At 70.9% G+C, this 44,870-nt stretch carries 41 protein-coding genes; 15 read left to right on the top strand and 26 right to left on the bottom strand.

Translation table 11 applies throughout. The annotated features are described in order from the left end of the window. The 4 genes from AC5020_RS13955 to AC5020_RS13970 all read right to left on the bottom strand — a co-directional run. The coding region (locus tag AC5020_RS13955; protein WP_494564444.1) for an ABC transporter ATP-binding protein at window positions 1–902 on the bottom strand (902 nt) is incomplete at its 3' end. 56 nt (window positions 903–958) lie between these two features. Beyond that, entirely contained in the window at window positions 959–1,909 is a 951-nt protein-coding gene (locus AC5020_RS13960) for an ABC transporter permease (RefSeq protein WP_377018622.1), read from the bottom strand. 9 nt (window positions 1,910–1,918) lie between these two features. After that, on the bottom strand, window positions 1,919–2,905 hold the full coding sequence (locus AC5020_RS13965) for an ABC transporter permease (RefSeq protein ID WP_464988708.1): 987 nt from the start codon (window positions 2,903–2,905) through the stop codon (window positions 1,919–1,921). Between the two features lie 10 nt (window positions 2,906–2,915). Beyond that, on the bottom strand, window positions 2,916–4,604 hold the full coding sequence (locus AC5020_RS13970) for an ABC transporter substrate-binding protein (protein ID WP_377792480.1): 1,689 nt from the start codon (window positions 4,602–4,604) through the stop codon (window positions 2,916–2,918). A gap of 229 nt (window positions 4,605–4,833) precedes the next feature. On the opposite strand from AC5020_RS13970, the gene AC5020_RS13975 reads away from it, so the two are divergent. Next, window positions 4,834–5,964: an ROK family transcriptional regulator gene (locus AC5020_RS13975; RefSeq protein WP_464988709.1), complete on the top strand. Its 1,131-nt coding sequence runs from the start codon at window positions 4,834–4,836 to the stop codon at window positions 5,962–5,964. An 81-nt stretch (window positions 5,965–6,045) separates the two neighbouring features. After that, entirely contained in the window at window positions 6,046–7,266 is a 1,221-nt protein-coding gene (locus tag AC5020_RS13980; RefSeq protein WP_464988710.1) for an MFS transporter, read from the top strand. A gap of 6 nt (window positions 7,267–7,272) precedes the next feature. Here AC5020_RS13980 and AC5020_RS13985 read toward each other — a convergent pair whose 3' ends face one another. Together AC5020_RS13985 and AC5020_RS13990 are read right to left on the bottom strand one after the other, a co-directional pair. Next, complete coding sequence (locus AC5020_RS13985; RefSeq protein ID WP_464988711.1) at window positions 7,273–8,079, bottom strand: DinB family protein; 807 nt, start codon at window positions 8,077–8,079, stop codon at window positions 7,273–7,275. A gap of 42 nt (window positions 8,080–8,121) precedes the next feature. Further along, complete coding sequence (locus AC5020_RS13990; protein ID WP_464988712.1) at window positions 8,122–8,781, bottom strand: mycothiol transferase; 660 nt, start codon at window positions 8,779–8,781, stop codon at window positions 8,122–8,124. 53 nt (window positions 8,782–8,834) lie between these two features. Here AC5020_RS13990 and AC5020_RS13995 point away from each other — a divergent pair, with 53 nt between their 5' ends. Then, window positions 8,835–9,791 (top strand): helix-turn-helix transcriptional regulator, encoded by a 957-nt coding sequence (locus AC5020_RS13995; RefSeq protein ID WP_377018615.1) that lies wholly within the window; start codon window positions 8,835–8,837, stop codon window positions 9,789–9,791. A gap of 34 nt (window positions 9,792–9,825) precedes the next feature. On the opposite strand, the gene AC5020_RS14000 is transcribed toward AC5020_RS13995, so the two are convergent. The 9 genes from AC5020_RS14000 to AC5020_RS14040 all read right to left on the bottom strand — a co-directional run bounded on the left by AC5020_RS14000 (window position 9,826) and on the right by AC5020_RS14040 (window position 19,286). Next, the gene (locus AC5020_RS14000) at window positions 9,826–10,668 is read right to left on the bottom strand and encodes a sulfite exporter TauE/SafE family protein (RefSeq protein ID WP_464988713.1); all 843 of its coding nucleotides are present in this window, start codon (window positions 10,666–10,668) and stop codon (window positions 9,826–9,828) included. Between the two features lie 195 nt (window positions 10,669–10,863). Further along, window positions 10,864–11,595: a DAK2 domain-containing protein gene (locus tag AC5020_RS14005; protein WP_464988714.1), complete on the bottom strand. Its 732-nt coding sequence runs from the start codon at window positions 11,593–11,595 to the stop codon at window positions 10,864–10,866. Window positions 11,596–11,651: 56 nt separating this feature from the next. Then, complete coding sequence (locus tag AC5020_RS14010) at window positions 11,652–12,650, bottom strand: dihydroxyacetone kinase subunit DhaK (RefSeq protein WP_464988715.1); 999 nt, start codon at window positions 12,648–12,650, stop codon at window positions 11,652–11,654. A gap of 126 nt (window positions 12,651–12,776) precedes the next feature. Further along, a complete protein-coding gene (locus AC5020_RS14015) occupies window positions 12,777–13,805 on the bottom strand; it encodes an aldo/keto reductase (RefSeq protein ID WP_464988716.1) in 1,029 nt (342 codons plus the stop codon). 90 nt (window positions 13,806–13,895) lie between these two features. Next, window positions 13,896–14,591: a hypothetical protein gene (locus tag AC5020_RS14020; protein ID WP_464988717.1), complete on the bottom strand. Its 696-nt coding sequence runs from the start codon at window positions 14,589–14,591 to the stop codon at window positions 13,896–13,898. Window positions 14,592–14,970: 379 nt separating this feature from the next. Then, window positions 14,971–16,194 (bottom strand): carbohydrate kinase family protein, encoded by a 1,224-nt coding sequence (locus AC5020_RS14025; protein ID WP_464988718.1) that lies wholly within the window; start codon window positions 16,192–16,194, stop codon window positions 14,971–14,973. After that, on the bottom strand, window positions 16,194–17,015 hold the full coding sequence (locus AC5020_RS14030) for a carbohydrate ABC transporter permease (RefSeq protein WP_464988719.1): 822 nt from the start codon (window positions 17,013–17,015) through the stop codon (window positions 16,194–16,196). The genes AC5020_RS14025 and AC5020_RS14030 overlap by 1 nt, the downstream gene beginning before the upstream one ends. After that, entirely contained in the window at window positions 17,012–17,908 is an 897-nt protein-coding gene (locus AC5020_RS14035) for a carbohydrate ABC transporter permease (RefSeq protein ID WP_377019525.1), read from the bottom strand. Before AC5020_RS14035 ends, AC5020_RS14030 begins: the two co-directional genes overlap by 4 nt. A 7-nt stretch (window positions 17,909–17,915) precedes the next feature. Then, complete coding sequence (locus tag AC5020_RS14040; protein WP_464988720.1) at window positions 17,916–19,286, bottom strand: ABC transporter substrate-binding protein; 1,371 nt, start codon at window positions 19,284–19,286, stop codon at window positions 17,916–17,918. 136 nt (window positions 19,287–19,422) lie between these two features. Between AC5020_RS14040 and AC5020_RS14045 the strand changes: the two genes are divergently transcribed. The 4 genes from AC5020_RS14045 to AC5020_RS14060 all read left to right on the top strand — a co-directional run bounded on the left by AC5020_RS14045 (window position 19,423) and on the right by AC5020_RS14060 (window position 23,783). Next, on the top strand, window positions 19,423–20,193 hold the full coding sequence (locus AC5020_RS14045) for a DeoR/GlpR family DNA-binding transcription regulator (protein ID WP_464988721.1): 771 nt from the start codon (window positions 19,423–19,425) through the stop codon (window positions 20,191–20,193). Then, a complete protein-coding gene (locus AC5020_RS14050) occupies window positions 20,190–21,596 on the top strand; it encodes a family 4 glycosyl hydrolase (protein ID WP_464988722.1) in 1,407 nt (468 codons plus the stop codon). The genes AC5020_RS14045 and AC5020_RS14050 overlap by 4 nt, the downstream gene beginning before the upstream one ends. Before the next feature lie 183 nt (window positions 21,597–21,779). Further along, the gene (locus tag AC5020_RS14055; protein WP_464988723.1) at window positions 21,780–23,408 is read left to right on the top strand and encodes a M81 family metallopeptidase; all 1,629 of its coding nucleotides are present in this window, start codon (window positions 21,780–21,782) and stop codon (window positions 23,406–23,408) included. A gap of 15 nt (window positions 23,409–23,423) precedes the next feature. Next, window positions 23,424–23,783 carry a TraR/DksA family transcriptional regulator gene (locus AC5020_RS14060; protein ID WP_377019530.1) on the top strand — a complete coding sequence of 120 codons (360 nt, stop codon included), beginning with the start codon at window positions 23,424–23,426 and terminating at the stop codon, window positions 23,781–23,783. A 28-nt stretch (window positions 23,784–23,811) separates the two neighbouring features. Here AC5020_RS14060 and AC5020_RS14065 read toward each other — a convergent pair whose 3' ends face one another. Next, window positions 23,812–24,432: a TetR/AcrR family transcriptional regulator gene (locus tag AC5020_RS14065; RefSeq protein WP_464988724.1), complete on the bottom strand. Its 621-nt coding sequence runs from the start codon at window positions 24,430–24,432 to the stop codon at window positions 23,812–23,814. A 137-nt stretch (window positions 24,433–24,569) separates the two neighbouring features. Between AC5020_RS14065 and AC5020_RS14070 the strand changes: the two genes are divergently transcribed. Genes AC5020_RS14070 through AC5020_RS14080 form a run of 3 tightly spaced genes read left to right on the top strand, consistent with a single transcriptional unit; the run spans window position 24,570 to window position 26,441 of the window. After that, window positions 24,570–25,265 carry a DUF899 domain-containing protein gene (locus tag AC5020_RS14070; RefSeq protein ID WP_464988725.1) on the top strand — a complete coding sequence of 232 codons (696 nt, stop codon included), beginning with the start codon at window positions 24,570–24,572 and terminating at the stop codon, window positions 25,263–25,265. Window positions 25,266–25,299: 34 nt separating this feature from the next. Further along, window positions 25,300–25,869, top strand: coding sequence for a dihydrofolate reductase family protein (locus AC5020_RS14075; RefSeq protein WP_464988726.1), 570 nt, complete (start codon window positions 25,300–25,302; stop codon window positions 25,867–25,869). Further along, window positions 25,866–26,441 carry an SRPBCC family protein gene (locus AC5020_RS14080; RefSeq protein WP_464988727.1) on the top strand — a complete coding sequence of 192 codons (576 nt, stop codon included), beginning with the start codon at window positions 25,866–25,868 and terminating at the stop codon, window positions 26,439–26,441. The genes AC5020_RS14075 and AC5020_RS14080 overlap by 4 nt, the downstream gene beginning before the upstream one ends. Before the next feature lie 57 nt (window positions 26,442–26,498). Here the strand turns inward: AC5020_RS14080 and AC5020_RS14085 are convergent, their stop codons facing one another. From AC5020_RS14085 to AC5020_RS14110, 6 genes are all read right to left on the bottom strand, one after another. Next, window positions 26,499–27,260 (bottom strand): GntR family transcriptional regulator, encoded by a 762-nt coding sequence (locus tag AC5020_RS14085; protein WP_464988728.1) that lies wholly within the window; start codon window positions 27,258–27,260, stop codon window positions 26,499–26,501. A 69-nt stretch (window positions 27,261–27,329) separates the two neighbouring features. Continuing rightward, entirely contained in the window at window positions 27,330–28,376 is a 1,047-nt protein-coding gene (locus tag AC5020_RS14090; RefSeq protein ID WP_464988729.1) for a Gfo/Idh/MocA family protein, read from the bottom strand. Then, the gene (gene iolB, locus AC5020_RS14095) at window positions 28,373–29,257 is read right to left on the bottom strand and encodes a 5-deoxy-glucuronate isomerase (protein ID WP_464988730.1); all 885 of its coding nucleotides are present in this window, start codon (window positions 29,255–29,257) and stop codon (window positions 28,373–28,375) included. Before iolB ends, AC5020_RS14090 begins: the two co-directional genes overlap by 4 nt. Window positions 29,258–29,272: 15 nt before the next feature. Beyond that, window positions 29,273–30,178, bottom strand: coding sequence for a Cgl0159 family (beta/alpha)8-fold protein (locus AC5020_RS14100; RefSeq protein WP_464988731.1), 906 nt, complete (start codon window positions 30,176–30,178; stop codon window positions 29,273–29,275). Next, window positions 30,175–31,203: a 5-dehydro-2-deoxygluconokinase gene (iolC, locus tag AC5020_RS14105; RefSeq protein ID WP_464988732.1), complete on the bottom strand. Its 1,029-nt coding sequence runs from the start codon at window positions 31,201–31,203 to the stop codon at window positions 30,175–30,177. The genes AC5020_RS14100 and iolC overlap by 4 nt, the downstream gene beginning before the upstream one ends. Window positions 31,204–31,396: 193 nt before the next feature. After that, window positions 31,397–33,007 carry an MFS transporter gene (locus AC5020_RS14110; RefSeq protein WP_377792453.1) on the bottom strand — a complete coding sequence of 537 codons (1,611 nt, stop codon included), beginning with the start codon at window positions 33,005–33,007 and terminating at the stop codon, window positions 31,397–31,399. A 523-nt stretch (window positions 33,008–33,530) separates the two neighbouring features. Between AC5020_RS14110 and iolD the strand changes: the two genes are divergently transcribed. From iolD to AC5020_RS14135, 5 genes are read left to right on the top strand one after another with little or no spacing between them, the layout of a single operon-like run. Further along, on the top strand, window positions 33,531–35,456 hold the full coding sequence (gene iolD / locus AC5020_RS14115; RefSeq protein WP_464988733.1) for a 3D-(3,5/4)-trihydroxycyclohexane-1,2-dione acylhydrolase (decyclizing): 1,926 nt from the start codon (window positions 33,531–33,533) through the stop codon (window positions 35,454–35,456). A gap of 48 nt (window positions 35,457–35,504) precedes the next feature. Further along, window positions 35,505–37,001 (top strand): CoA-acylating methylmalonate-semialdehyde dehydrogenase, encoded by a 1,497-nt coding sequence (locus AC5020_RS14120; RefSeq protein ID WP_464988734.1) that lies wholly within the window; start codon window positions 35,505–35,507, stop codon window positions 36,999–37,001. 52 nt (window positions 37,002–37,053) lie between these two features. Beyond that, entirely contained in the window at window positions 37,054–38,004 is a 951-nt protein-coding gene (locus tag AC5020_RS14125) for a TIM barrel protein (protein WP_464988735.1), read from the top strand. A 3-nt stretch (window positions 38,005–38,007) separates the two neighbouring features. Then, the gene (locus AC5020_RS14130) at window positions 38,008–38,877 is read left to right on the top strand and encodes a sugar phosphate isomerase/epimerase family protein (protein WP_464988736.1); all 870 of its coding nucleotides are present in this window, start codon (window positions 38,008–38,010) and stop codon (window positions 38,875–38,877) included. A 21-nt stretch (window positions 38,878–38,898) separates the two neighbouring features. Continuing rightward, window positions 38,899–40,071 carry a Gfo/Idh/MocA family protein gene (locus AC5020_RS14135; protein WP_464988737.1) on the top strand — a complete coding sequence of 391 codons (1,173 nt, stop codon included), beginning with the start codon at window positions 38,899–38,901 and terminating at the stop codon, window positions 40,069–40,071. 186 nt (window positions 40,072–40,257) lie between these two features. On the opposite strand, the gene AC5020_RS14140 is transcribed toward AC5020_RS14135, so the two are convergent. From AC5020_RS14140 to AC5020_RS14155, 4 genes are all read right to left on the bottom strand, one after another. Further along, window positions 40,258–41,613 (bottom strand): four-carbon acid sugar kinase family protein, encoded by a 1,356-nt coding sequence (locus tag AC5020_RS14140; RefSeq protein ID WP_464988738.1) that lies wholly within the window; start codon window positions 41,611–41,613, stop codon window positions 40,258–40,260. 24 nt (window positions 41,614–41,637) lie between these two features. Further along, window positions 41,638–43,038, bottom strand: a complete 1,401-nt coding sequence (locus AC5020_RS14145) for a GntP family permease (protein WP_464988739.1) — start codon at window positions 43,036–43,038, stop codon at window positions 41,638–41,640. 175 nt (window positions 43,039–43,213) lie between these two features. Continuing rightward, window positions 43,214–44,185, bottom strand: coding sequence for a 3-hydroxyacyl-CoA dehydrogenase family protein (locus AC5020_RS14150; protein ID WP_464988740.1), 972 nt, complete (start codon window positions 44,183–44,185; stop codon window positions 43,214–43,216). Between the two features lie 467 nt (window positions 44,186–44,652). After that, the coding region (locus AC5020_RS14155) for a fumarylacetoacetate hydrolase family protein (protein ID WP_464988741.1) at window positions 44,653–44,870 on the bottom strand (218 nt) is incomplete at its 5' end.

A 44,870-nucleotide genomic window follows, 5' to 3' on the forward strand; every position in this document is an offset into this window, starting at 1 on the left:
GTTCCCGCCTCGGCAGGATCCGTCCCGGCGGGCTCCTGACCGGCGCGTTCCTGCCCGGGCCCGCCGAAGCCGGCACGGACGAAGTCCCCGGTGCTCCCCGTGAGGGACGGGAAGGAGCCCAGGAGTTTGCGCGTGTAGGCGGCCTTCGGCTCGAAGTACAGGTTCTCGGCGGTCTCCAGCTCCACGATCTTCCCCGAGCGCATCACGGCGATGCGATCGGAGACCTCCAGCAGCATCGGCAGGTCGTGGGTGATGAACACGACCGCGAAGCCGAGGTCCTGGCGCAGCCGCAGCACCTCCTGCAGGATCTCCCGCTGGACCACGACGTCCAGTGCCGTCGTCGGCTCGTCCATGATCATCAGCTGGGGGTCCAGTGCCAGCGCCATGGCGATCATGACCCGCTGGCGCATGCCGCCGGAGAGCTCGTGCGGGAAGGCGTTGAGGCGGGCGGGGTCCACGCCCACCAGCTCGAGCAGCTCCTCGCTGCGCTCCAGGCGCTGCCGCTTCGTCATGTGCGGACGGTGCGTGGTGAACACGTCGCCCAGCTGCGTCCGCACGCTCAGCACAGGGTTCAGCGAGTTCATCGCACCCTGGAACACCATCGCCACCTTCGACCAGCGGAAGGCTCGCAGGCTCTCCCCCTCCAGCGCGAGCACGTCGACGTCCTCCCCGGTGACGTGGTCGTGGAAGGTCACCGAACCGCCGGTGATCCGCGCCGGCGGCCGGTGCAGCTGATTGAGTCCGTAGGCCAGAGTCGTCTTCCCGCAGCCCGACTCCCCTGCCAGCCCCAGGATCTCGCCGCGGTGCAGGACGAACGAAGCACCCTGGACGGCGTGAACCGGCTCCTCGACCTCGTAGACCACGTCGAGGCCCTCGACCGTCAGCACCGGTTCCTCTCGCACCGGTGACCCGGAGCGCTCCTCCTCGAACCCTGCAGAGAGCTCGGTGGTCTCGGTGCTCATGCGTCAGCTCCGTCGTGATCGGCCTTCTCCGCGGCCCTGACCTGCTTCATCGCCTTCGGGGCGAGCTTGAGCCGCGGGTTGATGATGGTGTCGATGGAGAAATTCACCAGCGACAGCCCGGCCCCGAGGGCGGCGATCAGCAGGCCCGGCGGGACGAACCACCACCAGCCGCCCAGGGTGAGCGCCTGGCCGTTCTGGGCGTAGTAGAGCATCGAGCCCCAGGTCTGCGTGCCCACCACTCCGAGGCCGATGAAGCTCAGTCCTGCCTCCCCGAGGATCGCGGTGATCAGGGCGAAGACGAAGCCGCTGGACATCACCGGCAGCAGGTTCGGCAGGATCTCCACCGAGATGATGCGCCAGGGTCGCTCCCCCGCGATGCGCGCGGCGTAGACGTAGTCGCGGGTGCGGATCGAGAGGGTCTGGGAGCGCAGCACGCGCGCCGCGGCCGCCCACGACGTGATCGCGAGAATCACCGAGATCAGCACCAGCCCGCGCTGCTGGACGTAGGAGCCGATCACGATCATCAGCGGCAGCCCCGGCAGGATCAGCACCACGTTGGTGAACAGCGAGAAGAACTCGTCGATCCAGCCGCCCAGATACCCGCCGAGAATGCCGAAGAACGCCGAGAGGAACAGCGCCAGCGCCGCCACCAGCACCCCCACGATCAGGGAGCCGCGGGTGGCGTGGGCGAGCTGGGCGAGCACGTCCTGACCGGTCTGGGTGGTGCCCAGCAGATGGTCCGAACTGGGCGGCTGCATGCCGCTGTTGTGCACGGCCAGCGGGTCTTGGACCACGAACGGCCCGATGATCCCGAACAGCACGATGGCCACCACGAGTCCCGCGCCGACGATCAGGGACGGGGTCAGCAGCCGCCGCAGGCGGTCACCGCGGCGAGCGGGGGCGCTGCCGGTGGCGGCACGCGCCGTGGCGAGAGCTCTGGTCGTCATGTCGCCTCCTCAGCCGCGGACCCGGGTCCGCGGGTCGATCACGCCGTAGAGCAGGTCCACCGCCAGGTTCGTCGCCAGCACGGAGACCGTGATGATGAGGAACAGGCCCTGCATGAGCGCGTAGTCGTTGTTGTGGACGGCCTGCAGCATCGTGTAACCGATGCCGGGATAGGAGAACACCGTCTCCACCACGATCGAGCCGGAGACGACGAAGCCCAGCGAGATCGCGAACCCCGAGACGCTGGGCAGCACCGCGTTGCGGGCGGCGTACATCAGCATCACCCGACGCGGGGCCAGCCCCTTCGCCTCGGCGGTGAGGATGTAGTCCTCGCTGAGGGTGGAGACCATCATGTTGCGCATCCCCAGCAACCAGCCGCCGAGCGAGGACAGCACGATCGTCAGCGCCGGCAGGAAGCCGTGGTAGATCGCGTTGGAGATGAACGGGTAGTCGACGGCGGGACGCACCAGGGTGACGTCGTAGCCGCCGGACACGGGGAACCAGCCCAGGTTCACCGAGAACACGTACACGAACAGCAGCGCGAGCCAGAAGTACGGGACCGCCTGCATGACCGTGGTCGAGGGGATCAGGGAGTCCAGCCACGTCCCCCGGCGCCAGCCGGCGATCATGCCGAGCGAGACGCCGATGACGAACGTGATGGCCGTGGCCAGTCCCACCAGCACCAGCGTCCACGGCAGGGAGTGGCCGATCACCTGCCCCACGGGGGTGGGGAAGTAGGTCACCGAGACCCCGAGGTTCCCGCTCAGCAGCCGCCCGATGTATTCGATGTACTCCTGGACCAGGTTGCCGCTGTCGTCGGCCCCGAGCATCACCTCGATGGCCTGGCGGGTCTCCGGCTGGACGGGACCGCGCAGGGAGAGCTTGGCCAGGACGGCGTCGACCGGGCTGCCGGGCAGCATCCGGGGGATGAGGAAGTTCAGCGTCACGGCCGCCCACAGCGCGACCAGGTAGAAGCCGAGTTTGCGCACCAGATGCATGCAGGTGCCCTCAGCCCTGGACCGGGGTGACCGTCTTCAGCACCTCGGCGTTGTCCGGGGCGGACCACGCCATCGGGTACACGTACGGGTCCTCCTGGGTCGGCCAGCCGGTCACTCGCGAGTTGTTGTACTCCGTCAGGCTCGAGCCGATCAGCAGCGGGATCGCGGGCATCTGCTCCACCAGTCGCTGCTGCACGGTGAAGTACTGCTGCTTCTTCTCCTCGACATCGTCGGTGCCGGAGGCGGCCTCCAGGGCGTCGTCGAGCGCCTGGTCCGAGAAGCGGGTGATGTTCTGGTACGGGTTGCCGTTCTCCCCGACCGGGACGGTGCTCTCGGTGGAGAAGTGCGTGCGATAGGGGTAGTACGGATCGGGCGCGGGTCCCTGGCCGACGGAGTCGATGACCAGCTGGAAGGTGCCCTTGGCCTTGGAGTCGTTCCACTCGTTGACAGAGACCTGCTGCGGGATGAGCTCGATGCCCACCTCCTTGTACTGCTGGGCGAGGGTGTCCAGCGCGGTCACGAAGTCGGACCAGCCCGAGGGGCAGGAAGCGGTCATGGACACGCGCACCCCGTCCTTCTCGTAGATCCCGTCGGACCCTTCGGTGTAGCCGGCGTCCTCGAGCACGCGCCGGGCCTCGTCGGGCTGGGCATTCCAGGGCGCGAGCTCGATCGAGGGGTCGATGAACTCGGCGTCGCGCTCGGGCAGGGCGAAGGCGGGCGAGATGTCGCTGCCGAGGCCGAAGAACGCCAGCGCGGACAGCTGCTCGCGGTCCACGCCGTAGTACAGGGCCTGGCGCACGGCGACGTCGGTCTGCGGTCCCTCGCACCCCAGGTCGGGGTTGCAGGCGGCGAACAGTGCGGCCTGGGAGGTGGGGGTGTTGGTGTAGCTGAGGTCGGGGTTGTCCTCGACGTGGGCGTCGATGTCCGGGATCGCGGTGGACATGTAGTCGATCTCGCCGGCGAGCCACTTGTCGGTGGCGACCTGGTTCCCGGACTGGGTCAGGGCGCGCACGCCCCCGATGGCGGGAACGCCCTCTTCCCAGTAGGAGTCGTTGGCCGTGAGCAGGTAGGACTCGGGGGTGAAGTCACTGAGCCGGAAGGCCCCGGTGCCGATCGGCTCCTCGTTGGGATAGGTCGCGAGGTCCTCGACGTCGGCGAAGAGGTGCTCGGGGAGGATCCAGGTGCGGCCCAGCGCGTTGGGGCCCTCGGTGAAGGAGGGGCGGTCATAGGTGATGGTCACCGACGTCTCGTCCACGACCTCGGCCGACGGGGCGGTCCCCGCCGGGTTCAGCGCCTCGTTGTCCCGGATGGCGTTGAACGTGAAGGCGACGTCCTCGGCGGTGAAGTCCTCACCGTCGTGCCAAGTCACCCCTTGGCGGATCGCCACGGTCAGCTGCGTGCCGTCCTCGTTCCACTCGAAGCTCTCGCCCAGCAGCGGCTTGGGTTCGACGTCGATGGCCTTCAGCGGGTCGTAGTAGAACAGCGGCTCGAAGATCGGACCCTGGACCAGGGAGATGACCGAGGGCGAGTGGGGGTTGAGGTTGCGGCTGATCTCCCCGGCCCCGGTGAGGACCGTGATGGTCGGGCGCCCTTCCTCGCTCTCTTCGAGATTGGAGGTCGGGGCGCACGAGGCCAGCGCGACGGTGCCGGTGCCGCTGACGGCGGCAAGCTTGTACAGATCTCGACGACTGAGGTGCATCGTTGCTCTCCTTGGTCACGCATCGTCGCGTGATGAGTCGTTCACTGGGGAACTTCCTTCATCTGTTTAATGAAGTAGGAGTAGTCTCCGGAGCGGCCGACCATCCGTCAAGGGATGTCGTGGCTCACACAGGCAACGAAACGGTCACGACGATCCCGGAGAATCACGAGGACACCGCGGAGCCGGGCACGTCCCGGGCCCGGCACGGACTCGCATCAGGGGGTGCACCATGACTGCCACCGGCGAGCGCCGAGCGTCCTCGACCGATGCCGCGATCCTCGAGATGGTCCGCCGCCGCACGGAGACCACCCGGGTGGAGATCGCCCGCGAGCTCGGGGTCACCCCCGCCACCGTCACCTACGCCGTCAAACGCCTGATGGCTGCCGGCCTCCTGGTCGAGACCGGGTTGGCCCGCTCCAACGGTGGCAAGCGGGCCTCACTGCTGCGGCTGAACAACCGGGCACGGCGCGCCATCGGCTGCACCATCGAGGCCGACCGCCTCTCGATGGTCGGCGTGGACATGACCGGGGCACTCCGCTCCCGCGTGGTGCTGCCCCTGGCCCCCGACGCCTCCCCCGCCGCGGTCTCGGCCGTGCTGCGCGACGCCCTGGAGACGATGGAACCGGACCGGGATCCGCACTCGACCACCGGCATCGGCTTCGCCACCCCGGTGCGGGCCGACGGTCGCGGCGAGGAGCTGCTCGCGGCCGTCACCGGCGACCTCGCGTTCCCCACCACCAGCGCCGACGCGTCCACCTGCGCCGCGCTGGGCAGCTTCTGGAGCGGGGAGCAGCCGGAGCACGGGATGACGGCGACGGTGCACATGGACGACCGTCTCGGGCTGACGATCCTGCGGGACGGCCAGCCGCTGCAGAGCGCCCCGGGCGCGACGCTCGACCACGTCTGCGTCGATCCGCACGGACCGCCGTGCTCGTGCGGAGCCGCCGGCTGCCTGACGCGCTATGCCTCTCCCGGGGCCGTCCGGGACGCCGCGGCCGAGGACGACGGGCTGGCCGGTCCCGCCCTGACCAGTGACGTCGTGCGGATCGCCTTGGCCGCCACGCGCGGGGATCCCCGAGCACTGAGCGTCCTCGACGATGCCTTCACCGCACTGGCCCGAGCGACCTGGACCATCACCAGCGCTGTCGGCATCCGGGCGGTGGTCTTCTCGGGCGCCGGTATCCAGGCCGCACCGGGACTGCTGCACGCGACCGCCGGCCGCTACCTCGCGGAACGCTCGCACGCGACCGGGATCCCGTTGGACGTGGCGGTCTCCCAGGTCCAGCCGCATCCCGGGGCGGTCGGCGCCGCCGTGCTCGCCCTGCAGACCTTCATGGAGCCCGGCGGCCAGCAGCGCTGAGAGCCGGCGTGCCCGGGGTAAGCTCGCAGGCACCGTTGCGTGGCCGTGCGGCCCGTCCGAGCGAAGGAACCCCACGGTCCTGTGAACACCTCCGGCACTGTCGACGCCCAGGCCACCGCGCCCAGCCGCGTCCCGTACCGCACGCTGATCTGGCTCGCGGTGGCCACCTTCACCACCGGTATCGACGGCTATGTGCTGGCCGGGCTGCTGCCGGACATCGCCGCCGACCTCGACGTCACCGCTGCGCTGGCCGGGCAGCTGGTGGCGGTCTTCGCCCTCACCTCAGCGGTCGCCGGGCCGATCCTCGGTGCCCTCACCAGCGGCTGGGAGCAGCGCCGCACGATCCTGGCAGCGCTGGCCACGTTCATCGCCGGCAACCTCCTCACGGCGATCGCCCCGACCTACGCGATGGCTCTCAGCGGCCGGGTCATCGCGGCGCTGGGCGGGTGCCTGCTGGGCGCGGCGGTGACCGGCTACGTCGTGCATCTGGTGCCGGAGCGGCATCGCGGGCGGGCGCTGTCGTTCGTGCTGGGTGGGTGGATGACGGCCACGGCGCTGGGGGTCCCCGTCGGCCTGATCCTCGGTCAGAGCAGCTGGCGCCTGCCCCTGATCCTGGTCTCCGCGGTGGGGGCGGCGGCGCTGGTGGGGATCGCTCTCCGCCTGCCCCACCTGCGGTATCCCTCTTCGAGCCTGCGTGCGCGGCTGCGGCCCCTCGCGCAGCCCCGGCTGGTGGCGGGGCTGCTGGTCTCGACCGGTGTGCTGTGCGCGAGCTACATCTGCTTCACCTATGCGGTACTGATCCTCGGGCCCACGCACTCGGCGCCGTGGATGATGATCGTGCTGATGTGCGCCTACGGGGTGGCGAGCATGAGCGGCAATGCCGTGACGGGGCGGCTCGCGGACCGTTTCTCCCCGGTGCGCGTGCTCACGCTGATCCTGGCGGGCCTGCTGGTCAATGCGCTGTTCGGAGCGCTCGCCCTCTCCCTGGCGGCACCGGCGGCCGTGGCCGTGCTCAGCGTCGTGTGGTTCGTCCTCGCCGGCATCGGCAACGGGGGCCACGCCGTCCCCCAGCAGTCGCGGCTGGCCACGATGGCACCGGCATCCGTCTCCGTGGTCATGGCGCTGAACGCCAGTGCCATCTCGCTCGGCAATGCGCTCGGGGGCGGAGCCGGTGGGCTGGCCCTTGCCGGCGGCCTCGATCCGAGCCGCCTGCCGTTGCTCGCGGCGGCGGTGCTGGCGGTGACCCTCCCCCTGCATCTGCTCGTGGCGCGCTGGCCGCGCCGTCCGCGGCCAGCGCGCTGACCGGGCTCACCCCCGGTGCGCCCAGAGGTCGCGCAGCAGGGCGATCTCGGCGAGGTGGTGGATGAGCTCGCGGTTGATGTGGGCGACGAGCGTGGCACGGGAGTACTCGGCCCACGGGCCCTCGGACTCTCCTGCGGCGACCTGCAGGTCCGCTTCGTCCCAGGCGCGGACGCCGCTCAGCCACCGCTCGTACTCCGCGTCGAACTGGGCGAGGGCGTCGTCGGCCGTGGCCGCGTACGTCCAGCTCATGTAGTCGGCCGCGGGCCCGCCCAGGTGGGACGCACTGCGCGCGGCCAGGATGCCGACGATGATGTGCCCGAACCGCCAGGCGATCGTGGTCATCGGTGCCGGGTCCGGTTCGGGGAACTTGAAGTCGATGACCATGTCCCCGGCGCCGCCGTGGAGGGCGGTCGGCGGCGTCTGCCCCAGTGGAGTGCGGGGGTGGACGCTCCAGGCGCTGCCGTCGGGCGTGGGATCGAAGAAGTACTCCTCGTCGGTCAGGCCCTCCAGACGGGGCCGCACGTACTCACGCACGTGGTGGTCGATCTGATCGAACAGCACGGTGGCGAGGTCGCCGCCGACGCCGGCCGGCTGCTCGGTGGTCTCGCGCGAATCGATGGTCTCGTGGGGATCGGTGGTGGGGACCATGGTGGTGTTCTCCTTGATGTGGATGGGCACTGCGTGGGTGGGCACTGCGTGGGTGGGCACTGCGTGGGCGGGCACTGCGTGGGCGGGCACTGCGTGGGCGGGCACTGCGTGGGCGGGCACTGCGTGATGGCGCTGCGTGGACTCGAACTCGCTGGGCGAGTTCACGGCGCGTAGTCGGCAGGACCAGCGCCTCATCGGGCCCGGCGGTCACCACCCCGGGGGCGGCCACGGCTGCCCGTCGGCCAGGGCGTTGAGCTCGTAGGCGATCTTGGCGTCGATGCTCTCCCGGATGATGTCGGCGTGGCCGGCGTGGCGGGCGAACTCCTCGATGCTGTGCAGAGCGATCCAGCGCACGGTCCACTGCTCCGTTCCGCTGAGCCAGGGCGCGTCAGGGACCGCGACCGGGGCGGCGAGGTCGGCATCCTCGAAAGCGACCGCCAGTCGCGTCGCCGCCGCCTCCAGCGCCTCACGCAGTGAGTCCGAGGTGTCCTCGGGATCCGCCTCACTCATCCCTCCGCCGCTGAGTGCCTCGGAGTGTTCGGGCCTGAGTGCGGTGGGCGGTGAGCCACCTGGGGTGCCCTGCGGCGAGTGCGAGCGGGCCGTGGCGTCCTGGACCTGAGCCACGAAGGCGCCGGCGACCTCGAGGACGTGGCGGGCGAGAACCGCGAGGCTCAGTTCGGAGGCGGTGGGATGCGCGGTGAGCTGGTCGCGGTCCAATCCCTGGAGGGTGGTCGCGACCTGTCGGATCTGTTGCTGCGCGAAGACGGCGAGGCCCTCGCGCTCGGTGGTGATGTCTCTGGTCAGGAACGGCATCGTGCTCTCCCCTTGCTGCTCGTCGGCCCGCTGGTCGATGCGGTCGGGATCCACTCTGCGGGGCTGCGCGGACAGATTCTGTCCTCGAAGAGAGGCAGACTGTGCCCATGAGCGACGTGACGAGGAGAGCCCTGCAGCTGCTGGCACTGCTGCAGTCCCGCACCGTGTGGACCGGACCCGAGCTCGCCGAGCGGCTCGAGGTCACGGTGCGCACGGTGCGCCGTGACGTCGACCGCCTGCGGGAGATGGGCTACCCGGTGCTGACGTCGGCCGGGCATGGCGGCGGGTATCAGCTCGGCGCGGGCCGGGAGCTGCCGCCGCTGCTGCTGGGGGCGCACGAGGCGGTGGCTGTGGCCGTCGGGCTGCGCCTGGCAGCGACCTCCGGCATCGAGGGACTGGACGCCGAGGCGCTGCGTGCCCTGGCCGCGCTGGATCGGATCCTGCCGCCGGAGGTCCGCACCGGGGTCTCGGCGATCGCCGATGCGATGGGGGTCGTCGCCCGGCCTGTCCCGGGCGCCCGGTCGGAGGTGCTGCTGACCCTGGCCACGGCGGTCCGCGACGGCACGCGTGTGCGGGTGGACTACGAACGCGCCGACGGTCAGCGCGCCGAACGACGCATCGAACCGCATCGCGTGCTGACCGTGGACGCCCACTGGTACCTGTTCGCCTGGGATCTCGATCGCGAGGACTGGCGCACCTTCCGGCTGGACCGGATGCACGATGTCCACCCCAGCACCTTCCCGATCACCCCACGGCCGACGCCGGACATCGAGCGCACCGTCCGTGAGTCCATCACCGTCGGCGGGTACGAGACCTGGGTGACGGTCCGGCTGCTGCGCCCCTACGAGGAGATCGCCCCGCGGGTCCCCGCTCGCACCGCGACCATCACCCCGGACGGGGAGAACGCCTGCATCCTGCGGGCGGGTGCCGACGACCTGCGGTGGCTCGTCGCGCGCCTGGCGCAGCTGGGGGCACCGGTGGAGGTGATCGAGCCCCCGGAGATGCTCACCGCGCTGCAGGAGTTGGGCCACTGGGCTGCGAGCGCCCGCGCTGCCTCATCCTGAGCCCGCCGGGCCGCTCGCGCGGCTGCCCCGCGCATCACACCAGCAGCAGTCCGATCGCCGAGGCGACCGTGAGCACCAGGACGGCGTTCTCGAACACGCCCTGGGGAATCCGCCGTGCCAGTTTCGCGCCGCCCAGTGCGCCCAGCAGGACCAGCGGGATGAGGATCGCGTCCATCACCAGGGTCTCCCGCGTGATCAGGCCGAGCCCGGCTGAGAAGGGCAGCTTGAGCACGTTGACGATGGCGAAGAACCAGGCCGCGGTGCCTAGGAAGGTCAGCACCGGCATGCGCATGGCGTAGAAGTACATCGACATCACCGGTCCCCCGGCGTTGGCGACCATCGTGGTGAACCCGCCGAGCAGCCCGTACCCGGCGCGGCTCAGCGCGGTGCGCGCACTCGAACGCGGAGCCTGCTGTGCGGCGGCGGCCCGGGTGGCAGGCAGGGCGCTCGAGGTGCCCGCGCTCGCTCCATCGGCCGCCTTCTCGCGCTGAGCGACGCGGCGACGCCAGACGGTCACCGCCACCAATGCCAACAGGATCACGCCGATCGTGCCCCGCACGGCCTCCCCACCGACCGTGGCGAAGAAGATCGTGCCGGCCACGACGCCGACCAGGACACTGGGGATCAGCCGCACCAGAGTGCGCACATCGGGCTCTCGTCGATAGACCCACAGCGCCGTCGCGTCCCCGACGATCAGGATCAGCAGCAGCGCCGCCGTGGATTCCTTGGCGGGCATGGCCAGGGCGAACAGTCCGACGGCGATGGTTCCGGCGCCGGGCAGGGCCGTCTTGGAGAAGCCCACCACGAGGGCGCCGGCGCACACCAGCAGCCACGAGGCGACGCTGAGGGTGGGCAGCAGCGCGGCGAGGTCGGGCATGGTCGGTGAACCTACCAGCGCCGGGCGGCACCGGGGTAACTCTGGGCAGTGCGATGGCGGGTCACGCGGCCCTCCGGCAAGAACATGTAGCTGAGCGGCATCTGCCCTGCTCTCACGGGGGTCACACGCCGCTCAGCGACAAGTTCGTGCCAGCCATCTCCGGCATGCCGGGCTCTCCCGGTAGCCGGGGTCCGGTCAGCGGATCCAGCTGATATCCACCGAGGACTCCCCCGCCGCAGCCGCACGCGCGGCGCCGATGACCAGCACCATGGCGGCGGCGCCGGGGTCGATGACGCCCTTGGAGGCGTCGCCCACGTAGCTGGCGCGCCCACGACGGGCAGTGGTCTCCGCGGTGGAGCGGACTCCTTCGAGGCCGGCCTGCTCGGCGGCGGCGAGTGCTTCAACGGGGCCCTTCCCGGCCTGGACGGCCTCGCGCAGGGCGCCCACGGCCGGGTCGAGCGCGTCGACCATGGTCTTGTCGCCGACCTTGGCCTCGCCGTACTTCTGCACGGTGGCCTGGCCTGCGGCGAGCGCCTCGGCGAACTGGGCGAGCGTGGGGGCCCGCCCGTCGGCGCCACTGTCTCCGGTCCCGCGGTCCGCGCTGTCGCCGGTCCCACCGTCCGCGCCGGCCTTGGCGAGGTCGCGGAAGAACATGCCGAACAGGGGCCCGCTGGTCCCTCCCACGCCGAGCCAGGCCATGTACAGCGCGGTGAACCACTCGCGATAGGTGCTGGGGCCCTCCGCGTCGATGTTCGCGTCCAGGAGCTTCATGGCGGTGCGGACGTTGGTGCCGAAGTCGCCGTCGCCGGCGCGGCGGTCGAGGTCGCCGAGGGCGTCGGCGGCGGCGGTGAGGGTGTCGCGCACGAGCGTGACGCTCTGACGCCCGAAGTCGTCGCCCAGGGGTTCGCTGCTGGTCGTGGCGGTCATGTCGGTGCTCCTTGCCAGGTCAGGGCATACCGGGTCAGTGTGTGCGGGGTCGGGGTTCACCAGGTCAGTGCGGGGGTGCGGACCGGTGCGTCCCACAGGCTCCGCAGCTGGTCATCCAGCGGCATCAGCGTGATCGAGACGCCGTGCATGTCCAGGCTGGTCACGTACGGGCCGACGAGGGAGCGGCTGATCTCGATGCCGGCGTCGCCGAGGCGGTGGTGCAGGGCACGGGCGACCACGTTGAGCTCGAGCGGGTAGGTCGAGCCGAGGCTGTTGACGATGGCGATCACCTCGTCGCCTCGGGACAGGCCCAGCTCCTCGAGCAGGGGGTCCAGCAGCAGATCCGTCAGCCCGTCGGCGTCGGCGAAGGAGGCGCGCTGCGCGGCCCGCTCGCCGTGGATGCCGACGCCGAGCTCGATCTCGTCGGCCTCGAGCTCGAACTGCGGCTGGTCGTCGCCGGGGTGGGTGCCGGCGGTCAGCGCGAGGCTCATGGTGCGGGCCGACGCGGCGGCGCGGCGACCGATCTCGGCGACCTCCTGCAGGGAGGCTCCGGCCTCGGCGGCGGCTCCGCATACCTTCTCGACGATGACGGTGGCGGCCGTACCGCGCCGGCCGGGCCCCTCGTCGTCCTCGGTATCTGTGGCGAGATCGTCGTCGACCAGCACCATCTCCGTTTCGATCGCGTCGTCCCCGGTGATCTCCCCGGCGATGCGGAAGTTCAGCACGTCGCCGGTGTAGTTCTTGACGATCTGGACGACGCCGCGGCCGGAGTCGGCCGCCTTGGTGGCCTCCAGGACCTGCAAGGCGGTGGGGCTGGCGAACACGGCGCCGGCCACGGCGACATCGAGCATCCCGGTGCCCACGAACCCGGCGTGCAGCGGTTCGTGGCCGGAGCCGCCGCCGGAGACCAGACCGACCTTGTCGCGGGCGGGCTGCTTGCGGGTGAGGAAACGGTGCTCGGCGTTCAGCTCCAGCAGGGTGGGGTGGCTGAGGGCGAGACCTTCGAGGGCCTGCGGGATGAGGTCGTCGGGATCATTGATGATGCTTCGTCGCATGGGCGCTCCTCGAGACGGCTGCCGGTGAGACGAGCGTAGCGCCCACGAGCTCGAACCGGGCGGCCGGGAACGCACAGGTTCCCGGCCGCCCGGCGATCGATGCTCAGCTCACCGCTGCAGTTCGCCTCACCACCGCGGGTGGATGGACTCCCGCAGCAGCTCCTCGTAGGTCTCGCGGACGGCCGTGTCGAAGCGCTCGAGCACGTCGGCCTGCTCCGCGGTCGGCTCGCTGCCGGCCGCGGCGTTGCGCTGGGCCTGCTCACCGGTGCTGGCACCGGGGATCGCGGCGGTCACGCCGTCCTGGCCGGTAATCCAGCGCAGCGTCGCCTCGGGCAGGGGCATCGCGCCGTCCAGCGCCTGCTCCAGGCGCGCGACGGCCTCCAGGCCGGTCTCGTACTCGACACCGGAGAACGTCTCGCCCTGGTCGAAGGCCTCGCCGTGACGGTTGAAGCTGCGGTGATCGTTGCCGGCGAAGGTGGTCGACGGGGAGAACTTCCCCGTCAGCAGACCCGAGGCCAGCGGCACCCGGGCGATGATGGCCACGCCCTTCTCGCGAGCAGTGGGCACCACCTCGTCCAGGGGCTTGAGGCGGAAGGGGTTCAGGATGATCTGGATCGAGGCGAGGTGCTCGCGCTCGAGGCTGATCAGCGCCTCCTCGCAGGTCTCGACGCTGACGCCCCAGGCGGCGATCTTCTTCTCGCCGACCAGCGCATCCAGCACGTCGAACACGCGGTCGTCGCGGTAGATCTCCGGCGGCGGGCAGTGCAGCTGGACGAGGTCGAGGGTGTCGGTGGCGAGGTTCTGCCGGGAGCGCTCGATCCAGGAGCGCAGGTTCTCCTCGGTGAAGGACTCCGGCGCGAAGGGATCGGCGCGGCGCGAGGCCTTGGTGGCGATGAACAGCGGGGCCGACGAGGACCCGGCCTCTCCGGCGAGCGCCGCGGCCCGCTCGGGCAGACCGCCCACCAGGCGCTCGCTGCGGCCGTCGCCGTAGACGTCGGCGGTGTCGAAGAACGTCACGCCGGCCTGGAGGGCGGCCTCGAGCACCGCGTTCGCGGAGTCGTCGGAGACATCGCCCCAGTCGGCGCCGATCTGCCAGCAGCCCTGGCCGATGACGGACAGCGGGCGGCCGAGGCGAGACGGGGTTCTGTACTGCATGGACATCGGTGACCTCACTTCTCGGGGAGCCGCCGAACGGCGACGGAGCGGATGCTCACCAGTGTTCCAGAACTCGACGTCGGCGGAGTATCACGACGGAGGGCCGACCGGGAGGACACGGGCGATGACGACCTCTGCGGCGAGTTCGGACACTGCGATGTCGAGCTGTGCCCGAAGAGCTGCGGCTGCGGCGAGGTTGAAGGACTCCGCCGGAGCGCATACGACGGTGAACTCGTCGGCGGCGGACGGACGCCGGAGGATCTCCTCGAGGCGACGAGCTGCTGCGACGGCGTCAGCGAGGTCCTGGCCACGATGGTTGCCGAGGTCGTCGACCGGCTCGGGCTTCCCTTCCCCGGTGACCATCGCTTCGGTGATCAGGAGGTCCGCATCGCCGTCGTGGAACCGCTCGAGCAGGACGGTTGCGGCGACGGCACGTGACGCTGCCGCCGCGACATGGGAGAGCAGCCACGTCAGCTGCGCCAGCCCGGTGGCAAGCGAGCCGGATCCGGCACCGGCGCTCCAGGAACGATTGCCCTCGCCGGTGCGGGCGCGGCCAAGGTCCTGCCATCCGTCACCGGAGACGGAAGGAATCGGCACCGACAGCGGCGATTCGATCGCGAGCGCGACGCGCCGCCCATTCCGGAGAGCAGCTCCCATGTATGTCGCAAGCTCCGACGGGTCGTCGGTGCCATGGGCATCGCCGGACGCGTCGGCCCAGGCGAAGCCGCCCGGCCTGCGGATCGACCCGATATCGACACCGATCACGAGCGTTTCGTCATGGGCCATCTGCTCATCCTCGCGCGGAAGCACGGTCTGCCGCACCATCAATCCGGAACGCTGGCGGCACCGACAGGCCGGGCCGCACCGGGTGCGGGCCCGACGGGCCGCTTCCCGCTCCCCGCGGACGGCCGTCTCCTCTGCCTGAAGCTGGCCGAGGGCCGGCCCGGGATCTGTGACGCTGCGGCCCCCGCCGGCCCCGACGGCCCCCACCGTCGGCTGCCGGCTCCCGCAGCGGATCCGATCCCGTGGCCCGGCCTCGCGTCCCCTCGTGACCCGCACCCAGTACCGGGAATCTACGGGTCCCCTCGACGCAGCGCGATGGGGTGAACTCCCCGGTCAGACTCCCCGTGGAGAACTCCCCGGGGAGAACTCCCCATGCGCCGCCTCAGTGCTTGCCGGCGTCCGAGCGCAGGGCGAAGGTGCCCTGCGCCCGTCGGCGGCCCTGCACCGGGCGGTCGGGGACGATGCCGTCGAGGAAGCGGTAGCCGTCGCGGGTGTAGGCGGCGCGCAGGTCGCCTCCGTCGGCCGCGTCGGTGAGCTGGCGCCACCAGTCGGTGATGTCGCCCCAGCCGGGGGCGGCGAGGGATCCGCCGAACTGCTGGACGGCCAGGGCGGAGCACAGGGAGGCGAACTTCAGCCGCTCCGGCAGGGGCCACTGGGCCAGCGTGCCCAGCACCATCGAGGCGGCGAAGACGTCGCCCGCGCCGGTGGTGTCCGTGGCCGTGACGGGCACGGCCGGGCAGTAGGCCTCCTCGCCGGTGGAGCTGTCGATGGCGTAGGTGCCGGCGGCGCCGTCGGTCACCACCGCGAGCGGGACGATCTCGGCGACGGCGCGCACCGCTTTGTCGGGGCTCTCGGTGCGGGTGTACGCCATGGCCTCCAGGGCGTTGGGGGTGAAGGCGTGGCAGTGGGCCAGCGGGGCGAGGTCCGCCCGGTCCCAGCGTTCGGTCTCGTCGTAGCCGATATCGGCGAAGATCAACGAGCCGCGGCGGGCCAGATCCGCCCACCAGCCGGTCTCCCCCGCCAGGTCGACCACGGCGGCGCGGGCGGCGGGCGCTCGGGCGATCAGGCTCGAGAGCGGTTCGGGCAGGTCGTGGCCGTGGGTGACCATGGCGCGGTCACCCTGGGTGGCGACCGACGCGGTCAGCGGCGAGTGGAAGTCGGGGAAGCGGCGCGAGGCGGAGAGGTCGATGCCCTCCTCGTGCGCCATCGTGTGCCACATCCAGTCGGCGTAGGCGTCGTCCCCGAAGCCGGCCACCAGCCCGGTGCGCAGGCCCAGGCGGGCGGCGGCGACGGCGAGGTTCGCGATGCCGCCGGGGCTGGAGCCCATGCCCTTGGACCACAGCTCCTCGCCGGGCCGCGGCAGTCGCTCCAATCCGGTGAAGACGATGTCGAAGAACACCGTGCCGGACAGCAGCACGTCCAGCGGCGGGTCCCCGTCCTGGCGTGTGCTCGCCAGCGGGTCCCAGCCGGCGGCCGCGTCGCGGGCGGCGATCTCCTCCGGGGTGGTCGGGCTCGCGGGGCCCTCGGGCCGAACGGATTCAGGCCTCGCGGACTCGGGCCGCGTGGGCTCGGGCCGGGTCGGCTCCGGGGTGGGGTTCGGGGTCATCACTTGACGGCTCCTTCGAGCATTCCGCGGATGAAGTGTCGCTGCAGGAAGAGGAACATGATCACCATCGGCAGGGCGACGATGACGGCGCCTGCCGAGAGCAGGGCGAGTTCGGCGGTGTACTGGCCCTGGAAGTTCGCCAGGCCCAGCGGGGCGGTGCGCAGGCTGCCACCGGGGGTCATCACCAGAGCAATGAGGAACTCGTTCCAGGTCCACATGAACGCGAGCACGATCAGCGTGGTCACGGCGGGGACGGAGGCGGGGACCACGATCCGCAGCAGGGTGCGCACGGGCCCCGCGCCGTCCAGGGCCGCGGCCTCCAGCAGCTCCTCGGGCAGGGTGCGGAACTGCGCGCGCAGCCAGAACGTGCCGAAGGCGACGGACTGGGCGATCTGCGGCAGGGCGATCGCCGCGTAGGTGTCGGTCAGCCCCATCGCGCGCAGGTCGAAGAACAGCGGGATCACCACGGCCTCGGCCGGGATCATCAGGCCCAGCAGGAACACGTAGAACAGCAGCGTCGCGCCCGGGAAGCGCATGGTCCCGAAGGCGTAGCCGGAGAGCACGGAGAGGACCACGGCGGCGCTGACCACGATCGCCGCGACCACGAGCGAGTTGGCCAGGGAGCGGCCGAAGCCGCCCACCTGCCAGGCCTCGACGAAGTTCTCCGGGTGAAGGTTCCAGAATCCTCCGTCGGCCGCGTCCGCCCCGATCTGCGGGGAGAAGGCGGTCAGCAGGATCGTCAGGATCGGGGTCAGGGCGAAGATGGCGAACAGCACCAGCACGACGTAGTTCATCGCGCGTTCGGCGGCGGAGACTCTCATCGTGCCTGCTCCCCTCGCTCGCCGATCCGGGTGACAGCCACGTTGATGGCGAAGACCAGCACGGTCAGCACGATGGCGACGGCGCTGGCCGAGCCCACCTCACGCAGCTCGAAGGCCCGGAAGTAGACCTCGTAGCTGGGCACGGTGGTGGCGTTGCCCGGGCCGCCCGAGGTGGTCATGTAGATCAGGTCGAACGTCTTCAGCGCCGCGATGATCGTCAGCACCAGCGAGACCACGATCTCGCCCCGGACAGAGGGCAGCGTGATGGCGAAGAACTCCCGCAGCGGGCCCGCGCCGTCGAGCCGGGCCGCCTCGAACAGGTCGTTCGGGATCCGGCTCATCCCGGCCAGAAGCAACAGCATGACCAGGCCCATCTGCAGCCAGGTGCCGATGAGGCCCACGGCCGGCAGCGCCGCGCCGGGATCACCCAGCCAGCCGCGGGCCAGCTCGTCCAGCCCCACCGCCCGCAGCGCCTGGTTCAGCGGCCCGTTCGGGGAGTAGATGTTCCGCCACGCCACGGCGACCACGACCAGCGCGATCACCTGGGGCAGGAAGACCACGGTGCGGAAGAAGCCCATGCCGCGCACCTGGCCGCGGCGCAGCACGGCGGCCAGGACCAGGCCGATCACCAGGGGCAGCCCCGAGTAGAACAGGATCAGCACCAGGGCATTGCCGATGGCGGCCCGGAACGCCTCGTCCCCGATCAGGTCGGTGTAGTTCTGCAGCCCCACGAAGGTGGACGGGCCGAATCCCGGCCATTCGTAGAGGGAGAACTGCGCCGCCCGCACCAGCGGGTACAGGGAGAACGCCGCGTAGACGACGAAGGCGGGCAGGATGAAGAGGTAAGGGGTCGCGCGCGAGCGCACGACCGCCGATGGGGCCTTTCTCGGCATACGCCGCTCAACCCTCCGCGGTGAACTCGCCGTAGTCGGCCTGCAGCGCCTCGGCGGCGGCCGACGGGTCGCTCTGCCCGCCGATGACCTCCTGCAGTGCGGCCCCGGCGGTGTCGGCGAACGACGGCGTCGCGTAGTCCAGGTACGGCAGCAGCACCCCGTCGTTCGAGACGGCATCGAAGGCTTCGTAGGCGTCCTTGTTGACCCCGGAGGCCGGGGCGAGCTCGGCGGTGCGCAGCACCGGCATCCCGCCCTTCTCGGCGATCAGCTCCATCGCGGTGTCGCTGGTGATGTACTCGATGTAGGCGGCGGCCGCGTCGGGGTTGGCGGCCTGGGCGGGGATGCCGAAGGGCAGGCCGGTACCGCCGGTCGTCGCGACCGTGCCGTCGACCCCGGCGGGCGGCGCCATGAAGCGCAGGTCCTCGCCCATCACGGCCTCCATGTCCGGGGCGAGCCAGGAGCCGCCGATGAGCATCACACCGGTACCCTCGGTGAACTCGGCCCACGCGGTGTCGTAGGCCAGCCCGTTCGGGGAGTCGCCGAAGGCGCCGCTGCTCGCCCAGCCGGCGAGCTGGGTCAGGGCCTGCACGTTGGGATCGGAGGTCCACTCCGCGCCCGCGTTGCCCATCGCCAGGGTCACGATCTCCTCGGCGGGCACGAAATGCGCCTGCAGCGGGCCGAAGACGTGCAGCGCCGGCCACTGCTCGAGATTGCCGAGCACGAGCGGCTGCTCCCCGGCGTCCTGCGCGGTCTGGACGAGCGCGAAGAGATCGTCCCAGGTGGCCGGGGGCTCCGCGCCGATCGCCTCGAGCTTCGCGGCGCTGTAGTAGATGCCGCACACCTCGCCGGTCTGCGGCAGGCCCCACAGGGACCCCTCGCCGAAAGTGACGCCGTCGCTCGAGTAGCGCGCCTTGGACAGCACGGAGGAGGGGAACCGGTCCTCCCAGCCGTAGGCCTCGGCGTAGCCGGAGAGGTCCATCAGCTGGCCGGCCTTGACGAACTCGCCCATGTCCCCGCGGGCGTTGTTGACCTGGAGGACGTCGGGCACGTCGTTGCCGGACAGCGCCAGGCCCGTCTGCTGCTGGAGGTCGTCGAAGGACTGCGAGACGCGGTCGACGGTGATGTTCGGGTACTCCGACTGGAACGCATCGATCAGAGCGGTGATCGCGTCGTTCTGGGCACCGCGCACCTCCTGGTCCCAGACCTTCAGGGTGATCTCACCCATCGCCGCCGGGTCGGTCTCGACGTCGCTCGCGGCCGGGCCTCCCCCGCCGTCACTGCCGGTGCCGCCGCCGGAGTCGGAGCCGGGGGCGCAGGCCGCGAGGAGGCCGAGGCCTCCGGCAGCGGCACTGGAGCCGAGGAAGGTGCGTCGACGCATGGGGTCCTCCAGAGGTAGCGGGCGGCAGCGCTCGGGCGCTGTGGCACAGGACACCTATCATGACACGAACTGCGTGATTCTGCAGTGCGATGTTCGAAGCTGCATGGATTTGCGTGAAGGGTGCTACGGTGACGCCATGCTGAGTGAGGAGCGCCACGAGAGCATCGTCGCCACGGTGCGTCGTCGCGGCTCCGCCACCGTCGGCGGCCTGAGCGCGGATTTCGGGGTCTCCGAGGCCACGATCCGGCGGGACCTCGACCTGCTGTCCGAGGCCGGGGTGCTGCGCCGGGTGCGCGGGGGTGCGACCGATGTGCACAGCAGCATCCGCCCGGAGGCCGACGAACGACCCTTCGCCGATGTCGCGGCCACCGCCCCCGCCGCCAAGCGCCGGATCGCGGAGAAGGCCGTGGCCCGGATCGAGGACGGCGACGTGATCGCGCTGGACATCGGGACCACCGTCGCCGCCATGTGCCCGTTGCTCACGGGACGTTCCCTGACCGTCGTCACCGCGTCCCTCGCGGTCGTGAAGTCCCTGGCGGAGGCACCGGGGATCGACATCGTCGTCCTCGGCGGGCTGCTGCGCCCGAACTACCAGTCCCTCGTCGGGACCCTCACCGAGGCGGCGCTGCGCCAGGTGCGCGTCGATGCCGCCTTCCTGGGCACCTCCGGAGTGCGGGCCGACGGCACGGTGCTGGACTCCACGCCCAGCGAGATCCCCGTCAAGCGCGGCCTGCTGTCCGTCTCCTCCTCCGCCTACCTGCTCGCCGACCACTCGAAGTTCCCCGGTTCCGGCTTCCTCGAGGTCGCCCCGCTGGGCCGCTTCACCGCCCTGATCACCGACCGCTCCCCCCATCCCGCACAACTTTCCCTCCCCGAGGGGGAGGACCTGGAGGTCCTGCTGCCATGAAGCTGACGATCCTGGGCGGGGGCGGTTTCCGCGTCCCGCTGGTCTACGAGGCCGTCGCCACCGGCGCCACCGGCCTGCACGTCGACGAGATCGCCCTGCAGGACGTCGACCCCGGGCGGCTGCGCACCATCAGCGCCGTGATCGAGGGGCTGCGGGAGCAGCTGGTCGCGCAGGGACGCACCGCCCGGCCGCCCGCGCTGACCGTCACGACCGACCTGCGCGAGGCGGTCGCCGGCGCCGACTTCGTCTTCAGCGCCGTGCGCGTCGGCGGCGCCGAGGCACGCACCGTCGACGAGCGCGTCGCCCTCGACCTGGGCCTGCTGGGCCAGGAGACCATCGGCCCGGGCGGTCTCGCCTACGCGCTGCGCACCATCCCCGTGGCCCTGGACATCACCCGCACCGTCGCCGACGCCGCCCCCGGCGCGTGGGTCATCAACTTCACCAATCCCGCCGGGATCGTCACCGAAGCCATGCGCACCGTCCTCGGCGATCGCGTCGTGGGCATCTGCGACACCCCGATCGGCCTGGTGCGGCGCGTGGGCCGCCTGCTGGGCGTCGACCTGGTCGGCGGGGAGCGCGGGGCCGACGTGGACTACGTGGGCCTGAACCACCTGGGATGGCTGCGCTCGGTGAGCGTGGACGGCCAGGACCGCCTTCCCGGCCTGCTGGCCGACGACGCCGCCCTCGAGGAGATCGAGGAGGCGCGCCTGATCGGGAAGGACTGGGTGCGGGCCGACGGGGCGCTGCCGAACGAGTACCTGTACTACTACCTGCACACCTCCGCGGCGATCGAGCGGATCGTGGGCTCGGCCAGCACCCGGGGTGAGTTCCTCGCCGCGCAGCAGGGCGATTTCTACGGCGCGGCCGCCGAGGGATCGTGCTGCTCCTCGCCGCTGGAGAGGTGGCGCTCCACCCTCCACGAACGGGAGGCCACCTACATGGCCGAGTCCCGGGACGAGGAGCGCCGCGAGGAGGACGTCGCCGGGGGCGGGTACCAGGAGGTGGCGCTGCGGCTGATGACGGCGATCGCCACCGGGCGCAGCGAACGGATGATCCTCGATGTCGGCAACGTCCCCGCCGGCCACGAGGCCGACCCGATCTCCCGCCGGATCGTGCCGGAGCTTCCGGCGGACACCGTTCTGGAGGTGCTGTGCACCGTGGACGGCGACGGCGTGCACCCCCGGCCGGTGGCACCGGTGGAGCTGGGGCGGCTCGGGCTGATGTCCTCCCTGCGCGCCGCCGAGCGCTCCATCCTCGAGGCCGCCGTGACCGGCTCGCGCCAGGCCGCCTGGCAGGGATTCTCGACCCATCCTCTGGTCAGCTCGCCCACGCTCGGCGCAAGTCTGCTGGAGGGCTACATCGCCGGCCACCCGCAGATCGACGCACTGCTGACGCGTCGCTGAGGCGGTCTCGAGCGGGGCCGGGGCGTCCGCGCCCGTGGTCGGCACCCGGCCCGACGTCGGCCGCGCGGCCGCTCGAGACCATGTCGAGACCGTCCGTCCCGGTCGTGACCACCTGTGGCCGGCTCACGGCGGACCTGCAAGGATGAACGGATCCCTGACAACCGCTTACCCCGGGAGTTCCCCATGACCCAGACGGCGCCGACCCCGACCACGGCCTCACGACCGCGCATCGGCATCGCCGGGATCGCCATCGAGTCCTCGACCTTCACCCCGTACCGCTCCTCCGAGCGCGACTTCGAGGTCCGGCGCGGCACCGAGGAGGTGCTGGCACGGTTCCCGTTCTTCAGCGGCGCCGCCGACCCCGGATCCGCCCCCGGGCCGGCGTCCGGCGCCCCGGCCGGGACCCCGTCGGCCAGCGGGCAGGCGCTGCGGGAGGCCGCCGAGTACGTCGGCGTGCTGCAGGCCCGGGCCCTGCCGGGCGGCCAGCTCGTGCGGGACGATTACGAGGGCTGGAAGCGCGAGATCACCGAGGGACTCGCCGCGGCGCACGCCGAGGCACCGCTGGACGGGTTCTTCTTCGACATCCACGGCGCCATGAGCGTGGAGGGGCTGGATGACGCCGAAGGAGACCTGATCACCGCGATCCGCGAGGCGATCGGTCCCGACGTCGTCGTCGGCACGGCGATGGACCTGCACGGCAACGTCTCCGAGACACTGTTCGAGGCGTGCGACCTGCTCACCTGCTACCGCCACGCCCCGCACATCGACGCCTGGGAGACCCGGGAGCGCGGACTGCGGGATCTCGTCGAGACCTGCGCGCGGCTCAGGGCCGGCGGCGCCCTCCCCCACAAGGCACTGGTGCACGTGCCGATCCTGCTGCCCGGGGAGAAGACGTCCACCCGCATCGAGCCGGCCAAGTCGCTGTACGGGAGGATCCCGGCGATCACCGAGCGTGAGGGCATCACCGACATCTCGTGCTGGATCGGCTTCGCCTGGGCGGATCAGCCCCGCTGCCAGGCGGCGATCGTGGCCTACGGCGAGGATGCGGATGCCGTCGACGCCGCGGCCCTCGAGCTGGCCACCGCGCTGTGGGAGGTCCGCCACGACGTCGATTTCGTCGCCCCCGCCGCACCCTTCGACGAGTGTCTGGACCGTGCGATCACCTCGATCGCCCGGCCGTTCTGGATCTCCGACTCGGGCGACAATCCCGGCGCCGGCGGCGCCGACGACACCACGTACTGCCTGGCGCGGCTGATCGCCCGCGAGGAGATCCGCTCCGGGGAGGTCAGCGCTCTGATGGTCGCCCTGGCCGATCCCGCGTCGGCCGATGCCGCGACCGAGCTCGGAGTCGGCGGGCGCGGCGACTTCCTGGTCGGAGGGCACATCGATACCCGCGAGCCCGGCCCGGTCGCGCTGCGCGCCGAGGTCGAGGCGCTGGACGAGACGACTCAGACCGGCCGTGCCGCGCGGCTGCGCGTGCTGGATGGGGACCGGCCGACGGGCCTGAGCGTGGTGGTCACGGCACGCCGCTCGCAGTGGGCACGCCAGGGCATGTTCGAGCGGCTGGGGATGTCCATGACCGGCTTCGACGTGGTCACCGTGAAGATGGGCTACCTCGAGCCGGACCAGTACGAGGCGGCGGCGGACTGGATGCTGGCGCTCACCCCGGGCGGCGTGGACCAGGACCTGGTGCGGCTCGGTCACCAGCGCATCCAGCGCCCCATGATCCCGTTCGACGCGGAGATCCCCGCGCCCACCCCGGCGTCCGTGGTCAGCGCCGCGGGGCGAGAGATCTCGTCGCCGCGGCCGTGAAGGGCCGAGGCACCGATGGTCCATGAGGACCCGGAGCTCCGCGCACGGCTCGCCGCGGAGGCCGAACGCACCGCTGAGCGGATCTCCGCCCTGGAGCGGGACTACGGATCCATCGTGGACGGCATGCAGCTGAGCTCCACCGATGACGAGCATGATCCCGAAGGGTTCACCACGGCCGTGGACCGCTCCCGGACGAGCGCCCTCCTGGAGACCGCCCGTCACCAGCTGGCCGAGGTGCGCAGTGCCCAGGAGCGCATGGCCGCCGGGGCCTACGGCCGCTGCGAGGTCTGCGGCGAGGCGATCCCCCGCGGGCGGCTCCTGGCGCGGCCGGCGGCGCGCACCTGCGTCGAGTGCGCGGACCCGGGCCGTCGCTGACCGGCGCGTCGGCCGCCTCCGGAGAGGGTCACCGAATACCGGCGATGATGTCGTCGACCACGCGCTGTGCGACCGTGGACGCCACCTCGCGAGGTGCGCCCCGCAGCGGGCCGTGGACCATCAGCTCCGCGCACCCGTGCACAGCCGACCAGCAGGACAGCTCCGCCCCGTCGCGGCGGTGCGCCGGCAGCACCCCGGTGCGCACGCACTCGTCGAGCGCGGCCAGCAGCTCGGCGAACGGCGGGACGTCCTGGAGCTCCACCTCCTCGGCCGGGTCGAGCGCGGCATCGTCGGCGGCACCCGCTTCGGCCCCGTCCCGGGCGCGCTCGCCGAAGAAGGCCAGTTCGAACCATCCCGGCTCCTCGATCGCGAAGTCGATGTACCCCAGACCCACACCGCGCAGTCGCGCCAGGGCCGCCCCCGCCTCGTCGTCGCCGTCCTCGTCGCCGGAGCAGCCGTGCCGCGTCCGCGAGCGCATGCGCTGGACCATGCGCGCCTGGATCTCGCCGGAGAGCGCGACCATCAGGGCGTGACGGTCACGGAAGTGGCGATAGGCAGCCGCCGGAGAGACCCCGGCGCGGCGGGTCACCTCGCGCAGCGACAGGGCGGAGGGACCCTGGTGGCGCGAGATCTCGAGCCCTTCGGCCACGAGCGCAGCCCGCAGGTCGCCGTGATGATACGGCCGCGATCGCTCCGCCACTCTTGACGCCCCTCGCTGCAAAGTTTACGGTGTTCACACCAATGTGGATGGTGTTCACATGCACCCTATCCCTTCCGAGGAGCGTCATGACGACGAGTCCCGCCCCGTTCCCTCCCGTCACCGATGCCGAGACGTGGCGCCGCGAGCTCGACCAGCTGCGTACCCGCGAGAAGGCTGCGACCCGCGAGCTCGACGCGATCGCCGCCCAGCGTCGCCGCCTGCCCATGGTCGAGCTGCCGGAGTACACCCTGATGTCGAAGGACGGCCCGGTGCGCCTGGTCGACGTCTTCGCGGGCCGTTCGCAGCTGATCACGTACCACCACATGTGGTCCCCCGGCTCGGAGTGGCAGTGCGGGGGCTGCACGTACTTCACCTCGCAGTTCACCCGCCTGGACTTCCTGGACCGGTACGACGCCCGCTTCGTCGTCGTCACCCAGGGCCCGATCGACGAGGCCCTGGCCTACCGCGAGAAGGTGGGCAACGAGATGGAGTGGTACTCCACCGCCGACAGCTCGTTCGGGGCGGACGTGGACGCCCCACCCGGTGGGGGATTCGCGGTCAACGTGTTCCTCCGCGACGGGGACCGTGTCTATCGCACCTGGCACACCACGGGCCGCGGTACCGAGCAGCTCTCCCACACCTTCGCCCTGGTGGATCTGCTGCCGTGGGGCCGGCAGGAGCCCTGGCAGGACTCCCCCGCGGGCTGGCCCCGTTCCGAGACCTACGACAGGTGGCTGGACTCCCCCGACGTCGCCGCCCTCTACGGGAGGACACCCTCATGAGCACCGTCCGGACGGGCCCCGCCCCGGGAGCGCCATGCGTTCGCTGATCCTCACCCAGAACATGACCGCCGACGGCTCGGTCGAGATGCTCGATGACTGGTTCGACCCCAGCGAGCAGGACCCCGAGATGCTCGAGCTCACCCAGCGCGACAGCGCCGAATGCGATGCGATCGTGCTGGGCCGGCAGACGTTCGAGGACTTCCGCGGGTACTGGCCCCAGCAGAGCGACGACACCACGGGGATCACCGACGAGCTCAACGCCCTCGCCAAGTACGTCGTCAGCACGACCATGACCGACCCCGGATGGCAGAACTCCACGGTCATCGACACCGACCCCGTCGCCGCGGTCCGGGAGGTCACGCAGCGATCCGGTCGATCGATCTCCCTGACCGGCAGCATCACGCTCAGCCACACTCTCATCGCCGCCGGTCTCGTCGACGAGTACTGCCTGTGGACCTATCCCTACGTCCAGGGACGCGGCCGGCGGCTGTTCCCCGACGGCCACCGTGAGCGCCTTCGCCTCACCGAGCACCGCTCCTTCGCCACCGGCGTCACCTACACGCGCTGGTCTTCCGCCACATCCCTGGAAAGGAACGAGTCATGACCGAGCCCACCGCCGCACCGACCGCCGCCACCACACCAGAGGCATCCACCACGCCGGGGGCCGAGCGCGGCCAGCATGGCGACGCCGAGGTCCGCCTCGTCGCCCACCGCGTGGTGAAGGCCCCGCCCGGCGAGGTCTTCGCCCTGCTCACCGACCCTTCCCGCCACCACGAGACGGAGCCGACGGATTGGGTGCGAGGCGCCCTGGACGGGGCTCCGGAGCGGCTGACCGCGGCGGGCCAGGTGTTCGGCATCGAGATGTTCCACGTCAACGCGGGCGGGCGCTACGAGATGCACAATCTCGTGACCGTCCTGGAGCCGGAGCGCGCGATCGCGTGGGAGCCGTCCCAGTACGGCGCCGACGGCACGCTGGAGGGCGGCGGATGGATCTGGCGCTATGACCTCGAGCCCGTCGCCGAGGGCACTCGCGTGAGCCTGACATACGACTGGAGCGCCACCCCACCGGAGGTCGCCGCAGCCATCGGCGGCATGCCGGCCGTCGGCCCCGATCATCTCGAGGCCTCCCTCGCCTCCCTCGCGGAGGCCGTGGAGGGCGACTCACGCGCCGCCTGAACTCACCCCGGCCTCCTCGCCGGGGTGTGGCGTGCCTGCGGCCCGTGCGCCGGCCTCTCAGGAGTCGACGAGGGTGACCTCGAAGGAGTACCGCGAGGCGCGGTAGACGTGGTACCCGTACTCCACGACGCCGCCGTCATTGGCGAAGGACTTGCGCTCCATGGTCAGCAGGGCCGCGCCGACCTGCTCGTCCAGCAGCTCGGCGTGCTCCTCGTCAGCGGTGGTGGCGCCGATGCGTTCATGAGCGAGGACGGAGATCACGCCCATCTCGCGCAGGGAGGCGTAGAGGCCGGTGGCGGCGAGTGACTCCCGCGAGGGCGCGATGCGCTCGGGCAGGGTGTTGCGCATGACGGCCAGGGGTTCGTCGTCGGCATAGCGCACGCGCAGCAGGTCGAGGACCTGCTCGCCGGGGCGCAACTGGAGCCGGTCGGTCGCTTCGACCGACGGGCGGCCGATCCGGTACTCGATGATCTCGGTGCGGGGGTCCTTCCCGGCGGTGCGCAGGTCGTCATACAGGGAGGTCAGCGCGACCTGCCGGTTCACGGGGGCCTGGATCACCTGGGTGCCCACCCCGCGCTTGCGCACCAGCATGCCCTTGTCCACGAGCTCCTGGATGCCCTGGCGCACCGTCGGGCGCGAGAGCCCCAGCCGTTTGGCCAGGGCCATCTCGTTCTCCAGGCGACTGCCCGGGGGCAGGCCTCCGGTGCGCACGGCGTCCTCGATCGCGGAGGCGAGCTGGAGGTACAGCGGCTGGGTGCTGTCGCGGTCCACGGTGAGGTCCAGGACGAACGGACTCACCTCAGTGCTTCCGGTGTCCATGGGTCTCTCCTTCGTGCTCGCAGGCATGTCACGACATACCGTCCAGGGACTCCAGCATAGGGACCACGGTCACGCCGGGCGCGCCTCCAGCTGCACCTCGATGGCGTCCTGGCTGGTCAGTGACTTCTCGGCGGCATCGCAGACGGCGGCGGCGAGATACCCGTCCCAGGCGGTCGCGGAACGCTCGGCGATGTTCGTGCCGGCCGCGATCGCATCGACCCAGGCCTGGACCTCGGCGTCGTAGGCCGCGACGAAGCGGGGCCGGAAGTCGGCGGGCACGGAACCTCCCCAGGTCCCGCCGGGCTGCTGGGTGGTGACGCGGGAGATGTCCAGGCCGATGGTGGCAGTTCCGCGGGAGCCGACCACCTCGGTGCGCACCTCGTAGCCGGCGCCGGTGTTCACGTACAGCTCGTCGGTGACCACCACGCCCGAGGCGGTGCGGAAGAGCAGCAGCATCGGGTCGTGCAGGCCGTCGGGGGCGTTCTCCGTGCTGCGCGGGATGATGGTCTGGACCGAGGTCGCGGGCTCGTCGAGGAAGAACGAGATCGCGTCGATCTCGTGCACGGCGGAGTCGTAGACCATGTGGGCGTCGGTGAACCCGGGCGGGACCTCGGCGTTGCGGTGCTTGCAGTTCAGCAGCATCGGGGTGCCGACCTCTCCCGCTTCCAGCGCGTCCTTGAGCTCGGCGTACTCGGCATCGAACCGCCGCATGAACCCCAGCGAGACGTACCGCTGCCCGGAGGCGTGCTCGGCGCGCACCACGTCGTAGGCGTCGGCCGGGTTCATCGCCAGCGGCTTCTCGCACAGCACGGGCTTGCCGGCGTCGATGCAGGCGATGGCCTGGTCGCGGTGGAACTGGCCGGGGCTGGTGATCAGCACGGCGTCGACGTCGTCGGCGGCGATGAGCTCATCGGGCGAGTCGACGACCCGTGCACCGGGCGCGGAGGCGGCGACCTGCTCGGCGGTCTCCCGCCGGAAGTCGTTGATCGCGCTGACGCGGGCGCCCTTGGTGCGGCGGGTGATGCGCTCGACGTGGTCGGCGCCCATCCGGCCCACGCCGATCACGCCGATGCGGAGGTCGCGCGGCAGATCCTGCTGGGTCTCCTGCGGGGTCATCGGGGTTCTCCTTCGAGACGGGGGTCGATCCCGGCGTCGGCCCAGGTGCCGCGCACCCAGGTCTGGTCGGGATGGTCGGTGATCTTCCACGCCCGCTCGGCCTCGGGGCCGGCCATGACGTTGAGGTAGTACATGTCGTGCCCGGGGGCGGCGGCGCACGGGCCGTGCCAGCCGTGCGGGACCAGCACGGTGTCCCCGGCGCGGACCTCGGTGAGCACGTCGATGGGGCGCTCGTCGCTGGCGGTGCTCTGGTGGTATCCGAAGCCGGCGCCCCCGCCGGGGGCGGGCTGGATCTCGTAGTAGTAGATCTCCTCCAGCGCGGATTCGCTCTCGGAGGCGGTGTCGTGCTTGTGGGCGGGGTAGCTGGACCAGTTCCCCCCGGGGGTGATCACCTCGACGGCGATCAGGCTGTCGCAGGCGTCGAACACGCCGGCGGCGCCGAAGTTGCGGACCTTGCGGGTCATGTTCCCGCCGCCGCGGATCTCGACGGGGATGTCCTCGGCGCGGATCAGGGCGACGGGATGGGCGCCGGCCGCGTCGGCCTCGACGACGGCGGCGGTCACGGCGAAGCGGCCTCCGTGCTCGGAAGAGATCTCCAGGTGGGAGCCGACGGGGGCGTAGAGCACGTCCGTCGCGGAGGCGAAGACGTCCTCGCGGCCGCGCAGGGTGTGCGTCGTGCCCTCGACGGTGACCTGGCAGCCGCCGCTGAGCGGCACGACCATCACCTCGACGCCGTCGGCCGCATAGGCCTCCGATTCACCCGGGCCGAGGGCGAGCACGCGCAGACCGGTGTGGTGCCACCCCTCGCGCCGGCCGGGATCGATCACCGTGTCGTAGCGGCCCTCGCCGGAGGAGCGGGCGGGGATGTGCAGCTGCGTCATGGGGGCTCCGTTCTCTCAGCGGATCATCTCGACCGAGGCGCGCACTGCGGAGGTGACATCGCCGTCGGCCGGGTAGAGCAGGGTGCGGCCGACGACCAGCCCGCGGACGTTGGGCCGGTCCAGCGCTTTCTGCCAGGTGGCGCGCAGGCCCGCGGGGTCGGCGTCGACGGGGTCGCCGCCGAGGATGAGGGTGGGCAGGGTGGTGGCGTCCATGACCCGCTCCATGTCCTCCACCGCCGGCAGCTTCAGCCAGGTGTAGGCGCTGGTCGCGCCGAGGCCCTGACCGATGTGGATGGACCTGATGACGGCCTCGGGCGAGAGGTCGTTGACGAGCTTGCCGTCGCGGCGGGTGGACATGAACGGTTCGACCATCGCGATCAGCTCGTGCCGGGCGAGGTCGGTGACGGCCTTGGCGCTGGCATCGAGGATGAAGGAGGTCCGGTCGTCGGAGAGGTCGATGCGGGTGAGCATCTTGCCGCCGTCGAAGCCGGAGGCCTTGATGGAGGGGGCGTCGTAGGCGGTGAAGCGGTCCTCGATCTCCCAGGATCCGCCCTGCAGGCCGCCCCGGTTCATCGAGGCGAAGACGACCTTGTCCTCGAGCGCGCCCAGCAGGAGGAGATCCTCGAGGATGTCGGCGGTGCCGAGCACGCCGTCCACGCCGGGCACGGCGAGGGCCTCGCGCATGCGGTCCAGCAGCTCGGTGCGGCTGGCCATGGCGTCGGGGCGGGGGCCGACGCCGAGGGCACCGCGGGCGGGATGGTCCGCCGCGATCACCATGAGGCGCCCGCCCGTGTCGGCGACGGTGCGGCGGCGACGGGCGGCGGCGAGGCGGGCGATGCGCCCCGGGTCCTCCAGGCGCACCCGCGTGACGTCCTCGTAGCTGCTGACGAACTCCGTGCTGCGGTCGACGTCGGTGCTCATGCGGGCTGCTCCCCCGTGGCGACGCCGCGACTGCGCAGCGCGGTGAGCATCTGCTCGACGGTCTGACCGTGATTGGGGTCGCCGCCTCCCAGCAGCAGGTCGATCTCCTCGCCCGTGGGCATCGCGGTCGAGCACTCCAGGCGGCTGGTGACGATGGCGCCGGCAGCGTTGCAGCGGGTGAGGATGGTCTCGAGGTCCTGTCCGGCCAGCAGGCCGTGACACAGGGAGCCGCCGAAGCTGTCGCCGGCGCCCAGGCCGTTGATGACGGTGATGGGATTCGGGGCGACCACGACGCGTTCGTCGGCGGTCTTGCCGAGCACGCCCTTGGGTCCCTGCTTGACGATGGCGATCTGCACGCCGGCCTCGAGCAGGGCGTCGGCCGCGCGTTCCGGATCGGTCTCGCCGACGGCGACCTCGCACTCCTCCCGGTTGCCGACGGCGACCGTGGTGTGCTTCAGCGCCTCGCGGTAGTGCTCTCGGGCGTCCTCCGGCGAGGCCCAGAACATCGGGCGATAGTCCAGGTCGAAGACGGTGTGGGTGGTGCGGCCACGAGCCTCGAGGGCGGCGAGGTGGGACGAACGGCTGGGCTCCTCGGACAGTCCGGTGCCCGAGAACCAGAACAGCGGGACCGCCCGGATCGCGTCGAGGTCGAGATGCTCCGGGGCGACCTGCAGATCCGGGGCGCTGGGCTGACGGTAGAAGTAGAGGGGGAAGTCGTCCGGCGGGAAGATCTCGCACAGGGTGATGGGGGTGTTCAGCTCGTCGTTGCGGACGACGAACCGTCCCGAGACGCCGAGGCGCTCCATCTCGCCCACCACGTAGCGGCCGAAGGGATCGTCCCCCACGCCCGTGATCACCGCGGGGCTGTGGCCCAGGCGGGCCGCGGCGACGGCGACGTTGGTGGGGCTGCCACCGAGGAACTTGCCGAAGCTCGTGATGTCCTCGAGGCCCTTGTCGATCTCCAGCGGGTAGAGGTCGACGCCGCTGCGACCGAAGGTGATGATGTCGAGGTCGGGTGCTGCCATGAGGTGCTCCATGTCTGCCTGCGCCTGTCTGCGCTGCGTGTGCTGCGGTGCTGCCTGTGTCCAGCACTGCGTCGACGGCGATGTCGGACGGGCGGCGGCGGATCGGTCCGGGCCGCCGCGCCTCTCGATGCCTCCATCGAACCATCGTGAACGCGCTTTGTCCAGACAAAGATGTGCATCGACTGCGGTGCTGTCAGCGCAGACGGATCACTCCGCCGGCCTCCCGGAACTCCCACTCGAGGCGTTCGAGGGTGAACTTCTTGGTCTCCGGCACGCGGCGGAGGAACCAGATGACCGCGAAGATGTTCACCGCGGCGAAGATGGCGTAGGTCAGCACCGGCCCGATCCCGTCCATCAGCACCGGGAACAGGAAGGTGACGGTCATGTTCGCCAGCCACATGAGCATGACCGCGAAGCCCGTCGCGGCGCCCCGGATCGCGTTCGGGAAGATCTCCGAGAGCAGCACCCACACCACCGGGCCGGGACCGGACTGCATGCCCAGCATGAACAGGACGATCACGACCACCACGAGGTAGGGCACGAAGGTGGGGATGTCCTCGGAGACGGCCCCGGTGTCGGTGAGGTACGGGTTGATCCCCAGCAGGAAGATCGCGGTCATCGCCAGCAGCGACAGCGTCAGGACGACCTGACCAACCAGCAGCACCTGCCGGCGGCCGAAGCGGCGCAGGGCGAACAGGCCCGCCGCGGCACCGACCACCGAGGCCAGCCCGGTGAATACGTTGAGGATGATGGAGGCCTGCGAGTCGAATCCGGCGGCCATCAGCACGCGCGGGGCGTAGTACATCATCGTGTTCACGCCGGTCAGCTGCTGGAGCACGGCGATCGCGCCGCCGAAGATGATGATCGAGCGCAGCCACGGGATCCGGAACGCCGCGCCCAGGCTGAGCTTCTGCCGCTTCTGCTCGAGCCGGTGGCTCTCGACCATCTCCGCGGTCTCGGCCGCTACGTCGTGCCGGCCGGGCACACGGATCCGCTTGAGCGAGCCGATGGCCTCCCGGATCTCGCCGCGGCGGATGTGCCAGCGGGCGGACTCCGGCATCATGCGGATCCCGATCCACAGGGCGATCGCGGGGATCGAGCAGATCAGCAGCATCAGCCGCCAGGCGTGACCGTTGCCGTCGGCCACGGTGACACCGCCGATACCGGCCAGCACGTCCCACGAGACGCTCTCGCCGGCCTGGTGGGCACCGCTGGGGTCGTTCTCGACCACTGCGGTCGGGCCGCCCTGGACCCCCGCGATGAGTGCATTGGTGGCGAAGGCGGCGAACTGGCCGGTGACGATCATGAGCTGATCGACCGCGACGAGCATGCCGCGCTGCTCCTTGGGCGCGGACTCGGAGAGGTACACCGGCACGGTGGTGGAGGCGCCGCCGACGGCGAGGCCGAGCACGAAGCGGGCGAGGTACATCAGCCAGATGTTCGGTGCCAGCGCGCATCCCACGGCGCCGACGAAGAACACGATGGCCAGCCAGATGATGTTGCGTCGGCGCCCGTAGCGGTCCGAGAGCCTGCCACCGACCACGGCGCCGACGGCGCAGCCCAGCAGGAGGATCCCGCCGACCAGGCCCTCCTCCACCGAGTTCAGGCCGAGCCCGCCGGCCTCGGTGGGCATGTACATGTACGGCAGCGCGCCGGAGATGACGCCCGTGTCGTAGCCGAACAGGAAGCCGCCGAGGCACGCGACCACGGCGAGCAGGGCGATCGGGCGCCTCTTGCCTGACGGCGGGGTCTGCTCGACCAGGTCCGGGATGCGCGGCGAGGCCGCGGTGGGTTGTGAGCTCATGCTCCCTCCTTGGAACGTGAGTCCGGCGCGGGGCCGGTCCGGTGCCGGGAGCGGCACCGTGTGACGACGATGCGGATCGGGGCCGCGACGGCGTCGGAGCGGTACGACGGGGTGGCTGCGGGCTGTGCACATCGACTGCGGACCGATCGGACGATGACCGCCATGTCATCACGGTGTATCGAACGGCAGTCACTTTGTCCGGTCTTACGGTGCATCCGGACGAACATGCGGGACGCTAGCACGACCCCCGGCCGGAACGGTACCCCCGGATTCGCCCTCCGCCCTGCGATCCTGCACCGGCGCCCACGTCGCGAGAGACCCGCCGCGGAGGGCCGGTCCGACCGTCCCTGCAGGTCGGACGGGCGAAGAGCCAGGACACACGAGTCGCCGCACGCCTTGTCATGACAAAGTATTGACACAGCCTGTCGCGATCGGCATGCTGGGCCCATACGAACTCACCGTCGAGTCGCTCGCGCTCGAACCGCTCGCGTCCGACGGTGCCGACCCTCTCCTCGGAGGCAGCATGAGCGTCCCCACCTCGACCGGCGCCGGCACAGTGCGCCTGACCGTCGCCCAGGCCCTGGTCCGCTTCCTCGCCGCGCAGTACAGCGAGCGCGATGGGATCCGCGAGCGCCTGGTCCCGGGCACCTTCGGCATCTTCGGGCACGGGAACGTGGCCGGCGTCGGCCAGGCACTGCTGCAGAACGCCACGGACCCCGCCCGCGGCGACGGGGCCAAGGACGAGGCCGCGATGCCGTACTACCAGTCGCGCAATGAGCAGAACATGGTGCACACGGCCGTGTCCTACGCGCGCACCCGCAATCGCCGTCAGCTGCTGGCCTGCGCCGCCTCCATCGGGCCGGGCTCGACGAACATGGTCACCGGCTCCGCCCTGGCCACCATCGACCGGATCCCCGTGCTGCTGCTGCCCAGCGACATCTTCGCCTCTCGCGCCGTGGACCCGGTGCTGCAGCAGCTCGAGGACGAGCGCGCCATGGACGTCAGCGTCAACGACGCCTTCCGGCCCGTCTCCCGCTACTTCGACCGCATCTGGCGCCCCGAGCAGCTGATCCCCAGCGCCCTGGCCGCCATGCGGGTGCTCACCGATCCCGCCGAGACGGGCGCGGTGACTCTCTGCCTTCCGCAGGACGTGCAGGCCGAGGCCCACGACTGGCCCGTCGAGTTCTTCGACGAGCGCACCTGGCACATCGCCCGGCCCGTCCCAGAACCGGCGGCGCTCGAGCGCGCGGTCTCCGTGATCCGCTCGGCCCGTCGGCCGCTGCTCGTCGCCGGCGGCGGGGCCATCTACTCCGAGGCGAGCGAGGCCCTGACCGCGTTCGCCGAGGCCACCTCGATCCCCGTGGCCGATACCCAGGCCGGCAAGGGCGCGATCAGCGGGGACCACCCCCTCAGCGCCGGCGGCGTCGGGGCGACCGGCACCGATGCCGCGAACGCGCTGGCCGCGGAGGCCGACGTCGTCATCGGCGTCGGCACCCGGTACACCGACTTCACCACCGCTTCGCACACCGCGTTCCGCAACCCCGACGTGCGCTTCGTGAACCTCAACGTCAAGGCGTTCGATGCGGCCAAGCACGCCGCCACCATGGTCGTGGCCGACGCCCGCGCGGGCCTCGAGGCGCTCACCGAGGCCGTGCAGGGCTGGCAGGCGCCCTCCGAGCACGCCGAGAACGCCGCGCGTCTGCGCCGCGAGTGGGAGGAGCGGATCGCGCCCTGCTTCGCGCCGCACGACCAGGAGCTGCCCGCGCAGACGGAGATCTTCGGCGCCCTGAACCAGCTGATGGGCGATGAGGACATCCTCCTCAACGCCGCCGGCTCCATGCCCGGTGACCTGCAGGCACTGTGGACCGCGCGGTCCCCGCTGCAGTACCACCTGGAGTACGGCTACTCGTGCATGGGCTACGAACTGCCCGCCTCGCTCGGCGCGAAGATGGCCGCCCCGGACAGCGAGGTGGTCGCGATCATCGGCGACGGCACCTTCCAGATGGCGCCGCAGGAGATCGCCACCCTCGTCGCCGAGGACGTCAAGGTCATCCTCGTGATCCTCCAGAACCACGGCTGGTCCTCGATCGGCTCGCTGTCGGAGTCCCACGGCTCCCAGCGCTTCGGCACCAAGTACCGCCTGCGCGACAAGGAGACCGGTCTGCTCGACGGGGAGAAGCTGCCCTTCGACATTCCGGCGAACATCCGCTCGTACGGGCTCGAGGTCGACGAGGTCTCCAGCACCGACGCCTTCCGGGAGGCCTACCGCCGGGCGACGGCGCGCACGCGGGCCACCGCGATCGTGGTCAACACCGACCTGTACGGCCCGCACCCGCCCGGCAGCGGCTGGTGGGACGTGCCGGTCTCGGCCACCGCGCGCCTGGACTCCACCCGCGCCGCCCGCGCCGAGTACGAGGCGGACCTCGCCCCGCAGCGCCACTACCTCTGACCGGCGACACCGCCCCGCCGGCCACCCACACTGCACCAGGAGATTCGCATGAGCTACGAGATCACCCATTGGATCGGTGGGCGCGAGAGCGCCGGAACCGGCTCCACCCAGCCGATCCTGAACCCCGCCACCGGCGAGGAGGTGGGCACCCTGCACCTCGGCGATGCCGCCACGGTCGACGAGGCGGTACGGGCGGGCGCGGCCGCGCAGCGGGACTGGGCCCGGGTCTCCCTGGCCAAGCGCACGCAGATCCTGTACCGGATGCGCCAACTGATGCTCGAGCACACCGACGAGATCGCCGCCGCGATCACCCGCGAGCACGGCAAGACCCTCGGTGACGCCAAGGGCGAGATCGCCCGCGGTCTGGAGACCCTCGAGTTCGCCACCTCCATCACCCAGGACCTCAAGGGCGGCTTCTCCGAGAACGTCTCCAGCGGCGTGGACGCCCACACCATGCGCCAGCCGCTCGGCGTCGTCGCCGGCATCACCCCGTTCAACTTCCCGGCCATGGTGCCGTTCTGGATGCACCCGATCGCCATCGCGACCGGCAACGCCTTCCTCCTCAAGCCCTCCGAGCGCGATCCGTCGGCCTCCAACATCGTCGCCCGGCTCTACCAGGAGGCCGGGCTGCCCGACGGGGTCTTCCAGGTCGTCCACGGCGGGAAGGAGACGGTCGATGCGCTGTGCACCCACGACGGCATCGCCGCGGTCTCCTTCGTCGGCTCCACCCCGATCGCGAAGCACGTCCATGCCACCGCCACGGCGGCGGGCAAGCGCGTCCAGGCGCTCGGCGGCGCCAACAACCACGCCGTGGTGATGCCGGATGCGAACATCGCCTTCGCGGCCGGTCAGATCGCCTCGGGGGCCTTCGGCTCCGCCGGCGAGCGCTGCATGGCCGTCCCGGTCGCGGTCACGGTGGGCGATGCGCACGAGCCCTTCCTCGAGGCCATCCGGGCCGAGGCGGAGAAGCTGGTCGTCGGTCCCGGCGACTCCCCGGAGACCGATATGCCGCCGGTGATCACGGCCGAGGCCCGTCAGCGGATCATCCGGATGACCGACGAGGCCGAGCAGGCCGGTGCCACCGTGCTGGTGGACGGCCGCTCCCTGGTGGTCGAGGGGTACGAGAACGGGAACTTCGTGGGCCCGACGGTCATCACCGATCTGGACCGCACCCATCCCACCTACACCGACGAGGTGTTCGGCCCGCTGCTGGTGGTCATGCACGTGCCCAACTTCGACGAGGCCCTCGACCTGGTGAACTCCTCGCCGTTCGGCAACGGCACCGCGATCTTCACCGGGTCCGGCCACTACGCGCGGCGCTACCAGGAGGAGGTGCAGGTGGGCATGATCGGCGTGAACGTGCCGATCCCGACGCCCGTGGGCTACTACTCCTTCGGCGGCTGGAAGGACTCGCTGTTCGGCGAGCACCACGCCCACGGCCCCGAGGCCGTCGGCTTCTACACCAAGCAGAAGGCGATCACCACCCGCTGGCCCCACCAGGACGAGCACCTGGAGAGCTCGATGAGCTTCCCGACCCACGACTGACCGGCGCCTGCCCCACCGCCGCCCCGCTTCCCGATCGAAGGAGATCATCGCCGTGACCGCTGATCCCGCAGGACCCACCGACCGCTCACGCAACCCCGAGCCGCCGTACGACAATCTCACCATCGGGGTGTGCCCCGACCAGTGGGGCGTGTGGTTCCCCGAGGACGAGAAGCAGATCCCGTGGCGCACCGCGCTGGGAGAGATGGCGGAGGCCGGGTTCTCCGTGATGGAGACGGGGCCCTGGGGGTACTTCCCGCAGGATGCGAAGCAGCTGCAGTCCGTCATGGACGAGCACGGGTTCCGGGTCGTGGCCGGCACCGGCTGGGGCGTCCTGCACCAGGAGGACGCCTGGCCCGAGACCGAGCGCACCTTCCGGGCGATCGCCGAGACCCACGCCGCCGTCGGCGCCGAGTACATGGTGCACCTGCCGCCGCTGTACCGCGACGACAAGACCTGGGAGTTCACCGACCAGCGGGAGCTGACCGGAGAGGCCTGGCGGCTGTACGTCGAGAACGCGAACCGGCTCGGCGAGCTCCTGAAGGAGGACTACGGGCTGACGATGGTGCTGCACCCCCACGGGGACAGCCACATCGAGACCCCCGAGGAGATCGCCCGGATCTTCGAGGCGACCGACCCGGAGCTGGTCTCGTTCTGCCTGGACACGGGCCACATCGTCTATGGCGGCGGGGACCCGCTGGCGATGATCGACGAGTACCCCGAGCGCATCGGCTACGTGCACATCAAGGCCTTCGACCCCGACCTCACGCGTGAGGCGCACGAGAAGGACTGGCCGTTCGGGGAGGCCGTGGCCAAGGGTGCCTCGGTGCGTCCGCCGGCCGGCCTGCCTGACATGAAGGACCTGGTCGCCAAGCTGGCGACCTTCGACCGGGAGCTGTACGTGATCTGCGAGCAGGACCTCTACCCCTGCGATCCGTCCCTGCCGCTGCCCAACGCGATCGCCACCCGCGAGTTCCTCGCCGACTGCGGCCTGGGGGTGCGCTGAGCCATGGTGAAGGTGCTGCTGGATCCGAGCATGTACCACCCGCAGCTGTCGGTCGCCGGGGAGCTGCACAAGGCGGCCGAGCTCGGCTACCGCTACCTCGAGCTGTCCCCGCGAGCCGACTTCCACGAGTGGCACCACTACCCCAAGGTCGATCGTCACCAGATCGCCGAGGTCAGGCAGGCGATGGCGGAGACCGGGGTGCGGATCCACGCGCTGAACCCCGTCTTCGACTGGGCGGCGACCGATGAGCAGGAGCGACAGGCGCAGGTGCGCAACTGGCGGCGGCTGCTGGAGATCGCCGACGCCCTCGAGGTGCCGCTGATCGCGACCGAGTTCTCGGGGGACCCGAACGAGCCGCGCCGCAGCGAGAACCAGTTCTACCGGTCCATGGAGGAGCTGGTCCCGGTGTTCGAGCAGTACGGGATCGAGTGCACGATCGAGGCGCACCCCTACGACTTCGTCGAGGACAACGACCGGGCCGTGCAGATCATCCGCGGCGTGGACCGCGACTGGCTGAACTACGAGTTCTGCTTCCCGCACGCCTTCCACCTGGGCCGCGGCGCCCGGGGCCCGCGCGAGATGATGGACTACGCCGGTCAGCGCCTGGCACACCTTCACATCGCCGACGTCTTCGACCACACGGCGAACGTGGGCAACCGGTACATCATGAACCCGCCCGGGGCCGACGCCCGCATCCACCAGCACAACGAGATCGGCCACGGCGAGATCGACTGGGACGCCGCCTTCGCCTACCTCCGCGAGCGCGAGTACGACGGACCGGTGACGGTGTGCGTCTTCGGCTGGGAGGAGCACGCCGACGAGATCAACGTGCGCATGCGCGAGCGGATCCTCGCAGAGCTCGGCGGGGAGTGATCGGTGGGGAATGATCGACGCATGAGCACCCCGCGCGAGATCGGCGTCGGCGTCGTGGGCCTCGGCTGGATGGGTCGCCTGCACGCCACGTCCTACCAGCGCATCGCCGCCCGCTTCCCCGAGCTCGGCGTACGGCCCCGCCTGGTCGCGGCGGCCGACCCGCTTCCGACCAACCAGCAGGCGGCTATGGAGCAGCTGGGGTTCGAGCGGGCGGTCGAGGGCATCGACGGAGTCCTCGCCGACCCCGACGTCGAGGCGGTCTCGATCTGCTCGCCGAACTTCCTCCACCGCGACCTCGCCCTCGCCGCCGCCCGGGCGGGGAAGCCGTTCTGGATCGAGAAGCCGATGGGCGTCTCTGCGGCGCAGTCCCGCGAGATCCGCGAGGCGGCCGACGACGCCGGGGTCGCCACCGCCGTCGGCTTCAACTACCGCCACGCGCCCGCGATCGCGCACCTGCGCGAGCTGGTCGGCTCCGGCCGGCTGGGGCGAGTGACGAACGTGCGCTGCTGGCTGTACGCCGACTACGCCTCCTCACCCGACGGGCCGCTGACCTGGCGCTACGACCGCGACAAGGCCGGGGCGGGCGTGATCGGGGACCTGCTCTCCCACGGGGCCGACCTGGTCCGCTACGTCACCGGCCAGCAGATCACCGAGGTCAGCGCCATGACCGACGTGTTCATCCCCGAACGGTCGATCCCGACCTCCGCAGGCGTGGGCCACGGCGGCATGGAGATCGGCGAGGAGCGCGGTCCGGTGGGCAACGAGGACTGGGTGGCAGCACTGGCGAGGCTGTCCGGCGGTGCCCACGCCACGCTCGAGTCCTCCCGCGTGGCCCGCGGCCACCGCAGCGACTACGCCCTGGAGCTGTACGGCACCGAGGGCTCCGCCCGCTGGTCGTTCACCCGGATGAACGAGTTCGAGGTGATGATCGGCGACGGCGGCCTCGAGCACGGCTACACCACGGTGCTCACCGGCGCCGGCCACGGCGAGTACGCCCGTTTTCAGCCCGGCCCGGGGATCCCGCTGAGCTTCGACGACCTCAAGGCGATCGAGGCGGCGCGCTTTCTCTCCGACATCGTCCACGGCACGGCTCTGGCCCCGTCAGCAGCCGACGGCGTGCACGCCGCCGAGGTGTGCGAGGCGATCGTGCGCTCGGCGGCCGAGCGGGCGTGGGTGGGCGTGCCGGGCGTGTGATCCCTCCGGCGAAGCCCGTCTCCGATGCACGGTCGTCGTCTACTGGCGACATAGCGGGTGCCGTTCGCAAATAGCGATCGGTACCCGCTATGTCGCCAGTACTCGGGCATACCGCCACCGGACGATTGCCAGGACGGGCCGTGTCATCCCCGGGGCCGACGGCTCAGCCCCTCGCGACCGCCGCGCTCAGCCGCTCGCAACCGCGGCGCTCAGCCGCTCGACCACCTCGGCGAGGCCCTGCTCGCCGCCCACATTGCCGGGGAAGACGACGTAGGGCATGCCCATGACCTCATCGGGCGCTTCCTGTGCGGCCAGCAGGGAGACCTGGCCGGGCCAGAACTGGCCCACCACCTCGGCGCGGCGGATGCCCAGTCCGGAGGCGGCGACCTCGTGGGAGGTGATGCCGCCCTTCGCGACCACCCAGGCGGGTCGAGCCTCGCGCACGCGGCGGACCACCTCGACCACGGCCTCGGAGACGCTGCGGGCGATGGCGAGGGACTCGGCGGGATCATCGGTGCGCACCAGGTCACGGCTGGTGTAGAGCACGCAGTCCTGTGCCCGCAGGGTCTCTCGCACCCGGGCGGTGACGTCGGCGAGGTGCTGGTCGCGGCGCTCGTCCAGCAGGGAGGGCACCTCCAGCTCGACCTCGACGAGGGTGCCGCGCTGCTGAGCAGCGCGCAGCTGGGTCGTCGTCAGGCCCACATGGGAGCCGACGACGACCAGACCATGGTCGAGGCGCCCCTCGGGGATCGTGATGGAGCTCGGCTCGACCACTCTCGCACCGGATTGGCCGGCCAGCGGTCGGACGAAGGAGGGCCCGCACCGCGTGATCACGGTCCTGCCCTCCGCCTCCATCCGGCCCACGGCCTCAGCCACGACCTCCATGTCGGAGTACTCGGTGGCGTTGACGACGACCCAACGGCGGCCACGGGCAGCGGCAAGGATCTCGTGCACACGGTCCGCGCCACCGGAGCGGATGTCCTCGAGCCCGATCGAGAGCACGTCGGCCGCCCGCACCGCTCCCCCGGAGCGCTCCTCGAGGAATTCGCGCAGGTCGGAGTGGGTGTACCCGAACGTCGCGTCGCGGGCGAAGTCGGTGTCCTCCACAGGCTTCGCCTCGCCGCCGACGACCGCGTAGTGCACGTCGTCCTCGGTGTACCGACCGGCTTCGAGCATCGCCGGCACGAACAGGATCGCGTCGACATCCACGCCGTGGGCAGCGAGCTCATCGGCGATCGCGGCCGGCTCGGCGATCACGTGCCCGCGCAGCGTCGAGTCCGAGCGGGAGACCACATGCAGACCATGGCGCGCGACCGGCGACTCCAGCACTCCGGCCAGAACTCGCCGGTTCAGCGCGACCGCCTCCGCCTCGTCGAGCGCCCGGGTGTTGGTCAGCACGAAACAGGCCGAGCCGGGCTGTGCGAGGACGCCGACGGGGATCTCGGGGTCGAGATCGAAGGCGACGTCCACGCCGGCGACGCACTGCGACCCGGTGGGGTCGTCGTCGAGGACCAGCAGTCGACGATCGGTGCTCTCGGACACGAGGACCTCCTCAGGCAGTGACCGTCAGGCGGCGATCACGAACACCACGCTGGAGAGCGCGAAGGCCACCAGGGAGATGGTCGTGCCGACCACGGACCAGGTCTTGAACGTAGTCACGGTATCGAAGCCGCAGAATCGGCCGATGAGCCAGAAGCCGGAGTCGTTCACGTGCGACCAGCCGATGGAGGCGGCGCCGATCGCGATGATCACGGCGGCCACGCCGACGGAGCCGAAGTCACCGGCCGTGATCGCCGGGGCCATGATCGAGGCACCGGTGGTGGCGGCGACGGTCGCCGATCCCTGCGCCACGCGCATCGCCATGGTGACCATGTACGCGGCGACGATCAGCGGCAGGCCCAGCGTGTCGAGCCCTTCGGCGACCTCCCCGCCGATCCCGGTCTGGGTGAGGATCTCGCCGAACGCACCGCCGGCGCCGGTGATCAGGATGATCGAGCAGACGGGTGCCAGGGCATCGTCCACCAGATCCTCCAGCAGGCCGCCGATCTGCTCGCCACGGCGGCGCCGCGGGATCACGTACAGCAGCAGCATCGCCAGCAGCGCGGACAGCGCCAGCGCCACGGGGGTCGCCCCGATCAGGCGGGAGAGCTGGAAGCCGAAGTTCCCCTCGCCGACGGTGCCCTGCTCGTTCAGCGTCGAGAAGGCGGTGTTGAAGAAGATCAGCACCAGCGGCAGCAGGAGCACCAGCAGGATCGAGCCGAACGCCGGACGCTCCTCCTTCGGCACGTCACGGGGGTCACCGAGCAGAGCGGGGACCGGGGTGTTCGGGAACCGCTTGGCGATGGCGCGGGCCACGAGGTAACCGCCGAAGTACCAGGTGGGCAGACCGATCAGAAGGCCCACCAGGACGACCAGGCCGATGTCGGCGCCCATCACGGTGGCCGCGGCCGTCGGCCCCGGGTGCGGGGGCAGCAGGGCGTGCATCATCATGAACGACGCGATCGAGGGCAGCACGTAGAGCATGAACGAGCCGCCCAGGCGGCGCGCCACCGTGTAGATCACCGGCAGCATCACGATGAAGCCGGCGTCGAGGAAGATCGGGAAGGCGTAGAACAGCGAGGCCACGGCGAGCGCGAGCGGGGCCCGCTTCTCCCCGAAGGTGTCGAGCATCTTGTCGGCCAGCACCTGGGCGCCGCCGGTGATTTCGATCAGTCTGCCCAGCACGGCACCGAAACCGACCAGCAGGGCCACGGTGCCGACCGTGGAGCTGAACCCTTCGATCACCACGTCGATGACGTCGCCGACACTGATGCCGGCGGCGAGGCCGGTGGCCACCGCGATGATCAGCAGCGAGAAGAAGGCATGCAGCCTCACCTTGATGATGAGGACGAGCAGGACGGCGATCGCCACGACGGCGATCGCCAGGAGCAGCCACACAGGCCGCTCCGCGAGGACGAGATCTTCCACGGGATTCTCCAGAGAACGGGGCGGGTCACCCCGTCGGCCCCCTCACGCAGTAGCGCTCGGGACCCGGGCGCGAGCTCGGGTCCCGAGCGCTGTGCTCAGGCCCGGGCGGCGATGCCCGGCCGACGGGAGGAGTCCGCCAGATTCAGGTAGGTGGGATGAAGCGGTCGAGCCGGTGTCAGTCGGCCTTCGGCGTCGGCTGCGGGGCCGGGCCCAGCTCGGCCAGCAGCTGCGACATCTTCGCGTAGGCCTTGTTGCGGTACGCGATGAGCTCCTCGCGGGTCTTCTCGTCGTAGTCGCCGAGCAGGCCCTTGCCGTTCTTGACGCCCTTGCGGTCCTCGGCGACGGAGTCGGTGAGGATCTGCGGCGTGGACAGGCGCTCACCGAAGGCGTCCTCGAAGGTCACGAAGCAGTTGGCGTACACGTCCAGGCCGGCCTGGTCGGCGATCGCGAAGGGCCCGAAGAAGCCGAGCCGGAACCCGAAGGTGGTGCGCACGATCGTGTCGACGTCCTCGGCGGTGGCCACGCCCTCCTCGACGACGGACGTGGCCTCCTTCAGCAGGGCGTACTGGAGGCGGTTGAGCACCATGCCGGGGGTGTCGGCGACCTGGGCGCCCTCGTTGCCGGACTTCGCCAGCAGCTCCTTGACCGCGGCGACCGTCTCGGGGGTGGTCGCCTTGCCGGCCACCAGCTCCACGCCGGGAATGAACGGCGCGGGGTTGGAGAAGTGGACGGTGAGGAACCGCTCGGGGTTCGTCACGGCGCTCTCGAGCTCCTTGACCGGGATGGTCGAGGTGTTGGTGCCGATGATCGCGTCGGGGCGGGCGTGCTCGGAGATCTTCGCGAGCACGTCGCGCTTGACGTCGATGCGCTCGAAGACGGCCTCCTCGATGAAGTCGACGTCGGCGACGGCTTCCTCGATGGTCTTGCCGGCGGTGATGTTCCGGGCGACGAGGTCGGCGCTTCCCGCGGAGTACAGGCCCTGGTCCTCGAAGTCGCGCGCTTCCTTCTGCAGGCGCTCGAGGGAGGCGTTCGCGTTGTCGATGCTGACGTCGGCGATGGTCACGTCGAAGCCGGCGATGGCGAGGACCTGGGCGATACCGCCGCCCATGTAGCCCGCGCCGACGATGGTCACGGTGGAGATGGTCATGAGGGAACTCCTTCGTCCGAGCTGTGCGCCCGTCACGGAGGAGGGCGCCGATGCCGCCACGCCCCAGGGCCCTGGTCCCGCCGAGCCCGAGTACGTGGTGTTGCCTTGAGAATAGCGATCCTATTGGATATTGGCCACCATGGTGGCCGGGCACACAGTACCAGTGTCACTCGGTCGCTCGTCCCGTGCTCGCGCCCGGCTCCCGGACGTCCCGCACGAGGGGCGACGCCGGTCGAGTCCGGCCTGGATATAGCCAACAAGCGACCACCCACCGAAGCCACCCCACGTACGGGCTCTATTGACCACGAAAGGGACGCCCGTCGAGTCTGCCCCGCATATGGCAGGGCAGACTCGACTGGCGTCCCCTTCGTGGACACGGGCGGCGGCACCGGTGCTGGCCGGCCCAGCCTGACCGGGCGATGCAGACCGGCCAGGCCTCACAGGCGGCGCTGCCCGTCGAATCCGGCTCAACGCCGCGCGACGAACCTCTGACGCTGCTCCCCCAGGCCCTCGATGCCCAACTCGACCACGTCGCCGTCAACGAGGTACGGGAACCGCCCCGACATCGCCACCCCCTGCGGGGTGCCGGTGTTGATGAGGTCCCCGGGCGAGAGCACCATGTACTGCGACAGGTGATGAACCAGCTGCGCGACGGTGAAGATCATGTCGGCCGTGGTGGAGTCCT

This window comes from Brachybacterium sp. SYSU DS0246, assembly GCF_059391765.1.

What these genes read in the sequence shown, in the direction of transcription:
- AC5020_RS13960 (WP_377018622.1), bottom strand. Translation starts at nt 1,909, where the DNA reads ATGACGACCAGAGCTCTCGCCACGGCGCGTGCCGCCACCGGCAGCGCC.
- AC5020_RS13965 (WP_464988708.1), bottom strand. Translation starts at nt 2,905, where the DNA reads ATGCATCTGGTGCGCAAACTCGGCTTCTACCTGGTCGCGCTGTGGGCG.
- AC5020_RS13970 (WP_377792480.1), bottom strand. Translation starts at nt 4,604, where the DNA reads ATGCACCTCAGTCGTCGAGATCTGTACAAGCTTGCCGCCGTCAGCGGC.
- AC5020_RS13975 (WP_464988709.1), top strand. Translation starts at nt 4,834, where the DNA reads ATGACTGCCACCGGCGAGCGCCGAGCGTCCTCGACCGATGCCGCGATC.
- AC5020_RS13995 (WP_377018615.1), top strand. Translation starts at nt 8,835, where the DNA reads ATGAGCGACGTGACGAGGAGAGCCCTGCAGCTGCTGGCACTGCTGCAG.
- AC5020_RS14000 (WP_464988713.1), bottom strand. Translation starts at nt 10,668, where the DNA reads ATGCCCGACCTCGCCGCGCTGCTGCCCACCCTCAGCGTCGCCTCGTGG.
- AC5020_RS14005 (WP_464988714.1), bottom strand. Translation starts at nt 11,595, where the DNA reads ATGACCGCCACGACCAGCAGCGAACCCCTGGGCGACGACTTCGGGCGT.
- AC5020_RS14010 (WP_464988715.1), bottom strand. Translation starts at nt 12,650, where the DNA reads ATGCGACGAAGCATCATCAATGATCCCGACGACCTCATCCCGCAGGCC.
- AC5020_RS14015 (WP_464988716.1), bottom strand. Translation starts at nt 13,805, where the DNA reads ATGCAGTACAGAACCCCGTCTCGCCTCGGCCGCCCGCTGTCCGTCATC.
- AC5020_RS14020 (WP_464988717.1), bottom strand. Translation starts at nt 14,591, where the DNA reads ATGGCCCATGACGAAACGCTCGTGATCGGTGTCGATATCGGGTCGATC.
- AC5020_RS14025 (WP_464988718.1), bottom strand. Translation starts at nt 16,194, where the DNA reads ATGACCCCGAACCCCACCCCGGAGCCGACCCGGCCCGAGCCCACGCGG.
- AC5020_RS14030 (WP_464988719.1), bottom strand. Translation starts at nt 17,015, where the DNA reads ATGAGAGTCTCCGCCGCCGAACGCGCGATGAACTACGTCGTGCTGGTG.
- AC5020_RS14035 (WP_377019525.1), bottom strand. Translation starts at nt 17,908, where the DNA reads ATGCCGAGAAAGGCCCCATCGGCGGTCGTGCGCTCGCGCGCGACCCCT.
- AC5020_RS14040 (WP_464988720.1), bottom strand. Translation starts at nt 19,286, where the DNA reads ATGCGTCGACGCACCTTCCTCGGCTCCAGTGCCGCTGCCGGAGGCCTC.
- AC5020_RS14045 (WP_464988721.1), top strand. Translation starts at nt 19,423, where the DNA reads ATGCTGAGTGAGGAGCGCCACGAGAGCATCGTCGCCACGGTGCGTCGT.
- AC5020_RS14050 (WP_464988722.1), top strand. Translation starts at nt 20,190, where the DNA reads ATGAAGCTGACGATCCTGGGCGGGGGCGGTTTCCGCGTCCCGCTGGTC.
- AC5020_RS14055 (WP_464988723.1), top strand. Translation starts at nt 21,780, where the DNA reads ATGACCCAGACGGCGCCGACCCCGACCACGGCCTCACGACCGCGCATC.
- AC5020_RS14060 (WP_377019530.1), top strand. Translation starts at nt 23,424, where the DNA reads ATGGTCCATGAGGACCCGGAGCTCCGCGCACGGCTCGCCGCGGAGGCC.
- AC5020_RS14070 (WP_464988725.1), top strand. Translation starts at nt 24,570, where the DNA reads ATGACGACGAGTCCCGCCCCGTTCCCTCCCGTCACCGATGCCGAGACG.
- AC5020_RS14075 (WP_464988726.1), top strand. Translation starts at nt 25,300, where the DNA reads ATGCGTTCGCTGATCCTCACCCAGAACATGACCGCCGACGGCTCGGTC.
- AC5020_RS14080 (WP_464988727.1), top strand. Translation starts at nt 25,866, where the DNA reads ATGACCGAGCCCACCGCCGCACCGACCGCCGCCACCACACCAGAGGCA.
- AC5020_RS14085 (WP_464988728.1), bottom strand. Translation starts at nt 27,260, where the DNA reads ATGGACACCGGAAGCACTGAGGTGAGTCCGTTCGTCCTGGACCTCACC.
- AC5020_RS14090 (WP_464988729.1), bottom strand. Translation starts at nt 28,376, where the DNA reads ATGACCCCGCAGGAGACCCAGCAGGATCTGCCGCGCGACCTCCGCATC.
- iolB (WP_464988730.1), bottom strand. Translation starts at nt 29,257, where the DNA reads ATGACGCAGCTGCACATCCCCGCCCGCTCCTCCGGCGAGGGCCGCTAC.
- AC5020_RS14100 (WP_464988731.1), bottom strand. Translation starts at nt 30,178, where the DNA reads ATGAGCACCGACGTCGACCGCAGCACGGAGTTCGTCAGCAGCTACGAG.
- iolC (WP_464988732.1), bottom strand. Translation starts at nt 31,203, where the DNA reads ATGGCAGCACCCGACCTCGACATCATCACCTTCGGTCGCAGCGGCGTC.
- AC5020_RS14110 (WP_377792453.1), bottom strand. Translation starts at nt 33,007, where the DNA reads ATGAGCTCACAACCCACCGCGGCCTCGCCGCGCATCCCGGACCTGGTC.
- iolD (WP_464988733.1), top strand. Translation starts at nt 33,531, where the DNA reads ATGAGCGTCCCCACCTCGACCGGCGCCGGCACAGTGCGCCTGACCGTC.
- AC5020_RS14120 (WP_464988734.1), top strand. Translation starts at nt 35,505, where the DNA reads ATGAGCTACGAGATCACCCATTGGATCGGTGGGCGCGAGAGCGCCGGA.
- AC5020_RS14130 (WP_464988736.1), top strand. Translation starts at nt 38,008, where the DNA reads ATGGTGAAGGTGCTGCTGGATCCGAGCATGTACCACCCGCAGCTGTCG.
- AC5020_RS14135 (WP_464988737.1), top strand. Translation starts at nt 38,899, where the DNA reads ATGAGCACCCCGCGCGAGATCGGCGTCGGCGTCGTGGGCCTCGGCTGG.
- AC5020_RS14150 (WP_464988740.1), bottom strand. Translation starts at nt 44,185, where the DNA reads ATGACCATCTCCACCGTGACCATCGTCGGCGCGGGCTACATGGGCGGC.